This is a genomic window from Mesorhizobium sp. M0800, assembly GCF_040320095.1.
GTDB lineage: Bacteria > Pseudomonadota > Alphaproteobacteria > Rhizobiales > Rhizobiaceae > Mesorhizobium.
The window spans coordinates 1-57,671 of record NZ_JAMYOZ010000033.1 but is presented as its reverse complement, the minus strand read 5'-3'; the positions used below and the strand labels follow the sequence as shown (position 1 = coordinate 57,671).

At 60.2% G+C, this 57,671-nt stretch carries 40 protein-coding genes and 6 pseudogenes (1 of these 46 running past the window's edge); 22 read left to right on the top strand and 24 right to left on the bottom strand.

Annotation, left to right across the window (positions count from 1 at the left end; genetic code table 11):
- From NKI18_RS27980 to NKI18_RS27960, 5 genes are all read left to right on the top strand, one after another.
- A protein-coding gene (locus NKI18_RS27980) for a hypothetical protein (protein WP_353021299.1) crosses the window boundary here: on the top strand, nt 1-8,705 show its 3' portion. Its footprint begins 1,009 nt before the window's first position; 8,705 of the gene's 9,714 nt are visible here — the last part of the coding sequence; its start codon lies off the left edge, out of view; it ends in the stop codon at nt 8,703-8,705.
- A complete protein-coding gene (locus tag NKI18_RS27975) occupies nt 8,695-14,457 on the top strand; it encodes a hypothetical protein (RefSeq protein WP_353021296.1) in 5,763 nt (1,920 codons plus the stop codon). The genes NKI18_RS27980 and NKI18_RS27975 overlap by 11 nt, the downstream gene beginning before the upstream one ends.
- An 81-nt stretch (nt 14,458-14,538) precedes the next feature.
- Complete coding sequence (locus tag NKI18_RS27970) at nt 14,539-14,724, top strand: twin-arginine translocase TatA/TatE family subunit (RefSeq protein WP_353021293.1); 186 nt, start codon at nt 14,539-14,541, stop codon at nt 14,722-14,724.
- A gap of 1 nt (nt 14,725) precedes the next feature.
- Nucleotides 14,726-15,187: a hypothetical protein gene (locus NKI18_RS27965; protein WP_353021290.1), complete on the top strand. Its 462-nt coding sequence runs from the start codon at nt 14,726-14,728 to the stop codon at nt 15,185-15,187.
- Between the two features lie 261 nt (nt 15,188-15,448).
- The gene (locus NKI18_RS27960) at nt 15,449-15,937 is read left to right on the top strand and encodes a hypothetical protein (RefSeq protein ID WP_353021287.1); all 489 of its coding nucleotides are present in this window, start codon (nt 15,449-15,451) and stop codon (nt 15,935-15,937) included.
- Nucleotides 15,938-16,166: 229 nt separating this feature from the next.
- Here the strand turns inward: NKI18_RS27960 and NKI18_RS27955 are convergent.
- From NKI18_RS27955 to NKI18_RS27930, 6 genes and pseudogenes are all read right to left on the bottom strand, one after another.
- Nucleotides 16,167-17,938, bottom strand: a pseudogene (locus NKI18_RS27955) (SLC13 family permease).
- A 52-nt stretch (nt 17,939-17,990) separates the two neighbouring features.
- Nucleotides 17,991-18,328, bottom strand: a pseudogene (locus NKI18_RS27950) (PHP domain-containing protein); the annotation flags it as partial.
- Nucleotides 18,329-19,434: 1,106 nt separating this feature from the next.
- Nucleotides 19,435-22,845 (bottom strand): AAA family ATPase, encoded by a 3,411-nt coding sequence (locus tag NKI18_RS27945; RefSeq protein ID WP_352975987.1) that lies wholly within the window; start codon nt 22,843-22,845, stop codon nt 19,435-19,437.
- Between the two features lie 9 nt (nt 22,846-22,854).
- A pseudogene (locus NKI18_RS27940) lies at nt 22,855-23,233 on the bottom strand (IS91 family transposase); the annotation flags it as partial.
- Between the two features lie 3 nt (nt 23,234-23,236).
- Nucleotides 23,237-24,122, bottom strand: a pseudogene (locus tag NKI18_RS27935) (site-specific integrase).
- A 208-nt stretch (nt 24,123-24,330) separates the two neighbouring features.
- Complete coding sequence (locus NKI18_RS27930) at nt 24,331-25,374, bottom strand: LacI family DNA-binding transcriptional regulator (RefSeq protein ID WP_353021284.1); 1,044 nt, start codon at nt 25,372-25,374, stop codon at nt 24,331-24,333.
- Nucleotides 25,375-25,696: 322 nt separating this feature from the next.
- Here NKI18_RS27930 and NKI18_RS27925 point away from each other — a divergent pair, with 322 nt between their 5' ends.
- The 8 genes from NKI18_RS27925 (at nt 25,697) to NKI18_RS27890 (ending at nt 33,111) form a co-directional block, all read left to right on the top strand.
- Complete coding sequence (locus NKI18_RS27925) at nt 25,697-26,662, top strand: substrate-binding domain-containing protein (RefSeq protein WP_352975949.1); 966 nt, start codon at nt 25,697-25,699, stop codon at nt 26,660-26,662.
- A gap of 98 nt (nt 26,663-26,760) precedes the next feature.
- Nucleotides 26,761-27,816: an ABC transporter permease gene (locus NKI18_RS27920; RefSeq protein WP_352975947.1), complete on the top strand. Its 1,056-nt coding sequence runs from the start codon at nt 26,761-26,763 to the stop codon at nt 27,814-27,816.
- 11 nt (nt 27,817-27,827) lie between these two features.
- A complete protein-coding gene (locus tag NKI18_RS27915; RefSeq protein WP_352975945.1) occupies nt 27,828-28,652 on the top strand; it encodes an ATP-binding cassette domain-containing protein in 825 nt (274 codons plus the stop codon).
- An 88-nt stretch (nt 28,653-28,740) separates the two neighbouring features.
- Entirely contained in the window at nt 28,741-29,742 is a 1,002-nt protein-coding gene (locus NKI18_RS27910; RefSeq protein WP_352975943.1) for a Gfo/Idh/MocA family oxidoreductase, read from the top strand.
- A complete protein-coding gene (locus NKI18_RS27905) occupies nt 29,739-30,698 on the top strand; it encodes a sugar phosphate isomerase/epimerase family protein (RefSeq protein ID WP_352975941.1) in 960 nt (319 codons plus the stop codon). The genes NKI18_RS27910 and NKI18_RS27905 overlap by 4 nt, the downstream gene beginning before the upstream one ends.
- 1 nt (nt 30,699) lies before the next feature.
- The gene (locus tag NKI18_RS27900; RefSeq protein ID WP_352975940.1) at nt 30,700-31,473 is read left to right on the top strand and encodes a TIM barrel protein; all 774 of its coding nucleotides are present in this window, start codon (nt 30,700-30,702) and stop codon (nt 31,471-31,473) included.
- Nucleotides 31,474-31,510: 37 nt separating this feature from the next.
- Nucleotides 31,511-32,512 carry an inositol 2-dehydrogenase gene (gene iolG / locus NKI18_RS27895; RefSeq protein WP_353021329.1) on the top strand — a complete coding sequence of 334 codons (1,002 nt, stop codon included), beginning with the start codon at nt 31,511-31,513 and terminating at the stop codon, nt 32,510-32,512.
- Between the two features lie 299 nt (nt 32,513-32,811).
- Complete coding sequence (locus NKI18_RS27890) at nt 32,812-33,111, top strand: MurR/RpiR family transcriptional regulator (RefSeq protein WP_353021278.1); 300 nt, start codon at nt 32,812-32,814, stop codon at nt 33,109-33,111.
- Between the two features lie 271 nt (nt 33,112-33,382).
- Here NKI18_RS27890 and NKI18_RS27885 read toward each other — a convergent pair whose 3' ends face one another.
- The 6 genes from NKI18_RS27885 to NKI18_RS27860 all read right to left on the bottom strand — a co-directional run bounded on the left by NKI18_RS27885 (nt 33,383) and on the right by NKI18_RS27860 (nt 38,560).
- Nucleotides 33,383-34,300: a MurR/RpiR family transcriptional regulator gene (locus NKI18_RS27885; protein ID WP_352974277.1), complete on the bottom strand. Its 918-nt coding sequence runs from the start codon at nt 34,298-34,300 to the stop codon at nt 33,383-33,385.
- Between the two features lie 14 nt (nt 34,301-34,314).
- Entirely contained in the window at nt 34,315-35,373 is a 1,059-nt protein-coding gene (locus tag NKI18_RS27880; protein ID WP_352974275.1) for a C45 family autoproteolytic acyltransferase/hydrolase, read from the bottom strand.
- Nucleotides 35,363-36,091, bottom strand: a complete 729-nt coding sequence (glnQ, locus tag NKI18_RS27875) for a glutamine ABC transporter ATP-binding protein GlnQ (RefSeq protein WP_352974272.1) — start codon at nt 36,089-36,091, stop codon at nt 35,363-35,365. Before glnQ ends, NKI18_RS27880 begins: the two co-directional genes overlap by 11 nt.
- Nucleotides 36,088-36,744: a glutamine ABC transporter permease GlnP gene (gene glnP / locus NKI18_RS27870; protein ID WP_352974270.1), complete on the bottom strand. Its 657-nt coding sequence runs from the start codon at nt 36,742-36,744 to the stop codon at nt 36,088-36,090. Before glnP ends, glnQ begins: the two co-directional genes overlap by 4 nt.
- 61 nt (nt 36,745-36,805) lie before the next feature.
- A complete protein-coding gene (gene glnH / locus NKI18_RS27865) occupies nt 36,806-37,555 on the bottom strand; it encodes a glutamine ABC transporter substrate-binding protein GlnH (protein WP_352974268.1) in 750 nt (249 codons plus the stop codon).
- Nucleotides 37,556-37,702: 147 nt separating this feature from the next.
- The gene (locus NKI18_RS27860; protein ID WP_352974266.1) at nt 37,703-38,560 is read right to left on the bottom strand and encodes a beta-keto acid cleavage family enzyme; all 858 of its coding nucleotides are present in this window, start codon (nt 38,558-38,560) and stop codon (nt 37,703-37,705) included.
- A 79-nt stretch (nt 38,561-38,639) separates the two neighbouring features.
- Here NKI18_RS27860 and NKI18_RS27855 point away from each other — a divergent pair, with 79 nt between their 5' ends.
- The 3 genes from NKI18_RS27855 (at nt 38,640) to NKI18_RS27845 (ending at nt 42,744) form a co-directional block, all read left to right on the top strand.
- Entirely contained in the window at nt 38,640-39,530 is an 891-nt protein-coding gene (locus tag NKI18_RS27855; protein ID WP_353017840.1) for a MurR/RpiR family transcriptional regulator, read from the top strand.
- Nucleotides 39,527-40,861: an aspartate aminotransferase family protein gene (locus NKI18_RS27850; protein WP_352974261.1), complete on the top strand. Its 1,335-nt coding sequence runs from the start codon at nt 39,527-39,529 to the stop codon at nt 40,859-40,861. The genes NKI18_RS27855 and NKI18_RS27850 overlap by 4 nt, the downstream gene beginning before the upstream one ends.
- 965 nt (nt 40,862-41,826) lie before the next feature.
- On the top strand, nt 41,827-42,744 hold the full coding sequence (locus tag NKI18_RS27845) for an NADP-dependent oxidoreductase (protein WP_352979961.1): 918 nt from the start codon (nt 41,827-41,829) through the stop codon (nt 42,742-42,744).
- Between the two features lie 95 nt (nt 42,745-42,839).
- On the opposite strand, the gene NKI18_RS27840 is transcribed toward NKI18_RS27845, so the two are convergent.
- Nucleotides 42,840-43,127 (bottom strand): hypothetical protein, encoded by a 288-nt coding sequence (locus tag NKI18_RS27840; RefSeq protein ID WP_352914121.1) that lies wholly within the window; start codon nt 43,125-43,127, stop codon nt 42,840-42,842.
- Nucleotides 43,128-43,319: 192 nt separating this feature from the next.
- Complete coding sequence (locus NKI18_RS27835) at nt 43,320-43,538, bottom strand: hypothetical protein (RefSeq protein WP_352914123.1); 219 nt, start codon at nt 43,536-43,538, stop codon at nt 43,320-43,322.
- A 31-nt stretch (nt 43,539-43,569) separates the two neighbouring features.
- On the opposite strand from NKI18_RS27835, the gene NKI18_RS27830 reads away from it, so the two are divergent.
- Complete coding sequence (locus tag NKI18_RS27830) at nt 43,570-43,722, top strand: hypothetical protein (RefSeq protein ID WP_352914125.1); 153 nt, start codon at nt 43,570-43,572, stop codon at nt 43,720-43,722.
- Nucleotides 43,723-43,911: 189 nt separating this feature from the next.
- Here the strand turns inward: NKI18_RS27830 and NKI18_RS27825 are convergent, their stop codons facing one another.
- From NKI18_RS27825 to NKI18_RS27810, 4 genes are all read right to left on the bottom strand, one after another.
- Nucleotides 43,912-44,316, bottom strand: coding sequence for a VOC family protein (locus NKI18_RS27825; RefSeq protein WP_352914128.1), 405 nt, complete (start codon nt 44,314-44,316; stop codon nt 43,912-43,914).
- 79 nt (nt 44,317-44,395) lie between these two features.
- Nucleotides 44,396-44,860: a DoxX family protein gene (locus tag NKI18_RS27820; protein WP_502900776.1), complete on the bottom strand. Its 465-nt coding sequence runs from the start codon at nt 44,858-44,860 to the stop codon at nt 44,396-44,398.
- A 66-nt stretch (nt 44,861-44,926) separates the two neighbouring features.
- On the bottom strand, nt 44,927-46,195 hold the full coding sequence (locus NKI18_RS27815) for an NAD(P)/FAD-dependent oxidoreductase (protein ID WP_353017904.1): 1,269 nt from the start codon (nt 46,193-46,195) through the stop codon (nt 44,927-44,929).
- A gap of 44 nt (nt 46,196-46,239) precedes the next feature.
- Nucleotides 46,240-46,647 (bottom strand): hypothetical protein, encoded by a 408-nt coding sequence (locus NKI18_RS27810; RefSeq protein ID WP_353017902.1) that lies wholly within the window; start codon nt 46,645-46,647, stop codon nt 46,240-46,242.
- A 69-nt stretch (nt 46,648-46,716) separates the two neighbouring features.
- Between NKI18_RS27810 and NKI18_RS27805 the strand changes: the two genes are divergently transcribed.
- From NKI18_RS27805 to NKI18_RS27790, 4 genes are all read left to right on the top strand, one after another.
- Nucleotides 46,717-47,343 (top strand): TetR/AcrR family transcriptional regulator, encoded by a 627-nt coding sequence (locus tag NKI18_RS27805; protein ID WP_353021266.1) that lies wholly within the window; start codon nt 46,717-46,719, stop codon nt 47,341-47,343.
- 320 nt (nt 47,344-47,663) lie between these two features.
- Nucleotides 47,664-47,984, top strand: coding sequence for a putative quinol monooxygenase (locus tag NKI18_RS27800; RefSeq protein WP_352914139.1), 321 nt, complete (start codon nt 47,664-47,666; stop codon nt 47,982-47,984).
- Between the two features lie 79 nt (nt 47,985-48,063).
- The gene (locus NKI18_RS27795; protein ID WP_353021262.1) at nt 48,064-48,939 is read left to right on the top strand and encodes an NAD(P)-dependent oxidoreductase; all 876 of its coding nucleotides are present in this window, start codon (nt 48,064-48,066) and stop codon (nt 48,937-48,939) included.
- Between the two features lie 65 nt (nt 48,940-49,004).
- Nucleotides 49,005-49,826, top strand: coding sequence for a helix-turn-helix domain-containing protein (locus NKI18_RS27790; RefSeq protein ID WP_352914144.1), 822 nt, complete (start codon nt 49,005-49,007; stop codon nt 49,824-49,826).
- Nucleotides 49,827-50,276: 450 nt separating this feature from the next.
- Here NKI18_RS27790 and NKI18_RS27785 read toward each other — a convergent pair whose 3' ends face one another.
- The 5 genes from NKI18_RS27785 to NKI18_RS27765 form a co-directional block, all read right to left on the bottom strand.
- A complete protein-coding gene (locus NKI18_RS27785) occupies nt 50,277-51,494 on the bottom strand; it encodes a tyrosine-type recombinase/integrase (RefSeq protein ID WP_352457555.1) in 1,218 nt (405 codons plus the stop codon).
- Nucleotides 51,495-52,164: 670 nt separating this feature from the next.
- Nucleotides 52,165-53,478 (bottom strand): HlyD family type I secretion periplasmic adaptor subunit, encoded by a 1,314-nt coding sequence (locus tag NKI18_RS27780; RefSeq protein WP_353021259.1) that lies wholly within the window; start codon nt 53,476-53,478, stop codon nt 52,165-52,167.
- On the bottom strand, nt 53,453-55,222 hold the full coding sequence (locus tag NKI18_RS27775; protein WP_353021325.1) for a type I secretion system permease/ATPase: 1,770 nt from the start codon (nt 55,220-55,222) through the stop codon (nt 53,453-53,455). The genes NKI18_RS27780 and NKI18_RS27775 overlap by 26 nt, the downstream gene beginning before the upstream one ends.
- A gap of 395 nt (nt 55,223-55,617) precedes the next feature.
- Entirely contained in the window at nt 55,618-56,418 is an 801-nt protein-coding gene (locus NKI18_RS27770; protein WP_023678272.1) for a calcium-binding protein, read from the bottom strand.
- A gap of 463 nt (nt 56,419-56,881) precedes the next feature.
- Nucleotides 56,882-57,091 carry a hypothetical protein gene (locus NKI18_RS27765; protein ID WP_023678271.1) on the bottom strand — a complete coding sequence of 70 codons (210 nt, stop codon included), beginning with the start codon at nt 57,089-57,091 and terminating at the stop codon, nt 56,882-56,884.
- A 35-nt stretch (nt 57,092-57,126) separates the two neighbouring features.
- On the opposite strand from NKI18_RS27765, the pseudogene NKI18_RS27760 reads away from it, so the two are divergent.
- Nucleotides 57,127-57,282: pseudogene (locus NKI18_RS27760) on the top strand (hypothetical protein); the annotation flags it as partial.
- Nucleotides 57,283-57,311: 29 nt separating this feature from the next.
- Here NKI18_RS27760 and NKI18_RS27755 read toward each other — a convergent pair.
- Nucleotides 57,312-57,574: pseudogene (locus NKI18_RS27755) on the bottom strand (hypothetical protein); the annotation flags it as partial.
- Nucleotides 57,575-57,671: the final 97 nt, after the last annotated feature.

Genomic DNA, 57,671 nt, shown 5'->3' with positions numbered 1-57,671 from the left:
GATGGAGTCTCGAATTCGAGACAGATGACGCGTCCGGTTCGGTGGTGACCGGACCCTTCCCCGATATCATCGGCGTCGCAAAACGCCGAATCGACATCGTGGGCGATGTGAAGTTGGACGACCCGTTCGCGGCGGGGGATGAGCTCACCTTCGCCGGCGCGTCGAAAGAAATCGCCTCGGCCCGGGATGTCTACGATCCATTTGAAAACTCGGCCCGGGTAACTACGCCCGTTGGCGGCATGCGCGTCGGTGTGCTGCCCATAGAGACGGCGGATTCGCGCGACCGCACCGCCGACCAGCCGGACACCGTTAGCCGGCCGAGCATCTTCGAGCGCAAGCCATTTGGCGAGTATTCCGCCGCGCCGATCTGGCTGCTGACGAAAGGTGCGCAGTGGGACACGGCCAACGATCAGCGGACGATCGAGTGGCTCGAGATAAATACGCTGCTGCTGGAGTCCGAGGTTTCTCTGGAAGACGCAAGCCACAGCGCGCTGACATTCGAGCCGACCGACTTGGTTTTCCTGTTCCAACCCGACGCTCTGAGGACCGCGCCGCGCAGCTTCGTGTGGCTCGGCCGACGCGGCCTCGCACCCCAGGCCGGGAAGGGCGGCGGGGCAGCCGGCGAACCGGCGCTTGCGGCGCGCATCGACCTTTCGAACGCGCGGCTCGAGGCGGCGCGCTATCGCGACCTGGTCAGCCTGAAGTTCCGCTTCCTCAATCTATTTCTCGTCTTCGAGGACGGGCCGCGCATCGCTCCCGTGTCGCAGGCCTGCGGGATCTACGCAAAAACTCCAAGCCTGCCCGGAGAAAACCGTGGCGTGGTGCGCGGCGCGCCGCCGCAGGACGTCAAGGGCAAAACAGGTTCCGCCGACGAGGAATCGAAACCGCGAATCGCGGCGCCGCAGATAGAAGATACGCGCCCCATCCTCGTGGTGGAGTTCCCCTCCCAGCACATCATGGAACAGGCCTTCTTCAGGCCGTCCCTGACGCCTCTCCCGGAAGTTGTTCTTGAGCCGGGCACGATGACGCCATGCAGTATGGCGGCCTGCGCCTGGGCTGGGCTCGCCGGCGGGATCGACGCCAGCGATCCGAATGAAATATTGCGCGCCCTGGCACTTTTGCCGACGGTTGGCGAGCGAAAGCAGCTACGCACGCAGGTACGGGATCTCAAGAAGAACAAGAACGATGCCCCTGCGGAAGCATTGAAGGAATTCAGCGCGATCGCCGAGGCGCTGTCGAAGGAAAACGGTCTTCCGGAAGACCAGAGAATCTATATCGGTCCGTATGGGCTGGATCCCGACGCGGCGGCGAGGCTGCGGGAGATCCGCGACACCAAGAAGGAGGAATTCGCCGCCGGGCTGATCGCGCAGATGTTCGCGGCGGTCGAAGAGCAGCTGAAGCTGATGGCCGCCGGCGTCCGCGCCAAGGAGCGCCGCGTCCGCGCGGAGGACCCGAGCGGGGCATTTCCGCCCGGATCGAACGAAGCCAAGCTGCTCCGTCGCACCAGGCACCTGCCGGATCCGGCCCCAGGCTCGCCGCCGCCACCTGAGAGGGACTACTCCTTCGAGGATGCGATCGCGGTTGAGGCGATGCTGGAATCGGTGGTTCCGACCTATCAGCTCTTCCGGTCGTTCTATCGGGAGGCGATGGCGGTCTACGCCCTCGGCGAGAAACTCACAGGCGGCGCCAACCGGCCGAAAGCGGGACAATCCCCACCGGAGCTTCCCGATGAAGACCGGCCGACCGAACCCGACCCCTGGCAGATCGAATTCATCCTTCTCGACGGCAAGGGCGCGGATCGCATCGAAGTTCCATGGAGCCAGGCCCCGGATCAAGGGGGTGCCGGGCCGACGCCCCGCACGGTGAGGCGTTTCGACTGGGCCGGGAAATACTTCGTCAACCACATCCTGGGGCTCGACGAATATGAAGAGGTGGTCGAGGGCCGGCACGCCAACCCGTCGCGGCTGGCCTTCCGCGTCAATTGCAGGGATGCACTGGCAGAGGCCAGGAACATCGCCAACACGCCCTGGCCGGAAGGCGACGCCAAGGCCGCGCACCGGCGGAAAATCAAGGGGCATCTCGGCTTCATCCCGGAGAACGACGATGCGATGGGCGTCTCGTCGCTGCCTTTCAGCCTCTCGGGTCTCACCAATTGGGCCGCGATGGAGCTCGCCGTGGTCAAGCGCGCCGAACAGGTTTTCGCGCCGGCGCCCGGCGGCAGGCTGGACGCGCGCAGCCGTCGGAAAATCAATCTCCACGGCAGCGCAATGCTCGACCATCTGGGCTTCCTCCCCGGTTCGCAGAGCGAGGAACGCAAGTGGGAATTCCGGATGGCGCGCATCAAGGAATCGCTGCGCCCGCCGCCGTCGCCCTTCGAGACGTCGATCGAGCTTCCGGCGCGGCTCGTTCTCTCACCGTCGCAGAGGGCAGCGTTTCGCAGCCCGCGCGGCATCCATCCGGGCATTTACGGAACCCCCGGTCCGAAAGGCCCGACGGCGATCACGATCGCGATCCACAACGATGACGGCGGCCTGACGGAGCCAAGGGCCGAACCGGACCAGCTCGGAAACGGGCTAGCGGAAACGCTCTGGCACGCACGTCTGATGCTGGAGGAGGATGTCGGGCCGCCGGATGTCCGCGCGGTTTATTCGCCGGACCTCGCCGTCGATTTCGTCAGCGCCGGGCACCGACGGCTGCATGCGAAGGCGCTCGATCTGAAGTCAAATCTGCCCGGCGGCGGCGCGCCACCGCGCGGGCCTTATGCGCCGTGGCTGCTCAGCCGAGCGGAGACGAGCGCGCAGGACCTCGCCCCGTCGGAATTCGTCGACAAAACGCCGGATTATCTCGACGGAAAGGAACTGACGGACGAGGAACTGTGCGCCGTCGACCTCAACGAGGAGCCGGCGAGGCGCCGCGACGCGGTGATCTCGAAGCTGCCACTCATGATCGCGGAGCTTTGCCGGCGATGGAACCTGCGTCAGAGACCCATCGCGACCCGGCAGTTCCGCACGAGCCTGGATGCTTTCGACCGGCACGAACTCGTCGTGCTTTCGTCCGCCTTCGGCCTGCCGGTCATGGCCAAGTCCGGAGACACCTCCGAAATCCTGCCCGGCGCTCGTTCCGGGCAATTCGTTCCCGATGACGACTACAAGCTGCTCGACATCCTGCCAGGCAACGAAATCTATCGGCCGCAGCCTCTCAGCGTCTCCGAACTGACGCTGACCGCGCTCGGCGGATCGCTCCGCCACGACACGAGCTTCGCGCCGCCCGCCTCGGCCAAGTATTTCGACGGCAGGAACCTGTTCGACGCGCTTTCGATCGAACGGTGGCAGCATTCGACGTCGCTCGGTCGCGACGTCTACTGCGAGGTCGTCTACAAGGGCTACCTGCTCCCGTTCATGTTCCGCGCCTCGATGGTCAAGGTCACCGAGCGCGTCTTTGACAAGGACGCCCACGGAACGATGAAGGCGTATCTGCGGCAGCGGATGTTCGTGCGCTGCACGGAGCCGATCAAGGATTTTCCAGTACCCGGACATACCGACTTTGGACGCTGCTTCCCGCCAGGAGAATGCGAACTGCTGACGGTCACGACGCCCGACATCGTCGATCCGAACGCAATCGAGGGAGCGGATCTGAACGGTCTGCCGGCCCTGGAACTGGCGAGCGGGCGGATCAAGTTCCGCAACGCGCCGGGCCTGGTCTTCTGGCCCCGAACCGCGATGTCGAGCGCCGCCGACATCCGCTTCGGCGTGCGGATCGGAAAAAGTTACTCCGCCTGTCCCATGCTGTTCGTAGACAATGTCGCGGTGAACGACGAGGAGACGCTCAACGTTCTGCGCCATTACTACAACGGCACGCTGGATATCTATCACAACCGGACCAAGGCCGCCGATGTCCCACAGCTGACCGCCGGGGATGTTCGCGCCGGCGTCCCCAGTCCCGACAGCGAAAAAATGGCGCCCGTCGAACCGCTGCGCCACAGGCGCACGCTGGCGCTTTCGGGCGAAAAAGTGCGTTACACGGACGAGGAGAAGACCGGATCGGCGAGCGTCGAGACCGATTTCATCACCTTGCGCGTGGAGGGCCGCCGCTTCGGAACACAGCAGCCGGAAATCGTCTCCAGCGCACCGGGTGACGACCCGGCCGACCCGACAGTCATGATCGAGGTCTACAAGCTCAGAGGCGACAGTTTCTCGTTCGACCCGGTTCTGCAGGGCGCCGAACAGCCGCCGGTCTATCCGGTGGTCGAAACAGCGCGCGTCCGCCTCAAGCAAAACGAGGTCCTGACGGCGCGTCAGGGCGAGTCTTTCCGTGCGACCTATGACGGCCACTATGTCGCCAAAGGCTATCTGCCGCAGGAGAATCCGGTCGAAGTCTTCCTGAACCTGATCGACCCCGCCAGCCAGGAGATGAACAACAACGGCGATCAGTCCGGCGGCATCTTCCAACCGAAGGGAAGCATCGTCGCCCTGTCCAGAACCAAGGGCACGGTGGCAAGCAAAGTTCGCCTCTCGAAATTTGATCCAAACCGACGCAGGGCGGAGGGCGACCGCGACAGCCTCGCCAAGCTTTTCTCCGCGACGCCTGTGCAGCAGGCGGCTGTCCCCGGGACCAATGCGGCGGCTCCGCAGCCCGACCCGAAGCGTGTGGTCAAGGATATCTTCGGCGATTCCAAGCTGCTTGGGCTGGTCCGCATAGACAAGATCATTGATTTCATCGACGACACTAACCTCGGCGGCGCCGGAGAGCGTGCGCCCGCCCTGCTCGAGGTGGTGCGTTTCGGCGCCGCGACAGCCGCCAAGGCGGAAGCCGCGGCTGTTTCGGTTGCCGACTACATCCGCAAACAGGTTGTCGCCCCACTCTCGGCGGTGGTCAAAGACGCAATCCGCGAGTGGGACGAGTTGGATGCAGAGCTCCGTCGCAGCCAGAGCGAGCTCGGCAGCGTCTTGACGTTGATAACGCTCGACCAACTGTTTCCCGAACTGGACGGCGCGCTCAAGGTATTCGACCGGGCGATCGATGCAGCTCTCGAAACCTCGAACGAGATTGCCTTCGCGATCGCGCTCAGCGTCGTCTACGAAACCGGCCAGAGCCTGCTCGATGCGGTACGACGCACGGCGGCGAATCCGCTCGAGCGTTTCGAAAGCGCAATCACCGGGCGGCTGGGCGAGCTGGGCGCCTTGCTTACGGAAAAATTCGAGGATGCCAAGAGTGTGCTCGCGAACGCGCTCGAAAGCCTGTCGACCAAGAATCTTTCCGAGACCGTCAGCGCGTTTGTAATTGCCGGCGAAGACAACAAGCCTTTTGTCGAGATCGCCTTGCCGCTGCCGCGCTTCGAATGGCTAAAAGACGAGGCGCTGCAGGGTGTCGACCAGCAACTGGCCATCCTTGCAGAACCTGTTTTTTTGACCAGCGGCGAAGCACGAAAGACACTCGCGGCAATGATCCGCTGCACGCTGATTGAGAACGTCAAGCTCGAAGACCTTTTCGATGAAGGTCAAAGCTGCGGCATCGAGACTCCCGGCTCGATCTTTACGAGTAAACAGAGCTTCCGCGAATTTGCGGCCGAGAAGATCAATGAACGTATCGGACCCAAAGAGCGTGCGGTCGAGAAGATCATTTCGATCGTCGTTGATCTCAAGGAGGAGGTGAAGGGAAGACTCACCGCGGAGATTGCGAGGGCCAGGGCGCTGGTCGCGGCGCTGAAAAGCGACGAAATCCAGTCGGCGATCGTCCAGCGAGCGGTCGCTTTGATAAGGGAGGAATACGCCGCAGAGTATGCAACGCTCCAGGCTGTCGTCGTCGAGATTGGTAAGGCCAAGGAGGCAATGGCCAAGGGTGATTTGTTCGCGGCGGCAACCAGCTTTAGCGTTATCCTGAACGCGCTGTTCGGGATCGATCTGGCGCTCGCCGAGGACCTTGCCGGCCTTGTCGGCCACATCCAGAAGACTCTGACCGCGACGCTCGCGCCTTTGCGCATCACTTTGGTCGAGTTCAAGCAACCGATGGCGAACGACTGTGAGCTGACAGTCATCGCCGGCCAGATTCCTGAATTCAAAGGTGATGTTGCGCCGGACGACGTCGAACCGCACTTGGAAGATCCGGGCCAAAAATCCTTTATCGAGCAATTGCACAACGGCGTCGACGAGTTGCGCGACTCGCTCGAGGACGTGAAAAATATCGCAGTCCCGAGTTCGCCCAAAGAGCTGCGCGATGCGGTCAGGGACACCCGGTCGGTTCTCACGAAAACCCTTGTCGAGACCGGAACCGCTCTGGCTGAGTTCTATCGCGACCTCCTCAACGACGCGAACCTCACGGCAGGCTTGAAGAAGACGGTCTTCGGGAAGCTCGCAGTGCCGGCGGAACAGTTTAGCGCCGAAAGCCTGACGTCGCTGCGGCCCGACCTTCGGCGCTATGTGGCGTCGCGAAAGGCGATGCTTGAGCGGAACTTCGCCAATCTCCGATCACTGGCGACGACCATTCGGCGCATTCTGACTGATACCAGCGCCGAACATAAGAGCACCCGTGAGGTAATTGCGGCCGCGGCGGTGGGAGCCGTGGTCGGCGGTGTACTTAAAGACCTGACCGTAGACACCAAATCGAAGGTGAGGACCGGCAGCGAAGCTCTTGTCAAGGCGATCGCCCGCCAACTCGACAGTCTCTTCCGCTCTGCCCAGCAGATCGTCGACGCTATTCCTGAGGGTTTTTTCGATGAGATCAGGGCATTTGTCGACAAGCTACCGATCCCCGTCGAGCTGGCGCAGCTCAAAATTCTCCAGGATCGATTGGCCGCATATAAACAGCACCTGCAAACCGTTACGACAGGCATTGGTGAAATCGCAGCAAAAGACCAGCCTTCTTTTGAAGATCTGGACAAGATCCGCAACCTGATCGAGACGTTCTTGATCGCGTCGGAATCGGTCCCGAAGAACGGGACTCCGCCACTCAGATGGGCTCTGGAAGTCGACCTCGAAAAACTGTTCGACGTGACGCTTCCCATTGAACGCGCGATCCGCGGCCTCGAGAAGGAAGGGTTCGAAAAGCTGGACAGTCTGGCAGCGGCAGCGCTTGACAAACTGGCAATCGCAAAATTCTACAAGGACGACTTGCTCAAGGCGCGCAACGCGCTTTGGAGCGAGTTGGACGGCTTCGTTCTCGGCAAGCCGATCGCGAAGCGGCTGCTGCTGTTGCCGGACGCAGCGCAGCTCAAGATTGATGCAGACCCGGTGAAGTATGAACCGGCGGACAATGAGACGAATCTCAACGTCGCTAACGACCGTCTTGCCGGTGACGCAGCATGGCTCGAACATTCTTCCGTGACGACGATCAGCGACCGGGCGAAGCGCCGCTACCTCGCCGGCTTCGTCCGGGATTGGGGCGACGGCAAGTCAGCGCCCGTGGCGATCGTCAACTCTTTGATAGAGGACGCAAAGAAGCTACTGCGCGGTGACATCAACCTTGATGACTTTTTCAAGATTCGCGAGCAGATCGAAGCCTATCTTCTTGATCTTATCCCAGCCAAGATAGAATATACTTATGATGTTGATCTGCCGTTGCCTGCGGCCGTCAAGAGCGCCACCGCAGGAATTTTCAGTCCACGGCCCGGCTGCGAGCTGAAGATCGGCACAAAGATCGAGGTGGACCTGCTCAACCCGGGGATTGAAGCGCGCGTTGTCGGCTCGCTCGGGGCGTTCGACATCAAGCTAGTGGGAAGTTTCGACGCGCTTACCCTCAAGTTCCGCGGCGCCAACTTTCAATCGCGGACGGGTGAGGATGCGCGCTTCGACATCGCCTACGACGACTACGAGATCGGGCCGGAGCTGAAGTTCCTCGAAGACCTGCAGTCCTATCTTTCGCCCAAGGAAGGCTCGGGCGCCTACCTCATACCTCTGCGCGGCATTCCGGGAATCGAGGCCGGATATAAGCTCGACCTCGGGATCATTTCCGTCGGCGCGTGCTCCTTCTTCAATGTTTCGCTGAACACGGCTGCGTTGCTGCCCTTCACCAACAAGGGCGAGGCGTTGTTCCGCGCCTCGCTCTCGCGCTACGACTCGCCATTCACTATTTCGTATCTGCCGTTCGGCGGGTCTGGCTTCATGTCTGTCGACGCCAACGCGAAAGGCATCGTCGGCTTCGAGCTCGGTTTCGATTTCGGCGCGGCCGGCTCGTTCGCGGCAGGCCCGCTGACCGGCCAGGGCCGCATCATGATGGGGCTCTACATCCGGCAACTCGCTCTGCCCGGCGTGCCCAAGGTCACTGAAATAAGTGGTACGTTTTTTGCTGGCGGCTCGGCGAATATCTGGGTCTTCAACTTCGCCGCTTCGCTTTATGTCCGGCTGGGTATGGTGAACGGCAATATGACCGGGCTGGCCGTCTTCTCCTTCTCGTTCTCCATGGGCATCGCCGACTTCGATTATTCGGTCAGCTTCGAGCGCACCGAAAGCAAGGGGTTCGACGGCGGCGGTGATCAAGCGTCGCGCGATCCGGACGGATCTTCCATCGGAAGCCGCTTCGCCCGGAACTTCGCTGATTCCATCGAGACCGCCAGCCTCGATGGATTTGTCACCGGCAGCACGGTCCCCGCCGCAGCTCTGAAGGGGCCGGTCATCCGCTCCAAGGTCGTCTGCATGAGCGAAAACTGGGGCGAATTCTCCCGTTATTTCGACAAAATCACGCCATGCGGGGTGCTTCCCGATGAGTATTGACAGAGCTGCCTTCACTGCGCTTGTCGGCGAAAACCAGCCCGCGTCGGCAATCAATGTCGCTCCGCTGATCCGCGTCGTACCTTCCGGCGTCAGGACGAAAAGCGGCGGCCAATCCGTCCTGCGCGCCACGCTCATGCTCACGCCGGCGCCTTCCTCGCAGAACTGCGACATGACGCTACAGGCATGGCCGCGCGGGATTGTTGAGTTGTTCAAAAAAAGGGACTGGCGGCTTCCCTTGCGCATTTACCCGATCAGCCCGGAAACCATCGCCGAAGCCGCGTCGGAAGGGTGGCCGGTCGAGGCGCACGCCGTTCGCCTGGAAAATACCTTCGGCAAAGGTTCCGCGCTCAGTAACATTTCCAAGCTCTGGACGGCGGCGTTCGAAGGGACGTCAGGCACGGATGTTGCCGGGCAGGAAGCCTGGGATCGCCTCAGGTCAACGCTTGATCCGAACCAGAACGCGGCGATCAAACCCGGCGCGATCGACGGGAACGAAGACGCAGCCTACGGCCAGCCGGTTTTCGGCGACAAGGGGCAACTGCTTCAGAAACCCAAGGAAAGCGGCACGCGTGAGGTCGATGCGATCTACGCAACGCCACACGGCGAACTTGCTCTTGCACTCGAATATGATCGCGCTGACGATGTTGCGACCAGCCTGCGCCTGGCCTGGGCCGACTTTCTTCGCGAAAGTGATTCACAAGCCGAGGAAGCCTTGATGAAGAAATCGGCTGCCCGCGTCGACAGCGCCCGGCAGCATCTGGCGGAGATCAGGAATCGCGCGTGGGCGGCGCTGCAAAGCGGCGAGGAGGACACCTCGTTGGCGATGCAAGGAAAACCAATACTGGTCGCCAGCCTGACAAACGAAGAAATCAACTTATGGAGAAAGCCCGGCGATGACGCTACGAAAAAGAAAATAGTTGAAAAAGCGGTAAAGGAATTCAAGAAAGCCGAGCACAAGAAATACTATGACGGTTTAGAGAAAAACCGAGATATATCCAGAAAGATCTTCAAGGAGGCTCAGGGTTTTTCGACCGACCCTCAGAACCTGAAGACGCGCGACCTGAGCAAGGATTGGTCGGAGCATCTCAGGACGAGCGCGAGTGAGATACTGGAGAAAGCTAAGGCCGACGCCGCCATCACCCAAGGCACGGCCGCGCACAGCTACGCGAGTTGGGGCGCGCACCGGAACCAAGGAACCGAGGCGAAAGCGGAATCGGGTGATTTCGACGCTGTCACCCGCCTGGTATCGCAGACATTTTTTACCATGCAATCGACGCCAGCTTTGGCGCGGCTCTTTTGTCTGGCCATCGACATCGAGATAGAAATCGGCTCAACGGGTGGGCATAAATCAGCCGCGGACTGGATCAGCAGCGGCGCAGGCGAAAAATTCCTTCTCATCAGCGCCCAGGACGGCGCGAAAGGACAGGTCTGTGGAATGCAGACCGGATTCAAGGCGCCAGCGACGCTCGCGAAGCTGTCCTTGGATGAAACAGACGGCAAGAAGGCCAACTTCTGGCCGGCAACGCGCGAGGAATTGGCGGCCTGTCGCGACGGCGCCTGCACGGCGAACAATTCCGCGATCATCGATGGCTATCGCACGATGTCGGCGGGCTGGGTGGAGGGTGCCCGCGGCGCGGCACGGTTCGACCTGACCAGCCTCGATGTCCGCGCCGCAACCGAGATGCGGGACAAGCTCGTGCAAACGCGCGCCGCGCGAGAATATCCAAACAAAATCGACGATGACGATGATGATGATGATAATAATAGATCCGAACACGCTTCTCGCGACGGCGGCCTTGGCGCCCTTGGCGCTATCTATCAGACTGCGGGCATAGCGCTGCTCGATCGCGGCGCCCGCGCAGAGAAGGCTACTGCACTGGCGGTCCGATCGGATCGAAGCCTGAAACTCGACGGTAAGCCGTACGTTATGGACGCTACCGACCTTACCGTCGGCTTCCGGCTCGATGTTGGCGTCCCGGCACTACGGCCCACCGACGGTGAGGTTGTCACCGAATGGCGTCCGCTGATGAACCGGCTCGTCGACTACGGCAAATCCGGTGACGCAGGGCTTGCGGCGATCGCGAATTCTCTGATGCCGCAGCTGGCGGGCCTTTGGAAGTCGCCTGAGCGCGTCGCTTTCGAGGCCAGCTCAATTTCGGTTCCGGATCAGCTTCTTCCCAAGGGCAAGACGCCTGTCGCCCCTGTGCCGGCGCCGCAGGATATATCGGAAACCGATCTGGTCGAAATGGTCGTGGCAGAAAACATCGCGACCTGGACCGGCTCGCCGATGGGGCAGGACGCTGTTCGCGCCGCCTTTGTGTCGGTGGAGAAAGGCAAGAAAGCCGGCGACAACGACGGCATGCCTGCCAGTCCCGACATCATGCCCTTCGGCCGTGAGGTTTCGCTACCCACCACGGATGGTTTGCCCGCCACCGCGCTGCCGCCCCGCTTGCGATACGGATGGCCATACAGGTTCGCGTTACGGTCGGTGTTTTCGGGCGGCGGCTCGGTTACGCCCGGCGCACTGGACGAAAGCGAGCATCAGCACTTTCCGTATCCGCCGGGCACGTCAGCCAGCAGACCGCGCTTTTTCCGTTTCCTTCGCCAGAAAGCGATCGATCGCCCCGTTGTCCTTTTGCCCGGAAGCAAGGTGGCCAAACCGGATGGCTTGATGGGGCATCAGTCGGCTTCCGCGCTCGTGGTGAGGTCCGGCGATGACCGTGTCGGCTTGGATCGCAAGAAGCCCGCGATTGCGCAGCGCATCATCCTGCCGCCGTCGGTGTCGATGGAGGAGGCGGCGCGCCACGGCGTGTTCGACCGCGACCCGCAGGCTAAGCGCCCGCTCGGAGCCTATCGCCAGTTCGAATGGAGCGCCGACGAGGTCAACGGCGGTTTCCCAGTCGTTCGCACCCGATCTGCGCGCGGGTTCAACGAAGCGACATTTCCGATCGCAGACCGCGAAATTGCTTCCCTCGCAGTCAAAGCGGGGGGGCTTGCGAACCGTTCGCAGAACCCGCAATCCGAGCTGATTTCTTATGGCGACGGCGTGCTGACAGATCAAGGCATGGAACGAGGCGAGTCGCAGCCGCAATATTACCCCGACCCGGCAGCTTACAAACTGGTTGTTGCGTTGCGGGTCGCTGGCACGAGCACGTATCTGCCTGGCGATCCGCTGACGGTAGACCTCCATGGAAAGGTCGGTAAAGGCGGATCCTATCCGAATGCGGCGCCGGTCGTCGTCACGGTCGAGCGCGCGCAACACCGGCTGACTAACGCGCTTCCAAAGCAACGCGACATCTTCGCCGGCGATGCGCAATCGGTTTCGCTCGACCCGTGGGGAGACAATATTGCTTCACCACACCCGGTCGGAGAGGCTCGTGAAATCAAGCTGCGGTTGGCGCCTGGCGACGAGTTCGAGGTCGACTGCTGGCATGTCCCGACGCTCGGTTCGCTTGCGACGAAATTTTCGGTCATCCAGTCGATGGCCATCCTAGCCAGCGCCAGGAGCGGCGAGGCCCCCGGCGCGGACGCGGAAAAACGCAGCACCACCGGATTGGTCAAAATCCTCGGCGAAGCCCTCGCTGGCAAATACGCGCCAAGCGCAAAAAACCCACTCGACTGCGAGCCGGCGTTGGTGGGGCCGGGCGGTTTTGCCGTGCCCAGCCACGCGTTCATGATGGGACTGGCGGAACTGGTCGAAGGCGTGCTTGTGAAACGCCCGATCCCGGAGATCGCCGCGGTCACCACCCTTGAGGCGGTGCACGCCTCCAACGTCCTGAAGGATAGGGTAGCCGTAACCGACAAGATGCAAACGACGGGTAAGCAGCGCCCGGTACGCGTGGCGCGCGTCCCACCGGACGTATTCTTCAAGACCGAAATCTTTGGCGACGAACCGCCGATCGTGGAGAACGAGCGGTCCGTATATCTCACCGGCCACATCGCCATCGACCTTAGGCTTGTTGGCGGCTTCGACATCGTCGCCCGCGCCCCGTCGCCGGCAAATCCGACCATAGATGATCCGAAACGGACCCGAAGCATCGCCGAAAAGCGCGCGGGCAGCTGGCCCTGGGTCATGGATGACCTAGCAAATCCCTATCTCAAGACGACGCAACAGATTTACGGCTTCGAGGTGGAAAGGGACGGACGCGTAACGCTTCCGAAAGCGTCGGTTGTCCTGTTCGAAGTGCGCAATCTGCCGCGGACAATTGCTGAATTTCCGGCGGATCCGGAGACCGGGCTGAGTCTCGTTCCGCTCGAGAAGCTGCTCTACAGGCGTCCCGAGTCGAATAGCGACAGTGCAAAGTCCGATCCTTTCGTCGATACGCAGGTCAGCCCGAAACACTCCTTCCCGGATTGCAAGGGGCGTCCGCTGGCATTCCGCATCGACGCTCTCCCGCGCACCGTACGGCACCTCACCACTGCCAACAGACGGGAAGATCATGACTTCGTCCCCGCCGAACCGCTGTTGCCGAAGGCCTCTACGACGTCATCCGCGGAGATAGCGGTGAACCTCATGGGGTCTGCCAGGCCGTCCGAGCTCAGCGCGCTCACGCCCCTCCATCGGTTCCACTGGACCCTTGGCACCAAAGGGACAGGCGCCGAGGCCTGGACAACCATTTGCCGCGACAGTGTGATCAGAATTCCGTTCAGCCGCGGATGGTATTCGGCGGCGAGCGACGAGAAGGTTGCGATCGTCGTCTGGCCGCCGAATTGGAACAAGGTCAGCACGAAAAACAATGTTGTCCAGTACCAAGCCGGCCCGAAGCACGAGTCCCGGGAGGTCACCCTCAACGACTTTCAGGATTCCGACCTCGACATCGGCGGCAGGTTCATTACGCGTTGGGGCGCTGATCCGCTTCGTGAGAGCCAGAATTCGCGATCCCATTTCCTGGACCGCAACCACTTCCTCGACTGGATAGGAAACGCTGATCCCGAGGCGACCAAGATCGCCTACGCGCTCGAAAATGTCCCGATGCCGGTTTTTGAGGAGCATCGCGATAGCCGGGACAAAGCCGAAAAAGTGAAGCGCTTCCTGAACGTGGGTTTGCTCGTATACGAACCTTTGTTCGACCCAGAGGATGATCAGTGGTACATTGATGTGAAGCTACGACACCCGTCGTTCGATGCGCCTTTCGTGCGGTTCGGTCTGGTGCGATTCGCCGATCGAACACGCGAGGATCTGCGTCTCTCGCAGCCGACAGTGCAATGGGCTCAATTGCTGCCGCCACGAAAGGTGAGCCACCGTTTCGACGCAATCAATCGCCGCTTGGACCTGACGGTTTCCGGACGCTCATCATTGCGCAAGAGTGACCCACCACTTTCCGCCAAGCAGACCAGACCTCACGCTCGCGCCGATCGCGCACCCTACATTTACGCCCGGGCCTTCCGCGAGATAGCAGGCACGCCCAACAGGCCGGCGACGCGCACGCCGGTTGAACTCCGCCAAGAATTGATCGGCTCAACAAACCGAGAAGCGTCGGCCCTCGATGGTTCTCTACGTGCCGCCCCGTGGCAGAAGCTGGCGGTGCGTGATGACGAGGGGGAAGAATTCAGCTGGAGCGCGACTTTTGTCGACCTACCCAAACTCGGCCCTGGCGAGCGCCTTGCGTTCTATCTTGAAGAAGTTGAATACCGCCGCCCAGCTACTTATCGGGAGGAACCCGTCACTCCGGAGGCCTTAGAAACGTACGAAGGCGATGTCTTCATCGAATCCGGTCCGCGATTCTCCTGTCGCATTGAAATTGACCGGTAATTTCAGGAACACTGCAATAGGCTGAATTTCATCCGGTAACGACAGCAGCATGAACGAAGATTTTTTGATGTGGAGGTGAGCATGGGTGCAATAAGTCTCTGGCATTGGGCGATCGTATTCGTCGTTTTCCTGATTTTTTTTGGACGGGGCCGCCTCTCGTCTTTCCTGGGGGATCTTGGGAAAGGAATAGGGATGTTCAGGCGCGAGATCTCGCACGTTAGGAGCAACGGATCGGCTGCCGATCCCGAACAAGCGGACCGAAATTGACTTGGTTCTGCAAACCCGTTTGTCAGATCGTCGTCCATACGTTCAAACTGTTTCTTTGCAATGGGAGGTAATGTTGAAAACTCTTGTGCTCGCACTTGTCATAGCGGTGATGGGGTCAATTGTAGCCAATGCCGCTGAGATTACGATTAAGATAACTATTAACGCTCCAGATGAAGGTACGGCTACAGTTAAGTTGAATACTAGTAAAAATACGTGGAGTGGAACCAACGATTCGGGGGATAAAGTTCTTGGATCTCTCAACGGAGAGTACGTGGTTGCTGAAGCTAATACCTTTCCAGGTTACGGTATGAGGGGTACGGCTTTGGTCAGGAAGGGCGGGAGTGCGAAAAAAGGCGACGACATCGACACTGTGTTGGGGGATTTCATTCCAAGCGAAAATACCAAATCTGGTGAAGCAAAGGCGTTCAAGACTGTTGGCGTCGGTACTTGGCAGCGGCAATAAAACGACGTCTCTCCAGCATTCAAGCAATGCCGTCTTTAGGACAGCATCATTGTCTATCCCGAGGGGGGGCGCTGCCACGCCTCCCAATGGGTTACGTCGTTGGTCGGCTTTTCAGCCTATGAGGTTATCTAGCCGGCTGAATCATTCCGGCCGAAAAAGTCAGGTGCTAATGGGCCAAACCGGCAAATCAAGAACGGCGCCCAATCAAGCTGTTTGGGATAGTCCTTGTCCCCAGTTCCGGATATGGAGGCGGATGCGTTAATGACTAATCGATTGAATTCAGAAAGCGCAGAGCAGCGCTCGCACAAAACGGCCTTCCAGCTAGAGGATAAACGAGTTCAGAGCGAGCAGTTCCTAATGGTCTGGAAGGCGATCTTTGAATACGCTCAGATTGCCATCCGGGCGATCATCTTAGCCAATGGCGCCGGGGCAACGGCGATATTGACTTTCCTTGGTCATACTGTCGACAAAGACGCGGCTCCGGTGAATAAACTCGCCTTAGGGCTTGCTGGCGCAACCTTCGCAATCGGCGTCGCCTTTGGTGTTCTAACGGCTTTTCTTGCTTACCTGAGCCAGTATGACGTTGTCCGCATGGCGATTGCCTCTGGTGGGAAGGTGCCAGTCGGAGCGGCTTCGAAAAGGATCGCAGGAATTGTCCTTGCATTCGTAGCCTTGGCTTTTTTTCTGATTGGGATTGGCTTGGCCATCTATGGTTTCCTTCAGCCACCAAGGCTAAGAAACACACTTTGACCGGAGCTGAATCCGTATTGCGGAGGCATTGCGGGAGACTTTATGTTCGTCCGCGAAGCCGTGGTTGCGAGACGCTACGTGGTCGGCTTGCAAAGTTCAGCAGCCGCGCTTGCATCCTGCTCGATGAAGAGATGGTGAAGCGGCCAAAGCTGACTTTGCCTACACTACGCTGGCGCTGTTCAGAGTGCTCCAGTCCGCTCGAGCGCCTGGTGGCCGCGATGGCAAAAAACTACTGCAACGGCCAGACCAGCATCAGCATCGGAACTGCGACTAGGATGACCAACATCGACAGCGGCAAGCCAAGCCGTGGGTAGTCGCTGAAACGGTAGCCGCCGGGGCTCATAACAAGGGTATTGCATTGGTGGCCGATCGGAGTGAGAAAATCGCAGCCTGCGCCGATCGCCACCGCCATCAGGAAAGCTTCGGGGCGGTAGCCCAGCATTTCGGCGCGGCGGCAATCGGTGCAACGACCAGCACGGTGGCGGCGTTGTTGAGGAATGGTCGTCATCGCCATGGAGACGATCAGGATCAGCGCCAGCGCGCCGACTGGCGGCAGGGTTGTGCCGATATCGGCGAGCCATCCAGCGATGGCGTTGGTGGCACCAGTTCGGCGAAGCGAATCGCTGACCGGAATAAGAGCTGCAAGCATGACTAGGATTGGCCCGTCAATCGCGGCATAGACCTCGCGCAGGGGAACGACGCGGAAAAGCACCATGGCGACAGCGGCTGTGAAGAAGGCAATCGGCACCGGCAGCATGCCACCAGCGGTGGCACCCATCGCCGCCGCCAGTATCAGGACCGGGACGACTCCGCGCCGCGCGCTGCCGAGCAGGATCGGGCGCTCGGCGAGCGGCAGGGCGCCGAGTTCGCGCAAGATCTCAGGCAATCGCTGCGGATTGCCTTGCAGCACGACCACGTCGCCCATCCGCAGCGTCACTGCGCCGAGACGCTCGCTGATGCGCTCGCCTTTGCGGCTGACGGCCAGCAGATTGACATTGAAACGGTCGTAAGCGCCAGCTGTTGCGCGGACCAGCCGATAAGCGAGGAATGTTCGCCCACGACGGCTTCAATGGCGGTGGACGATTCGTTGCCACCGCCGCCGGCCGCCTCGCGGCTGCCGGTGACGCTGAGCTTCGCCTGGGCGACGACGCGGTCGAGCGCCTCCGGCAGGCCTTCGACCAGCATGATGTCGCCCTCGCGCAGCACCGCGTCGGGCAGCGGCATGATACGCTGAGTGCGAGCGCGCAGAATCGACGTGACCACCACTTCTCCGCCGGCATATTTCAGAAGGTCGGCCACGCTCTTGCCGTTGACCAACGAGTCGGCAACGACGCGCGCATCGGTGATATAGCTGTGGCTGTCGAGCGCCTCGTGGATGGAACTAGACTCGCGGGTTCGCACCGGCAACAGCCAGTAGAATAGCGCCAGGAAGACGATGCCGGCTGCCGCCAGTGCCGCACCGACAGGCGTGAAGTCGAACATGGTGAAGGCGGTGCCCGTGATTTCATCGCGGATGCGCGAGACGACAATGTTGGGCGAAGTGCCGATCTGCGTCATCAGCCCGCCGAGCAGCGAGCCGAATGCCATCGGCATCAGGAACACCGAGGGCGAGGTGTTGGATTTGCGGGCGAATTGGAAGGCGATCGGGATCATGATCGCCAGCGCGCCGATGTTCTTGACGAAGGCCGACAGCACGGTGACGACGGCGATCAGAAGGACGAGTTGCGCCCGGATGCCGGTCACGTTTGGCGCGCAGCGCTGGATGGCGAGTTCCATGATGCCGGAGCGCGCGACGCCGGCGCTGACCAGCAGCGCGCTGCCGACGATGATAACGATATCGTCGCTGAAGCCGGAAAACGCCGCGTCATATGGTACGACTCCGGTGGCGAGCGTGGCGATCAGCGCGCCGCAAGCGACGAGATCATAACGGAAACGGCCCCACACGAACGCCGCCATCGTGAGCGCGATGATGGCGAAGGAGAGAACCTGATTGATCTGCATCGGCCGGAAGTTCACTTGTTGCGGCTTGCGATGTCAACGCCTCGTTAAGCGCTTGGTGCAAGTGGAAAGCGCGAGGACGGATGACTTGCGCACTCCGCGCGCTGCCTCGGTCCGGGTAGCGCTCAAACAGCGGCGTCATTTCTTCGGGTGGTTTCAGATAGTGGTCGGCATGGCGCTCGCGCCGGAACCCCAGCTCGTTGATCGTCATGTTGTGGCGAATGGCCGTCACCACGTCCTGCAGGACGCGTCGGCCAGGTTCGTGGAACAGAACGTCGTTCGTCACCACCGTTGGCACCCGCATCTTTGTGGCGATTTTGGAGAGCTCATGCAACCGGACCTGGTCGTAGGACGGCGGCGCAGGGTCAGCGCCAGATAGGCGTGGTCGCCAAAGGCCAGCAACTGCCATGGGCCTCTGCGTGGCTTTCGACGGTCGCGAGTAGCTGTCAGCCACCTTCAGTCACTGTGGCATCGCAGCGCACCGTCCTGCACCATTTTCAATAGTAGCTAAGGAACAAATCCGCTCGGGGGGAGTTCGATCCTAGAAAACTCAGCCCTTTTTTCATCGCAGCAACTGCTCGTCAACATGCACGAGAACTGCGCTGTTATGAGAATGCTCGCGGCGGCGCCAGTTGCTCGGCCGGCCGCGGTTTTCGAGGCAAGCCGTCGGCACCGGCGCGCTGCCCAAGCCTGCAAATGCCCGTGACCCTGACTCGGCGAATGACCGCAATCGGCATCAGAAGGTGGGACAAATTAACCGAAAAACATCGGAAAGCATAGTAACGCAACACAGTCCCACTGTCGAATAAGCCTTTGATATTTCTGACTTTCCAAGCACCCTCCGGGCCCACCAAAACTGTTCAATATCAATTAGTTATGGCCATCTTCGCTTTGAAGTGGGCCAATTCAGATACGCTATGTTCCCGCGCTCAGTTTACGATACTTGATCCATAAGAGGGGAGGGGAGATTATGCCTGCCCTTATGCTCCGTTGTCCTCGTGTTCGTCAGTCAGGTTCTTGCAGCCACATATAGTCCAGGCGTTTCAAGCTGGAAAGGCCGTTGGCGGTGTGTGCGGCAAAAGGCGGTAACGGCGTACGAATGGGATGGTCGCCGCGACCTCGGGAGAATGCGCTGTGACTTCTGCCGAGCCGGAACTATGGCTCGAAGCCGGCCTGGGTCGGCCGCCGCGTGATGACCGCTTTGCGCTGCATGTCGGACGTTAAGATCGGCCCTGCCGCTTCCCGTTAGCCGACACCAACAATCGTGGTTGCGCCAATTACGGACATACAAGTTGGAAATCAGGTGCGTTCGCCAAGCGAACGATCCGCTCAAGTTCGCAAGATTCCGTGGCCGCTAACCTATCGAAATAGTCAGCCTCAAAACCTGTGCACCAAACGTGCAGGGTTCACGGCCTTGGAGAGTTCGGGCTAGAGAACGCTTATTCAGCCGCAGTGGCGGGCGGCATGGTTGCTGGGCACGCGTCACGTAGCCACGCTCGCTAGAACAACTCACGCGCCGCGTGCGCATCCGGGCTATCGTGGAGCTTGCCGACCAGCTTGCCGTGAGGCGCGATAAGTTCACGCGCTTTCTCGACATCTCCACGGCTTCGAAGACAGCGAGCGAGTTCCACAGCGATACGCAGTTGGCCAATCGCGGAACGCTGCAAGGTAGCGACGTTCGCAGCCTCGTGGAGCATCTTCTCGATCTCGTCAGGTCCGCCACCGCTCCTTTCGCGGATACAGGCTTCGATCCTAAGTACTTCGGCGAGCTGGAAATAGGTTCCGTTGTAGCGGCCGAGCTCGAGGGCAGCTTCAACCGACTTGCGAGCGCTGTCCAGCCTGCCGCTGTCGCCAAGCGCTTCGGCGTAAAGGCCTATCAGATAGGGCAGCCCCATTTCAGCGCCGGTCCGGCGAATGGCAGATATAGCTTCCTCCATGCCGCGCAGGCCAGCCTCCTGTTCCCCAAGCCGGAATTGCCCCCATCCAACCTGGAACGCGGCTTGGCCGATAAGGAGCGGCAACTGGGACTTCTCTGCTATCTGCAGCTCGCTTTCCGCCGCCCGAAGCGCGGCCGCAGGCTCACCCGCGAACATATGGAGGTAGCTGGTCCCCCAATACGCAAGTGCCATGCTCAGCGGATGCTCGAAACGTCCGGCGAGTCCGATTGCGTCTTCGCACCGTAGCCTTGCCTTATCCGGCTCGCCGGCCAGCCAGGCTGACAATCCCGCGAAGCAGCGGCAGCAGACGCCCGGGTCATGACCGGAGTATTTGTACGTCAGATAGTGATCGCGGTCGGGGTCGTAGAGGCCGATGGCGCGTTCCGCATGGCCATGGGCCGCCGCCGTCTCCCCAAGGAAGAAATTGTTGGTCCAGAACATGTGCTCGGTTTCGATCGCGAGACCGGGGTCGCTGTCGTCCTTAACCATGCCAGCCCATCGGCAGGCCAGTTCCTGCGCGGCTGCCGGCTTACCGCTAAGCATGTAGTATTGGGCTCTCCCGCGCAGCGCCGTGAACAGACGCGCCTGGTCGCCGATCTTGCCGCAAAGTTCCTCGGCACGCTCGAATGCGGCGAGCACTTCGGTCGCACCCCAACCACGAGCCGCCATGAGGGCCACGCCCCTCGCGAGCTGGAACTCGATCTCTTGCTCATCGGCGTCGGCGACATCGTTGCTCCTCAGCAGCCTGAGCCCAAGGTCCAGCTGCTCAAGTGCACTGACGTGCGCCGACCGCCTGATCGCCTTGCGAGCCGAGATCAGAAGATAGCCGACGGCTTCGTCCCAAAGGTGAGCCTGTTGCGCGTGTCTGGCCAGGCGTTCGCTGTGCTCCTCAAGCCGGTCCGCGTAATGGGCCTTCAGTTCGGCAAGCGCAGTCCTGTGGAGCTCGATGAGCGCCGACGATACGATACGTCCTGACACAGCAGTTCGGATGAGGACGTGCTTGAAGCGGACGAAAGCCTCGGGAAAAACCTGAAGCTCCACCAGGAGATCGGCCTTCTTCAAATTCTGGAGGGCGGCATCGAAGCGCAGGCTCGACAGCGCCGCCATCGTTCGTAGCAAGGGCACCGGAATCTCTCCGCCGAAGATCGAGGCGACCTCGGCCACCCGCTTCGCGTCCTTGTCGAGACGTTCGAAGCGAGCGTCGACGATCGTCTGGATACTCGCCGAAACGACGATCTCGTCGACCTCGCCAGAAGGCCGGTAGCGGCCCGGCTCCCCTTCCAGCTTGCCGGTCTCGGCGAGGGCGTGGACGGTCTCTTCCAGGAACAATGCATTGCCCTTGCACGCATCCGAGACCGCGCCGCGGAGCCGCTCGAGCTCAGGGTCCCTGCCAACCAGGTAGTCAAGAAATGCTGCTGCTTCGGCCGCATTGAAGGCCGGCAGGCGGATTTCGGAAGGTCCTGCGGCGGCGAAGGCACCGCGATCGTATTCGGGCCGACAGGTCAGGATAAGCAGGCAGCGGACAGTGGGCAGTGCCTGCGCCAGCCGCACCAGGACCCCCTCACTCTCGGCGTCTATCCAATGAAGGTCCTCGACCAGGAGAACGACGGGCTTCCTGCGGCCAAGGAAGAGCAGAAGCCCAACCGCTGCTTCCTGCATGCGCCGGGATCGCTCCTGGCCAGAAATGATAGCCCAGTTCGGATCCTGAACGGGCAGCTCCATGACTGCCATGATCGGATCGAGGAGCCGCTCATCGAAGCCCTGCGCGCTTTGCGCGGCCAGCACCTTGTCGATAGCGATTGCCGGGGCTTCGGTGTCGCCCACGCCGAACAGAGCCTGCGGCAATTTCCGAATAACTACGAAGCCGCTGCGCAGGTCCGTTTCGAGCGCGCCGACCTCCAGATTCTCAGCGTCATCGTGAGGGATGGCGCCAACGAATTCATGCGTGACACGCGACTTGCCGTGACCGGGATCGCCGACCACGAAAACCGTCTGACCTTCGCCGTCGAATACGTCATGCCAGGCCTTGTTCAGAATCTGCAGCTGCATCTCGCGGCCGACGAAAGGCGACAGCTGCGTTTCGGCGCGCAACTGCCAGCGCGAGCGGCCCCGCCTGATCTCGCTCACTTCAAAGAGCCGCTGGTTCTTCGGGTATTCCGACAGAAGTGGCGCTGCCAGCGCTTCCATGCTGACGAAGCCGCCAGCCGATGCCCGGGTCCTGGCGGTTGCCACCACGAGATCGCGCCCCAACGCCTGGCACAGCGTATGGGCCACGGACACCGGCCCGCCGCGCACCTCCAAAGCCCGGTCACGTGCCGGGCCGACGATGACGATGCCTGTGTCCAGGGCAGCACGAACTCCGGTCATCCAATCGCCGTGGCGCAGCGCGAGCTCGCGCAACGCGAGTGCGGTCCGGCAGGCAAGCGCTGCATGTCCTTCGAGCGGCTCGGGCGCGCCGAACGACGCGACCAGCTCGTTCTCAGAAATCGCCAGAACCGTTCCTCCGTTGTCGCCCACGAGTGCGGTGGCCTGCGTGAGGAAAGGATCGACCCGCTCCAGCGCGACGTCGGCAGGCAGGCTCTCCATCACCGGTTCGGCGTATTGGAAATCGGCGCACAGGATCGTTGCCTGTCGCCGGGTCCTCGGGTCGACCGCAACGACCGTTTGCGCCTGAAGCGCCTCGTTGGCAAATGCCGACGCCTCGATAATGAAGTTGCGGAACGCGGGTTCCTCGGCAAGCAGGATGTGATTGGCGCTTTCCAGTTCGACGAAGCGGGCACCGGTTATCGATCTGGCGAGCTCCAAACCTTCCGAGAAAGGCGCGACCCGGTCGCCGTTGGCATGCAGGACGAGCGCTGGCACATGCAGCCGTTCAAGCGATCGCGATATGTCAACGTCGGCAAAGGCAAAGCTCAACCGCAACGCATTTTCGGGCGAGAGCGTCCGGCGCTGCAACTCGTTGAACCAATCCATCTGCACGCGATTGGCGCCCGCCTTGAACAGCAGGTCGTAGACCGCCGCCTTGTTCTGGAAGGCGATGTCGGCGACCTCGGCGGGGAGCGTGAATACGACGTGGAAGTATCCGACCGGCAGCAGGTCGGCCTCTCGCTTGGCGAGCCATGTCCGCGCGGCCGCGCCCTGGCACTTGGGACAATGCCGGTTGCGGCAGGAATTGTAGGCGATGCGCCACTCGCCGCGGTCCTCGCAGGCTTCGACATGCCCGCCTAGGGCCGCGGTGCGACATTGCTCGATCGCCGACATTGACCTTGAGTTGCTGCAGGCTCAGATGACCCGCATAGACGGCCCGATAGGCGGGCCCGGCGGCACGGAAGATGTCGGCGACCTCGACAGAGGTGCGCACGGCTCAGCCGTCGGGCGAGATCTCTCCCGGCTTGAACAGGCCGAGCTTGTCGAGCGGGCTCGTCACCGTTCGCACCGTGCGGGTCGCGACCTTGGTATAGAAGGCGGTGTTGTTCAGCTTGGCGTGCCCGAGCAGGACCTGGATGATCCGGATGTCGGTGCCGTCTTCCAGCAGGTGGGTGGCGAAGCTATGGCGCAGCGTGTGTGGCCCGACCGGCTTGGCGATGTCGGCGGCCTGGGCCGCCTCGACGACCACGCGATAGAGCTGCCGCGTGCTGATCGGCTTCATCGGATGCTGCCCCGGAAACAGCCAGCCATCGCGGTGCATCACGCCCTGCTGCCGCCCGACCTTCCACCACTGGCGCAGCAGCGCGAGCAGGTCCTCGCCCGCCTTTGCCGCGCTCGACGCGCAGCAGCATGCGCTCGCTGTCGACGTCGGCAACCTTCAGCATCGAGACCTCGGCGACGCGCAGGCCCGCGCCATAGGCGACCGAGAGCGCGGCCTGCTGCTTGAGGCAGGTGGTGGCGTTGAGCAGCCGGGCAACCTCGTCGCGGCTCAGGACCATGGGCAGCTTGCGCGGATGCGCCAGACGAACGAGCTTGCGCGCCAGATCGGGACGATCAACCGTATGCGTGAAGAAGAAGCGCAGCGCCGACACGATGCTGTTCATGGTCGGCACGGGAACGCCGTCGTCCTGTTGCCTGATCTGGAACCGGCGCAAGTCGTCGGTGGTTGCTGTGTCTGGTGATCGCCCAAGGAATGTCGCCAGGCGTCCGATGTCGCGAAGATAGTTGCGTTGCGTCTCCCGGGAGAAACGCCGCATGTTCATGTCGTCGATCAGCCGCTGGCGCAACGGGCTGATCGAAGCTTCGAGAACTGGATGAGGCATGGTCAGGCTCCTTGTTGAAGAAGCCTGTGATGCTCTGCCGCTGCCGAACCCCGCTCAACGCAGGCGCAACGACCGGTTCTTGATCTCTACCTCAACCGCGGGCGCCCTCCCGCGCAGCGGGTTCGTTCCTCGGCCCCAAAGCGGACGTGAAGAGGTAGGCGCACCCCAGCCTGCCATTTGGATGGCCAGCTTAAGAGCCAAGTCGTCATCAAACACTCTCCGGGCTGTACATATCGAATGGAAACGTGATCCTAAATACCCCGTTATCAGGACCTGCGTTCTTCGCTTTCACCAGAGTTGCAATAGTCTCTGATGCAAAACGCTCTATGGGGTGTGACAGGATCAGCGAAATCGTACCGTCTATCAAAGCAGCCCGCGTATCTTCAAAGAGTTCATAGCCGACGGTAACGAAGTCTTCCCGTTTTGGAGTAGCCCTGAGTGCGGCTATCGCACCTGTAACACCACCCCCTGAGATGAATAGTCCGCACATATCCGGATGGTCTGTCAGCAGCTTTTCGACATGTTCACGGGCAACCACGGCTGACTCGTAAGTTGGCAACGGTTCGAGCAGCGTGAATCCCGAATTATGTTCACGGAAGTAAGAACGAAACCCGCTTTCGTTCATTTCCTGGTTTCGCAATCGGTGGCTGCCCACAAGAATGCCTATTTTCCCCGGCTGTCTCACCATGCGGTCAAACGCCCAGGCAGCGGTGCGTCCTACTTTCCAATTATCGAGCCCCACAAAGCTGATGCCTCCCTTGGCCGTGAGGGGGCCGATAAGTGAAACGACCGGCACGCCGCTTTCAAGAACTGCGTCAATCGCGTCAGCAACGGCAGGATGCTGCGGCGCTACAATCGCAAGTGCTTCGCACCGCCCGCCGAGCGACTGAATATGTGCCGCGACTTTCTCCGGCGTGAGGTCTTCCATATACTCGACCGTTAGATCGATATTGCAGGCAGGATAAGCTTCCGCAGCTTGCGCAATTGAATCGCCGAGTAGGCGATAGAAGCGTCTCTCCCGTCGCTGCAGCAAAACCCCGACACGGTGGATCACCTCTTGTGCCTTCGCCGCCTGCTTGATGGTGCCAAGTCCGTAGAAGCCGATTTCCTCAGCGGCTGCCAAAACGCGTGTGCGCGTATTGCTCCGGACCGATTCGGGCTCGGACAGTACTCGATTGACCGTTGACACGGATACACCTGCAGCTTTTGCCAAGTCTGGAATGGTTGGTCTCTTCATGTCAAAAAATTCCATTACTCTGGCTTCGGCATCTCAAAAAATATCATCCATACAAATTTTCGAAATGATTTGAGACGAAGTTCTGAAGCGATAGTAATCCAGATTGACCTGAACGATGTCAACGTAGCATTCATTACGCGTTGACAGTGCTCAGCGATCTAGGAGCCGTCAGCGCCTTGGGGGAGGCCCAGCGCACAATTTGGACGAGGAGGCTCAACGTCGTTGTGTTGAGATCGCGGACCTGCGCGTGCCTACCGGGATCGGCCACACGGCCAAAAAAGGCAAAAAAGTATGTCGAGCCGCAGCCATGCGGCTTTAACCTGAGGAGGAATTCGACATGTCGTTCACCAAGAAAATCGCTACCGCAGCCATGGCATTCATGCTGGCATCCAGCGCTCATGCGGGTGACACGGATATCGCCGTCATCGTGGGTTCGGCCCAAGATGGCTTCTGGAACATGGTCAAGAAGGGCGTCGATGATGCTTCGCTGATGGTCAAGGCTAATGGCGGCACCGTCAATTTCATGCAGACCCAAAACTATGACAACTTCGGCCCGGACCTCGCTTCGCTAATCGAACAGGCTGTAGCCCAGGGCGCTAAAGGTATTGCTATCCCAAACTGGCTGCCAGAATCCGAAACCCCTGCCCTTAAGGCTGCGCGGGACAAGGGCGTGGTGATCATCTCCTTCAACGCTGGCCACAGTGAGATGGATAATTACGGCTCGCTAAACTATTTCGGGTCGGACGAATATCTGGCAGGTGTTGAGGGTGGCAAGTATCTCGCTTCTCATGGTGCAAAGAAAATCCTCTGCCACATCCAGAACCCAGGTGCCGTAAATCTCGAGACCCGCTGCAAGGGCGTTCAAGACGGTGCGAAGAAGGCTGGCGCAGACACCTTCATCCTCCGTGTTCCTGCTAACCTTGACCAGGACATGAATGGTACCTCTGAAGCAATCAAATCCGAGCTGATCGCGGATCCGTCCATTGACGCCGTCATCACGCTCGCTGCATGGGCTGCAGATGCTGCCGCTAGCTCCATCGATCAGCAGAGCAAGACCGGCAAGATTGAGCTTGGCACCTTTGATATGTCGGCCTCGGTTCTGGATCGCATTTCAAAGGGCACCCAGACCTTCGCAATCGACCAGCAGCCTTATCTGCAGGGGTTCCTCGCAACCTCCATGCTGTTTGCAAACCTGAAGTTCGGCACTGCGATTGCGACGAAGCCGGTTCTGACTGGTCCCGCGATTGTCGACAAAACCAATGTTGCTTCGGCAATCGAAGGCGTCAAACTCGGCGCACGTTGAGGCTGGCCCGAGGCTGAGACCTGGCCGCTAACCTGGCCGGGTCTCATCCATGCTCCCTCTATGCAACTTCGTCTGCGGCAACTGAGGATTTTGCTTCCATGACCGCCACAAACCTAAGCACCAACACCGTTGAAACACCCGCCATCGAGAGTGAATCGGCCGTTTCATCCATCAAGGCCTTTTTTCGCACCCCTGCCGCTGGTGCTTTCATGGGTTTCGTGGCTGTATTCATCCTTTTTGCGATGTTCGGATATAGCCGCAACTTTTTGTCCGTGGCTGGTGTAACTACGTGGGTGAACTTCGCGTCACTCATAGGAATGATTGCAATTCCGGTCGGGTTCCTGATGATTGCCGGTGAACTCGATATTTCAACCGGTGCGGTACTTCCCGCCTCCACGATGACAGTTGCTATTGTCTGCGAGCACTATCAGATGCCTGTGCTTGTCGGTGTAGCTGCAGCGCTTGCCATCGGTGCACTGATCGGCTTCATCAATGGATACATCGTAACCCACACGCGCGTGCCGTCGTTCATCGTGACGTTGGCGACGCTCTTTGCAGTGGCAGGCCTCACGCTCTACCTGTCGATCTTCTTCATCAACAACACCAATTCCTTCTATCATGCGCCAGATTGGGCTAAATCGCTCTTCGGCGGGAAGGTGTATGGCTTCAATTCTTCCGTCTTCTGGTGGGGTGGGCTTGTCGCAGCATTCGTCTTCTTTCTGCATTACTCTCCCAAGGGAAGCTGGGTCTTTGCTCTTGGTGGAGACCAAGAAAGCGCGAGAAACGCAGGTATTCCTGTAACCAGGATGAAGATTGCACTCTTCATGCTGTGTTCCATGTCGGCGACCTTTGCTGGCGTCCTTCAGGTGATGACATTCAGCTCCGCAACGTCTCAGGCCAATTTTGGCCTAATCTTCAACACCATTATCGCCGTGGTCGTAGGTGGCGTTCTCCTCACGGGTGGTTTTGGTACTGTAATGGGCATTGTCTTCGGGGTGCTCACCCTTTCCATTGTTACCCAAGCTATTGGTTTCACAGAGATCGACAGAAACCTGTCTTTCCTAATTATCGGTGTCATGCTTTTGATCGCTGTCCTGCTCAATGACACGTTTCGTCATTTGGCCACCAGCTGGTCGACGTTCAAGAAGAAATAGGGAGAGCGGCAATGTCCGATAAGAAACCCGTTCTCGAGTTTCGAAACGTCGACAAATCGTTCGGCCATATTGATGTTCTGAACGATATCAACCTCAAGGTCGGTGAAGGTGAAGTGCTCTGCCTGCTTGGCGACAACGGCGCGGGTAAGTCGACGCTCATCAAAACGCTGTCTGGTGTCTATCAGCCGACGCGTGGCGAAATTCTGATGGATGGTCAGCCCGCACTGTTCTCCAGTCCCCGTGAGGCTCAGGAACGCGGGATAGCTACGGTTCACCAATTCGGTGGGACATATCCATTGATGTCCATAGGACGTAACTTTTTCATGGGTTCGGAGCCGACAAAGGGTTGGGGACCGTTCAAATATTTCGACCGCAAAACCGCCGCCCGAGTGGCAGTTGCAGAGATTCAGAAAATGGGGATCACACGCATCACCGACGGTAATCGTTTGGTCGGTGGCCTTTCCGGAGGGGAACGCCAGTCGCTCGCGATTGCCCGTGCTGTCTATTTCGGAGCTCGTGTTCTCATTCTTGACGAGCCGACGGCAGCCCTCGGCGTCAAGCAGGCTGCTCACGTACTGCGTATCGTCAATGAAGCTAAGCGTCGTGGCCTGGCGGTCATTTTCATCACCCATCAGGTGATGCATGCCATGGCAGTGGGCGATCACTTCGCAGTGCTCATTCGTGGTGCAATTGCAGCTGACTTCCGCAAGGGGGAAAAGACACGCGAGCAGATCGCTGATCTGATGGCCGGTGGTGAATCCATGGCGAGTCTCGAAGCCTCTATTGAAGGCTATATGGAGACCCATGACGGTCTTCCGCCACCCCCCGCTCACTGAGTGAATATGGGCATAGCCGCCAGGTAGCGGAATTTGTTGAATGGAAAGCGGTTGGGCTTTGGCCAACCGAACGCAAGGAGTTTGTCCAATGGTGCGTGTAGCAGTCATTGGTGCAGGGCTGATGGGCGCTGACCACGCCAGGATCGTCGTGGAGGAAATGCCGGGCGCGACCCTTCAGGTGGTCTGCGACATGGATAAAGTCCGCGCTCGCAAGGTGGCCGATGCCCATGGTGCGGCAGACGTTGCAAGTAATCCGGAAGCCGTGATTGCCCGTGCCGACGTGGATGCGGTGATCGTCGCGAGCCCGGACTTCACTCATGCGCCGCTGTCACTCGCCTGCATCAACGCGGGCAAGAAGGTGCTCTGCGAAAAGCCCCTATCGCAGTCCTCGGCCGAATGCCTCTCGATCATGCAGGCCGAACAGGAAGTTGGTCAAAAGTTCGTCCAGCTCGGCTTCATGCGGCGCTACGACCAGTCCTATGTCGAGATGAAAGAGGCAATTGAAAATGGCACGCTTGGCCGAGCCCTGATGATGCACAACTTCCACCGCAATGTGGAAACGCCAGCCTCCGACTTCACCGGTGCCATGGCAATCACCAATTCCGCCCCGCATGAGTTCGACGTCGTGCGCCATGTACTTGGCACCGAATATGCCTGGATCTCTGCCTTCCAGCCGAAGCGCTCTGATCGACGCGTCGCGCCCGTGTTCATGGTCCTCGAAACCGTCGATGGCCAGCTCGTCAACATCGAGATCAACAACAACGCTGCGTACGGCTACGACGTTCGTGCCGAACTCGTGGGCGAGCAGGCGAGCATTTCCATGAGCCATGTCGCTTATACCCATCTCGAACGCTCGCTTGGCGTCCACACCGGCTACGATGCCGATTGGCGGACCCGCTATTTCGATGCCTATCGCCGCCAGAACCGCGCCTTCCTACGCTTCGTCGACACAGACGTGTTTCCCGAGATCGCATCAAGCTGCTGGGATGGCTATGCCGCAGCAGTTGCCGCCGAGGCAGGCGTAACGGCACTCGCTTCCGGGCAGAAGCAGCTCGTCACCATGATTTCCAAGCCGGAGTTCTACGCATGAAACTGGGTTTTGTATCTGACAGCCTCGGCGGCATGCCGCTCGACGACCTTCTCGACAACGCTGCACGCATGGGCGTCTCCGGTATTGAGGTCAACACCTGCGGCTGGTCGACCGCACCGCATTTCGATATCAAATCCATGCTGGGTAACACGGTCGCGCAGAAGGACTTCCTCAAGGGCTTTTCAGATCGTGGGCTTGATGTGATCAGCCTCAATGCCAATGGCAATCCGCTTCACCCGACCGATCCGGCTCAGGGCGAAGGTCTGAAGAACACCATCCGGGTCGCAGGCGAGATGGGCATCAAGACGGTCTGCACCATGTCTGGCCTGCCTGCGGGCAATCCGTCCGATACCATGCCAAACTGGGTCGTCTCTTCCTGGCCGCCGGAAACGCAGGCGATCCTCAAATACCAGTGGGAAGAAAAACTCTTCCCGTTCTGGACCGAGATCGTGGCGCTGGCAAATGAATGCGGTGTGGAAAAGATTGCGCTCGAACTGCATGGCAACCAGTGCGTCTTTAACGTGCCGTCGCTCCTGAAACTCCGTCAAGAAGTCGGCCCTGTCGTTGGCGCGAACCTGGATCCCTCGCACCTCTTCTGGATGGGAGCCGATCCGCTGATAGCAGCCGAGGCATTGGGGGAGGCCGTCTATCACGTCCATGCCAAGGACACATTCCTGAACGCGCCCAAACAGGCAGTGACCAGCCTCCTCGAAAACGGCAACCTGACAGACATTCCAGCCCGCTCCTGGTCATACATCACACTCGGCTTCGGCCACAGTGAGGAGTGGTGGCGACAGTTTTGCTATCGCTTGAAGATGGCTGGCTACGACGGCTGGCTTTCAATCGAGCATGAGGACGTGCTTCTCAACTCACTTGAGGGCCTCGAAAAATCCGTGGCCCTTCTCAAGGGTGTCATGCCGGTTGCACCGGCCGATTTCAAACTTCAGGAAATCTAAGATGAGCTTCCAACTTGCCGCTTGCGCCGAAATGCTCTGGCGCGAAAAACCAATCGAATGGCGGGCAAGCCGCCTGAAAGAAATGGGCTTCGGCGTCGGCCTTTGGAACTGGCCCGCCTGGAATCTTGATGCGCTTGAAAAAACCGGTGCCACCTTCACTATCATGAATGGCTATCTCGAAGGTCGGCTCACCGATGCAGAAGGTTGTGAGATGCTTCTGGCGTCTGCCACGGAAACGGCGAAGGTCGGCAAGCGACTCGGTGTCCACCGCCTCAATCTGCATGGCACAGGGCTTGGCGACATGGGCATTCCGATTCCGAAGATCGGTGCCTTCGCGCCGGGCAAGGAACAGCGGGCTCGCGATACACTCAACCGCATCTGCGATCTGGCAGAAGCCGAGGGTCAGGTCTTCACGTTAGAAAACCTCAACCCAATCGATCATCCCGGCTGCCCCTTCGGCTCGACGGCAGACGTGCTTGCGCTCGTTGCAGCCGTCAACCGCCCGCAACTGCGAATTAACCTCGATCTCTACCATACCCAGATCGGTGAAGGTGATCTTATCCGCTGGTGTGAGGCCTGCCTGCCCTGGATCGGGGAAGTTCAGGTGGCTGATAATCCCGGCCGTTGCGAGCCGGGCACGGGCGAAGTGAACTGGCATGGCGTCGCAAAAGCCCTGAAATCCATGGACTACGCGGGGCCGGTCGGTATGGAAGCCTTTGCCTCCGGTGATCCGGAAGCTGCACTCGAAGCCTTCCGCACCGCTTTCACTATCTGAGGTTGTTTTCCTGAGAGGATCATCCGTGTCATCCACCATCCTGAACGTCGGCCTTTTGGGCGCAGGCCGTATTGCTGGCGTCCATGCCACCGCCATTTCCACCAATCCCGGCAGCCGCCTTGTGGCTGTCTCCGACATCAAACAGGCCGCCGCTGAGAAGATCGCCGCCCAGTATGGCGCCGAAGCCCGCTCGACCGATGCGATCCTCAATGATCCCGCCATCAATGCCGTGCTGATTGCCACCTCCACTGATACCCATTCCGACTTGATCGAGCGGGCGACGGCAGCGGGCAAGGCCGTGCTTTGTGAAAAGCCTGTCGACCTCAGCCTTGCAAGGGCACAGGCTTGTCAGAAGGTGGCCGCCGCTACCGGCAAGCCGGTGATGATCGGCTTCAACCGCCGTTTCGATCCCAACTTTGCGGCTCTCAAGGCAGCAGCCGACCGTGGTGAAATCGGCAAGACGGAACTGCTCTCGATCACCTCTTTCGACCCCGCGCCGCCGCCGATCGCCTATATCAAGGTTTCGGGTGGTCTTTTCCGCGACATGATGATTCATGATTTCGACATGGCTAATTTCATTATGGGGACAGCGCCGGTCTCCGTCTCGGCGGTGGGTACATCGATTGTCGATTCGGAAATTGGCGCGGCAGGCGACGTCGATACCGCCGTCGTGACCCTTGCCTATGCGGATGGCCGGATCGCCGTGATCAAGAACAGCCGCCGAGCCGTCTATGGTTATGACCAGCGGCTGGAGCTTCTCGGCTCCGAAGGGCTGCTACAGGCGCAGAACATCTTGGAAAACACCTTGGTCAAGTCCACGACTTCCGGTGTCACCGGCGCAAAGCCCACCTATTTCTTCCTCGAACGCTACATGCCCGCCTATGCGGCGGAATGGGCAGCATTTGTCAACGCTGTGAAGACAGGCTCGGCTCTGCCGGTCAACCTTGATGATGGTGTAGCAGCACTCGCCATGGCGGAAGCTGCAACCCAGTCTGCAAAGAACGGATTCCCCGTGAAATTGGCAGAGGTTCTTGGCTGACCGTTCGGAGAAGCAAAATCCTCCTCCTGTCCGATCTAGCGGCCCCCCGAGCTTCGGATCGAGCCGCCGCATACTACTGATTTACCGGAGGATGGTGCACGCGAAGGACTTGATCAACGAGCTGCTGCAACTACAGGTACCGGCCGCAGGATATCAGCTTCAACGATGGTGCGGACGCCTCCGAGAGAGTACATGGCGCAGGCCTGTGGTTCCATCCAGGCAAAGTTCAGGGGTTAGATGTCAACCTCCGACGGCCCTTCCCAATAAGTCATAGCCGAACATGCACCGGAAGCACGATCATGAGCACGGAAAAAACCATTCGAAACCCGACGACCATCGCCGAGCTAAAGGATATGATTGTAGCAACCAGGCTTAGCCTCCCAGAGCAACAGGAGCGCGTCGCACGCACGGCTCTCGCCCATCCGGAAATTGTAGCATTCGGCACCGCGCAATCGCTTGCGGACCGATGCGGAGTGTCGCCCTCAACCGTGGTCAGAGTGGCCACTGCTCTCGGGTTCGATAACTTCAGGGAGTTCCGACAGGTTTTCCGTCAGCACATCCGGGAGATTTCGATACGAGCCGCGGACACCCTATGCTGACAGGAAAGCCGCAATAACCGCCATAAATCACCGTTATCCAACGTGAACCTAACCGATGATCGGTCCTTGGTTCGACCCCTTTCAAGGCGGGCATCGCTCACTTTCGCAGTGGTGCCCAATCGGAAATAGAAGATTAGCTCGCTGAACGTCGGCTTTGCGCCTCATGTCGGCCGTTGAGGCGAACTTTGCCTCCGCCCGAAAGCAGACATCGCGGCTGACCAGCCTTTGAAGGTCGCGCTCGCGCCAAGAACGGACCGTCGCAAGCCGTGGATCAGCCGACCTCGATGTTCATCTCGGCGATCAGACGTTCACGCCCGGCTAGCGAGTTCAGCGCCTTGTCGCCGAGTTCCCGGGCGACAAGGTTGAGCAGCGCTTCGCAAAAAACGACATAAGCGCCCATGCTGTTCGAATAGAAGCTGCTGGCGTGAGGGATGAAAAAGGCATGCTCGGCAGGAGGAACGAGCGGCGAGGATCGGGAATCCGTGATCGCGATCACGGCCTGGCCATTCGCCGCCGCGATTCGAGCAACCTCTGCAACGCTGCGCGTATAGGGCGCACAACTTGCGACGATGACAATGTCGCCCCGATCAAGTTGCGACAGTGCTTCGGCGACGCCGAGCCGTGGCGCGTCCAGCAGTGCCACGTCGGAGCGCACCATGCCGAGGCAATAGGTGAGAAAACTGGCCAGGGAATGGAATTGACGCACGCCGTGAACGCGCACGCGGCGAGCGCTGGCCAGCAGCCTGGTCGCCCCCTGCAGCGAAACGCCATCCAACTGGCCGAGGAAGCCGTCGACATTTGCCGCCGTTTCCCGCGCCAGCCGCTCGAAGACCTCGATCTCCGCATTACCGACGGACCGCGTCGCTAGAAGTCGTCCGGCCTGGCGACTGTAGAAATACTGCTGGTCATTGGCGATGGCCTTGCGGAAGACGGCCTGGAAATCGCTGAAGCCTTCGAAGCCGAGACGCTTCGCCAGCCTGGTCAGGGTCGACGGATTGATGCCGAACTGATTTGCAAGTTCCGAAATCGAACGGACCGCCGACTGCTCCGGTGCTTCCACCAGCTTGGCGAAGACGTCGTGCGCCTTCGAGCCGAGTGAAAAGCCCGCCTGGTCACGGCCGACCGAGAGCGCGAGCGCCCTCAGATCCTCGATGGTGCGCGGCGGCTCGGCAACGGGTTCCTCTGGCATCGCACCGCTCCTGTTCACGTCGCGACAGGTACCAGCCCATCCCGCATTTCGAAGCGAGCTGCTTCATGCGGTCTATCGTAGACAGACCACTCGACCTTGTCAGCCCCGATGCGGAACACCGCGCTGGCCAGCGTGTTCTCGATGTCGCCGTCGTCCGGGTCAGTGCGGTAGATCGGCAATTCCGGGTCGACCGCGTCCCACAATATGCCAACGGCGCGCCTTTGCGGATCCGGCTCCGACGCTTGACCAAGCAGCATCTCGCCTCGCCGCTGGCGCGCGCCGGATGATCCGGTGACGACCTGCGATATGCGTCCGGTGTCGGCATGGATGAGATGGTTGGAATGGACGCGCGCCGCTTCGACCCGGTCGACGGAAAGCGCCTGAGCGGTGAATTCAACGCTGAGAAGCCGCTCGTCCCCGGCCTGGGCCAAGGTCAGGTGAAATGCGCCGGCGCGCGGCGCCGATTTGAGCAGCGCCGCCGCCGCGTCCAGGCTTGGCGCGTCGAGTATCGCCCGGGTCAGGACCATGCGCGGCGTGCCGGAGCCGCCAGCCAGCGGCCTGAGGTTGTTGACGGTCTGAACCAGTCCGGCCGACGTCGCGGCAAATGTGTGCCCAGGCAGCGAGCCGGGATAAACGAAAGCCGTGAACGTGCTGCCGCCTTCGCAAGCCACATGGGCCAGGGCACAGTGGCCGGCAAAGTCCGGGTCGCCATCCTCATTGTGCCCGACAACATGCGGGGAGCCGGGCAATTGCACGGTCGTGCAGCCATCCGGCGCCATCGCCCAGATGTCGCCGCGACAGTTCCACAGGAAGACATCGTCGAAAGGCAGTTCCAGGCCGACGGCAAGACCTTCCAACTCGGCCCAGCAGCGTGGAAACCGCTCGCGAACGATCGTTGCCATCAGGCCGATGCGCGGATCGGCGCGGCGTACGGTCAGTTCGCGCCATGCAGCAGAATGGCGCAAATGGCCATGCAGGGCGGCGCGACCGAAGCGACCGAGAGCCGCTCCGACATCATAGGGCGAACCTGCGACAGCGATAAAGGAAAGCCGGCGGCCGGCGTCAGGCGACATGCTGCAGAAACTCTTTCAAGCGCGGGTTTTGCGGGTTTTCGAGCAACTGCTGCGGCTCGCCGTCGACGGCGATCTTGCCGCCTTCCATGAAAATCAGCCTGGTTCCGACCTTGCGGGCGAAGGCCATCTCGTGGGTGACCACGATCATGGTCATGCCTTCCTCGGCCAGCGCCTGCATGACACGCAGTACTTCATGCCTGAGTTCGGGGTCAAGCGCCGACGTCGGCTCGTCGAACAGCATCAGCTTCGGCTTGACGGCCAGCGCGCGAGCGATGGCGACGCGTTGTTGCTGGCCACCGGAAAGCTCGCTCGGATAGTGGTGGGCGCGGTCGGAGAGCCCGACCTTGGCCAGCATCGCCATGGCCTGCTTGCGCGCCTCGTGGCGCGACTCGCCGCGCACGCGGTGCGGGCCAAAGGCAACGTTCTGAAGCGCCGTCATCTGCGGAAAGAGGTTGAACTGCTGGAAGACCATGCCGGCTTCCTGGCGGATCAGCCGGACCAAGCGGCCGCTGCCCTTGACGCTGATGCCGTCGACGATGAGATCGCCGCCATTGATCTCCTCCAGCGCATTGATGCAGCGAAGCAGCGTCGACTTGCCGGATCCGGAAGGGCCGATAAGAACGACCTTCTCGCCGGGCTCTATCGACAGGTCGACTTCGTCAAGGATCGTTACCTGACCGAAGCGCTTTGTGACTTTCCTGAACTCCACGATGCTCACAGGATGCGCATCCTCTTTTCGGTCACTCTCAGGATCAGCGTCAGCGCGCCGGTCATGATCAGATAGAGCAACGCCACGGCGGACCAGATTTCGACGGCGCGGAAGTTGGCTGCCATGATTTCCTGGCCTTGCCGCGTGAGTTCGCCGACGCCGATGACGATGAAGAGCGACGTATCCTTCAGGCTGACGATGAACTGGTTGCCGAGCGCCGGGATCATGCGACGGAAGGCGAGCGGGCCGATGATGTAGACAAGCACCTTCCAGAACGGCAGTCCAAGCGCCAGACCGGCTTCCCGCAATCCCCGGTGAATGGACAGAAATGTGCCGCGCACGATTTCAGCGATGTAAGCGCCGGCATTGACGATGATCGCGATGATGGCGGCTGCCAGAGGATTGATCCGGATATCGGCGAGCATCGGCAAGGCGAAATAGATGAACATCACCTGCACAATGATGGGGGTGCCTCGTATGATCTCGACATAGACGAAGGCCATGGCGTTGAAGACGACATTGCCGTAGGCGCGCGCCAGGCCGGCGGCGAAGCCGATCACCAGCCCACCGGCGAGCCCGGCCAGCGCGATCAGCACGGTGAGGCGAGCCCCTTTCAAAAGTTCCGGCAGGGCTTGCCAGATGACGGACCAATCAAAATCCATGAGAAGCTTTTCCTTCGAGGAAGGCGCGCCGGAATGCCGGCGCGCTGGGAAACCCTGGGGATCAGCTCTTCGGCGGCTCGGCGCCGAACCACTTCTTGTAGATGCTGGTATAGGTGCCGTCGCCCTTCAGCTTGACCAGCGAAGCGTTGACCTTGGCGACAAGTTCACTGCCCTTCGGAAAGGCAATGCCGTATTGCTGGGCCATCATCTGCGGACCGACGGTTTTCACTTTTCCCTGACCGTTGGTCTTGATGTAGTAAAGGACGTTTGGGGTGTCATGCATGGCGGCGTCGGCGCGGCCGGTCGCGACTTCGAGATAGGCGTTGTCGCTGTTCGGGAACAAGCGGAGTTCCGTTCCCTTGAAATTCTCCTTGGCGTAGTCGGTCGCCGACGTGCCGGTCTTGACGGCCAGCGTCTTGCCGACGAGATCCTCCGGACCTTTGATCTGGCTATCGATCGGCACCATCAGCAGGAAGCCGCTGTCGTAGTAGCCATCCGAAAAGTCGATGACCTTCTTGCGCTCGTCCTTGATGGTGATGCCGGCAAGTCCGACGTCGACCTGCTTGGTCTGGAGCGCAGGGATGATGCCGTTGAAGTCCATCGGCTGGAGCGTGTAGGTGACGCCGATATCCTTGGCGACGGCGTCCCACAGATCGATGTCGAAGCCGACATATTTGTCGCCCTCCTTGAATTCGAACGGGACGAAGGCGGTGTCTGTCGCAACGATCAGGTCGTCGGCACGGGCTGGCTGGCCAAGGATAAGCGTTGCCGCAACGGCGGCGGCGGTGAGACTTGCAAATGCGAACTTCATGTCCGGGTTCCCCTTTTTGTTGGAATTTGCGTTGAGAACCGTAACACCGTCACAATCGTCTCGCAAATGCAAAATGCATTGTCAAACCGTATGCATCAAATATTTGCATCGGACCCAGGTGAAAAACCGTCTAGGGAATCCGATGGTCTAGATGCCCGCCCAATGGACACGCAATGTGTCTGCGTCGGCGATCGCCAGCCCGCAGGCCTCGATTGCCTGTTTCGTGGCCGCTACCAGATCGTGATTGCCTGAGGCCAGCGCTCCATCCGGCAGGAACAGATTGTTCTCGAATCCAACACGCGCATGCCCGCCAAGCAGCGCGCCTGACGTCACGCACGCTGTCTCCTGCCGGCCGAAGGCACAGACCATCCAATGCCTGAATGCCGCAATGTCGGCCGCGAGGAACGGCAGCAGATCGGCGGGCCGGGACGTTTGCCCGACCGTGTAGCGACCGAGCACATAGAGCACCGGCAGGTTCTGAAAAGGAATCATGCCTCGCCTCGCGAGCGCCTGCAGATATGACGCCTCGCCGGCAGAATAGAGGATGATCTGCGGCACGATCCTCTCTGCGCGCAGCCATTCGAGGAACGATGAGAAACCCGCCTCATGCGTTTCGTCAGGCACGAATTCGCGCAATGCCAGCGAGACGGCTTCGGGACGCACCTCGCGCACCACCCGCATCTGCTGCTCGGGCGCGTAGACGCCCACGGCCTCGCTGGTGATCTGGATGACGAGCCTTTCGCCAATGCGAGCCCTGATCGCCGCGATCGAGGCCCGATAGGCCTCCGCGTCCAAGAGGTGGCGTCCGTCGCGGTCGCGGACATGGACATGGATCATGGCCGCCCCGGCATCGAGCGAGGCCGCGGCAACCCTCGCCAACTCGTCGGAGGTGATCGGCAGGGCGGGATGATCCGCCTTGGTGCGTCTGCCGCCATTCGGGGCGACGGCGATGGTGACGGGGTCTGCCTGCACGGGCGCCCCCGGTTGATTTGACGTATCGCTCACCGCCTGCTCCGTTTGTTGCATATGCAAAATTGATGCTACGTATGTTGCATAGTCTTGCGATCGCGTCTATGCTTGCGCCATGATCCGTGCGCCGCTCACCGATGCCATTGTCGAGGTCTTCGACACGTTGCCTACGCAGCTTCAGGGCGCGGCCCGCTATCTTCTCGACAATCCCGAAGACATCGCGCTGCTGTCGATGCGCGAACAGGCGCGCCGCGCCGGTCTGCAACCCTGGACGATGACACGTCTGGCAAAACGGCTGGGCTTTGACGGCTACGAGCCGCTGCGCTCGCTCTATGCCAACGCCATGCGGCAGGGGGAACTCGGCTTTGCCGGCAAGGCCGGCACGCAGCTTTCCCGACAAAAACAAGTCGGCGACCGGGCATTGGCCGCCGAGATGATCGCGTCGCTGTCAGCGCAGGTTGCTGGTCTCGGCGACCCAGACGTGCTCGATTCGCTGGCTGCCGCGGCTGGACAGCTTCACGCGGCGCGCCGGATATTCTGCCTTGGACTGCGGTCGAGCCACCCGGTTGCCGCCCACTTCGCCTATGTCATGTCCTTCCTCGGTGAAAAGGCAGTGATGCTGGACGCCGCAGCAGGAGCCGGCACCGACGCCATCCGCCTGGCCACCGCCAAGGATGTTCTGTTCGTCGTCGGCGTCGCCCCCTACACCAGGCTCACGGTCGATCTTGCCCGCCGTGCCGCGGCCAACGGCGTTCCGCTGATCGCAGTCACCGACAGCGTCGTGTCACCGCTTGCAACTCTGGCCGGGCTGTCGGTTCTGGTTTCGACAGACAGCCCGTCCTTCTTCCACACCATGTCGCCAGCCTTCATCATCGGCGAGATTCTCGCCGCACTGATCGCCGGCAAGGGTGGGGAAAAATCGCTCGCCGCCATTCGCCGCACCGAAGACCAGCTGTCGCAGCTCGACATCCACATATTGCCACCGCGTGGCTGGAGAAAAGCATGACTCATATTCTGCACCGCCAGATACACGCCACGCTCCCCGTCGCCAGCGGCGGCAAGGGCATTGAACTGTTCGATACCGATGGCCGCGCCTATATCGACGCCTCTGGCGGAGCCGCCGTTTCGTGCCTCGGTCACGGCCATCCTGACATCCTCGCCGCCATGCACCGGCAAGCCGACACGCTGGCATATGCGCATACCAGCTTCTTCACCAGCGAGGCGGCGGAGGCCCTGGCTGACCGGCTTGTCACCAACGCTCCGGCCGGCATCAGCCGCGCCTATTTCGTCTCCGGCGGCTCGGAAGCGGTCGAGGCAGCGCTCAAGATGGCGCGACAATATTTCGTCGAGACCGGTGCGCCGCAGCGACGCAATATCATCGCGCGCAGGCAAAGCTATCACGGCAACACGCTCGGCGCCCTGGCGACTGGCGGCAACGAATGGCGGCGCGCGCAGTTCCGGCCACTGCTCATCGACACACACCACATCGATCCATGCTTCGCCTATCGCTTCCAGGAAGCCGGCGAGACGGACGAAGACTATGCCAGCCGCGCCGCGCAGGCGCTGGAGGACAAGATCCTCGAGCTCGGCCCCGAAACGGTGATGGCCTTCGTTGCCGAGACTGTGGTCGGCGCGACGGCGGGCGCGGTGCCGCCGGTGGCCGACTACTTCCGTCGGGTCCGCGACATCTGCGACCGCCACGGTGTTCTTCTGATCCTCGATGAGGTGATGTGCGGCATGGGCCGCACCGGAACGCTTCATGCCTGCGAGCAGGAAGGCATTGCCCCCGATCTGATGACGATCGCCAAAGGGCTGGGCGGCGGCTACCAGCCAATCGGCGCGGTTCTGCTCAGCCAGAAAATATTCGACGCGTTTTCAAGCGGCTCGGGTCTCTTCCAGCACGGTCACACCTATGTCTGTCACCCGATGGCCTGCGCGGCAGCACTTGCCGTTCAGGACGTCATCACCCGCGACAAGCTTCTCGACAATGTCAGAGCCATGGGCGTGCATCTGTCGCGTCGGCTTGGCGAGCGTTTCGACAACCATCCCAATGTCGGTGACATTCGCGGGCGCGGCCTGTTCATGGGCGTGGAACTGGTGGAGGATCGCTCGACCAAGGTGCCCTTCGACCCCAAACGGAAGCTGCACGCGGGGATCAAGAAGGAAGCTATGGCGCGCGGCCTCCTAGTCTATCCAATGGGCGGCACGATCGATGGGATCAATGGCGACCACGTGCTTCTGGCTCCGCCGTTCATTTGCGACGTACCGGCCATCGACGCGATCGTGGAACGGCTCGGCGATGCCATCGAGGCGGCATTGCGAACATCACCAAACTAGACCGGAACTGCGTTTGAAGGCAGCGACGTGACGTCAGCTCATCCACCGTTAGGCGACTTCGTTCTCCGGCCCCACTCAGGACCTCTGCACGCTCGACGTAAAATGTCCGTTTCTAGCGCTATCAATAGCGTCACGTAGCACACTGCAGGCGCTTCTCGTTCCGCCATCCTAGACGCCTTTGAGCGAGGCGCGTTTGGTGGGACAAAAACATTGAAAAATATTGGAACGGATTTGAATGCAGCGTGGTCCCACCGGATTCTAACTGCTTGATTTAGCTTCTTTTCCAAACATCCTCCGGGTCCACCAAAACTGTTCAATATCAATTAGTTATGGCCATCTCCGCTTTGAAGTGGGCCAATTCAGATACGCTATGTTCCCGCGCTCAGTTTACGATACTTGATCCATAAGAGGGGGAGGGGAGATTATGCCTGCCCTTATGCTCCGTTGTCCTCGTGTTCGTCAGTCAGGTTCTGGCAGCCACATATAGTCCAGGCGTTGCAAGGCTGGAAAGGCCGTTGGCGGAGTGTGCGGCAAAAGGCGGTAACGGCGTACGAATGGGATGGTCGCCGCGACCTCGGGAGAATGCGCTGTGACTTCTGCCGAGCCGGAACTATGGCTCGAAGCCGGCCTGGGTCTAGCCCCCCACAGGCAAATAATTTAGAAATAATATGACGGGTAATGGCGATTGCGGCCTTAGGGTCAAATGATTTCCTGTCTTGCAATGTTGGGTCCGGGAAGGAAGCTTTGTTCCCGGGTCTAGCCGCCCCGTCGCGATGGCGTCCCGAACCGCCCTGTAGATCTGCGTCGCCAGCGGCGTCCTCGCGGCGCGGTCGACATGGAATGGACATAGTGCCCATGGCGCAACGGTACCATCATTCCCGCCAATCTTGGTCCTGTTTCATGACCAGAGCCGGACATATCTACCGGCCATCGCCACGTGGCAAATCACGGAGGAGACAATTCCGATGAAGGCAATCGTAGTAACGGATCAGGCCGCGGGAACGGCCGGGATGAAGCTAGTGGAACGCCCCGAGCCACAGGCGGCTATAAACGACGTCGTGGTTCAGGTTCATGCGTCGGGATTCGTCCCGACTGAGCTGACATGGCCCTCGACCTGGACTGATCGCGTTGACCGTGACCGAACGCCATCGATCCCCGGGCACGAGCTAGCCGGAGTGATAACCGCCCTCGGCTACGGCACGACGGGACTGTCCGTGGGCCAGCTGGTGTTCGGCCTCGCCGATTGGTATCGCGACGGCACCCTGGCGGAGTATGTGGCCGTCGAGGCACGTAACCTCGCGCCTCTGCCGGGCGACGTCGACTTTACGGTAGGCGCCAGTTTGCCGATCTCGGGCCTGACTGCGTGGCAGGGTCTGTTCGACCACGGCCGCCTTCGGGCCGGATGGAGCGTCCTTGCACACGGTGCGGCCGGCGCAGTCGGATCGATGGTGACACAACTCGCACGAGAGGCCGGCGCCTACGTCATTGGCACTGGACGCTCTGCCGACCGTCAGAAGGCGCTCGACTTCGGCGCGAACGAGTTCGTTGACCTCGAGAACGACGCACTGGAAGACATCGGCGGCGTCGATCTGGTGTTCGACGTCATCGGCGGCGACATCCAGAAGCGATCCGCTGGCCTAATTCGAACCGGAGGAACACTGGTGACAGTCGTCGGGCCGGCCGAGGCGCAGCCCGCCAATGGCCTGGCAGTCGACTTCGTTGTCGAGTCCGATCGTGCTCAACTGAGTGAGATCGTCCAGCGGGTGCGGGACGGGCGACTGCGGACGAACATCGGCAACATCTCGACCCTCGACGATGCCGTTTCCGCCTTCAACCCGACCGAGCGACGCTCGGGGAAGACGATCATACGCGTTCGTCCGTGAGCGTCACGCGCCTATCGATGCACCGGCCGGCCGGCGCTATCCGGATCGGCCGGGTGCCGCAGGCGATCGACGGGCGACAAGGGCCGTATCTAAATCTATGTTCCCTTCACGATTCTCGGTTTGGTCGGTCGTCGGGATTGAGCGGCGCTCTCGAGGGCCAAGGCCAGCCGCTTCTCGTCTTCGATGGCTCGATCGACTGCCTCAATTTCCTCTTGGAGCGCCTTCAGCTCGGCTCCGTAGCTGGAGCCGTCGCTGTCCCCGATCTGAAAGCCACTTGCCCGCATTGCGTCGCGAGTATGGTGCACGTTACGGACTCCTTCGCGTCGAGTCGCGACCAGGATTTCCCTGAATTCATCAAGACGTTCAACGTGACTGCGAGTCATCGCGTTCTCCTATTTCTTCATCATCGTTGCCGACGGCCATTCAGAATGGCTGAACCTTGCGGCGCAGAAGGTTTAAGTGACTACAGGAGATACTCTCGACAAAGCATGAGTGCGGAAGCTCAAATTTGAACGTCCTGCAATAACGTGGAGCGCGGCAAGCGGAAATTGGCTTGGGACCCGACAGATCACTGTCTAGACGAAGTGGCCCAGTGCTTCTTCAGGATAGGGGCTGTCGGCCAGAAGACGGGGCTTATCACCAGCTGGAGGGGCGGTGCGTTCGCCTTCATGCGAAGCCTCGCGCTGCTTGGTCCGCTGACCGTGCCGCAGATCGCCGAGATGCGGCCTACCAGCCGCCAGCGGATGCAGCGGCTGGCGGATGAGCTTGCGGCCGAGAGGCTGGTCGAATTTCATCGACAATCCGAAACACCGGGGCTCCAAGCTTGTGCAGCTTACGCGCAAAGGCGACGCGCGCTACCGCGAGCTGAACGCCCGGCTCCTGGTGATCGCCTCGACCATGGGCGTCGCTCTCAGCGAAACCGATATCCGCAAGACCGCCAACATCGTGCGGCAGCTGAGCGTGAAAGCGCGGTCGTAGCGGCTGTCAGTGGAGGCCAACACTTGCAATGCTGCTTCTACTTTCTCTAGCTGGAGCAAGCGTTGTGCCAAGGTTCTGAAGGCGATCTCTACTGTTAAATTGGGGGGTAGGGATCGTGCTCGTTATGTGGCTAATGGGCGGGGTTTTGGGATTGCGATCGAATTTGCACCTCGCCTTGGATCGACTGACTCAAGCCATCGCCGCCGGGTTCATCCACACGATTTCCCAAACATAACCGTCTGGATCTTCAATGTGGCGGTTGTACATGAAGCCAAGATCTTGTGCCGGGTTGGGATCGGCGCGGCCGCCCGCCGCAACGGCGCTGGTCAGCGTTGCATCGACAGCGTCGCGGTCATCGACAGTGAGGACGATCATGGCCTGGCTGTCGCGCCGTGCGTCGCCAATTGGGCGTTTGGTGAATTCGCTATAGTGGTCGTGGGTGAGCAGCATCACTCCGATCGCGTCGGAGAACATGAGCGAGGTGGCTTTCTCGCCCGAAAACTGCGGGTTCACGGTGCCGCCTAGCGCCACGTAGAACGCTGTCGACGCTGACAGGTCACGGACAGGCAGGTTCACAATCATCATTTTGGCCATTACTTTCTCTCTCTTCGGGAACAGCGCGCGCTACCCTAGCGCCTTGCCACAATGTGGATATACATCATGTATAGTGAAATCAAGCGACATTTTGTCGAGGGATTGGAGGTGCCCTTCTGGCTCGCGCGGCGTTCTGCGTGAAATAGGATACGGCGAGCGCAGTGAGGCCGACTAGGGCTGGCCCGAAGCCAAAATCGCCGGCATTGAGGTGGGCGGAGAGGGCAAGCAGCAGGTGATAGAAAACTCCCGCGTAGGCCAGGTTGGAGAGCGCGATCTTAAATCGCGAAAAGATGGCCAGAACACCTAGGGGCTTGACGACAATGAGGAGCGGGACGAGATAGGCGGGATAACCGAGTGTGCCGAACAGGGCCTGTACCTTAGCAAAATGAGTGAGATAAAAGAACGCGCTTCCAAGATACATGAGGGAGAGAAGCGCCGTGCTGATCCAGTAGGCCCATTTGCTTTTGTTGCGTGACATGGATGTTCCCATGAATGCCGTGAGATCAAATTTGAACCGGATGGATTTCTCCGTGGGGCCGCTCATCTCTTTTGCTGCAACTCTTTTGCTGCAACGGGCCGCCGAAAAATTCCGCCCCGCTTGCTACGTCAGCTAAGATCGGCGTCGTTGATATCCGGGCTGAGCAGCCGATCCGACACTGCCCGCCTCGCCCGCTAAGGGAGCTGTCGCACGCTTGTGCCCGGGCCATGTCTGAACGCCCGGCAGGAGCCGCTCGAAGGTGATGAAATGCAGCACCAGCCAGACGAGAATGTCGCGTAACCACCGCGCTGAGCGTCCGCCCATCACGAACAGGATTGGGTTGTCGTTGGCGTCAAGAGGAAACAATGCGGCGAACCGGCCGACCGCAATCGCCTGGGCGAAGGTGGAGAAACTGAACGGCCGAATGGGCCTGCCGGTGACACGGGCCACGGCCTGCTCCGCGGCGTAGACGCCGGATACTGCGGCCGTCAGGGCGGATGGTCGAAATGGAGCCCCGGTTGACCCGTTAGGATGGGCGCTATCGCCAACCGCCAGGATGGAGGGATGGGAAACAGACCGCAGGTCCGTGCCGACCACCACGCGATCCTGAGCATCGACTTCGAGTCCGCCTTGTCTGGCGATCAAGGGCGCGCGCATGCCCGCCGCCCAAATGCAGATGTCGTGCCGGAAGCGGCGTCCGTTCGCTGTGACCACCTCGCTCGCTTTGATCTCGCTGACGCGCTCATCATCGACAAGTGCGACGCCCAGTCTCGCCAGGTCGCGCCTGAGTACGGCTTGGACCTTCTCGCTCGTGAAATCTCCGGCACGCGTTCCGCTCACGAGCGTCACGTCCATGTCAGGCCATGTCGATTTGACCTCGCCAGCCGCCTCGATCGAAAGCGGCCCACCGCCGACGGCGAGCACGCGGGCAGGCCCTCCGGCAAGCTGGTGCAGGGCAGCTCGCAGTGCTGCGGCAGAGCGTGGACCGTCGCCGGGGTCCAGCCGAAAGCTGTGCTGCGACGCGCCAGGCGCGTTGTCGGTGTCGACATGCGACCCCAGCGCATAGATAAGTTGGGTAAAGCCGACTTCGCGCACTGATCCTTTGGCCTCTATGTTGATCCTGTTCCGAACCGGGTCGAGCGAGAGCACGCGCGCGCGAATGAACTCGACGGGAGTTCTCGCCACATAAGTGGAGATGGACGCGATGCGCGGCTTGACCGCAGCGACCATCGATTCCTGCAGCCGCACACGCTCTACGAACTGCTCCTCGGCGTTGATCAACGCGACGCGGAGGCCAAGCCGGCGTCGTCCCAGACGAAGAGCGGCCATCAGTCCCGCATAGCCAGCGCCCAACACGACGATGTCATAGGTTTCACACGTTGAGGTCGGCGACGAAGACATGACGGGCTTCCTTGGGTGGGTCTCAGCTCTTGCACATTCGATCTTCAGGCGTAGCGGCCCGCGGCCATGGTCACAGCCGCGATCGCGAGCAGAATGGCCGCGCCTCGCTGGGCGACGGCGACGCGTGATAGCGCGCTTGTGTTGTCGCCGCTCCCGGGTCTGCGCAATAGCCGCAGCCGCCACCGATAACCGCCGCCTGGATCCCGAGGGCAAGAATTGCCGCCACGGCGCCGGCCGCCAGCAATTTGCTCCATGGTTCCGAAGGAACCTTCGTGCAGCACGTGCCAAAGGTAGGCGCCGGCGCCGATTGCGAATACGGCCGCAAGCAGTTGCGGAACGAAGAGCTGTTCGCTGCCATGGCCCGCCATCCGCGCCAACGCGAATGTGGAGCCGGCCCAGAACGTGGCGGCAAGAATATGGACCGATATGGCTATAATCAGCGCCAGTTGCATGACATTAATCCTGTGAACGTCACGCAATTAGATATACAGCATGTTTAATGAAATTCAAGAGGTGAAGATGTGTCGAGACGTTCCTATGTCAGCGTGGCGCGGGCTGAGGCGGCCACCGAAAAAAAGGAACGGGTGATTCAGGCCGCTGCCCGTTTCCTTCGCGAAGCGGATAGCATCACGGCTTTCTCGCTGGAGGCGGTCGCAAAGGCTGCCGATGTGACGCGTCTTACGGTCTATAACCAGTTCGGATCGCGGCGCGGATTGCTCGAGGCCGTTTTTGACGACATCGCACGACGAGGACGACTCGTGCGACTCAACGACGTGATGGCAGAGGCGGACCCCTGGAAAGGTCTCGACTGGTTGATCGCGGTCTTCTGTGACTTCTGGGGCAGCGATCCAGCCGTGGCCCGGCTCCATGACGCAATGGCGATCGATCAGGAATTTGCCCAAGCACTTCTCGAACGCAACGAACGTCGGAGACAGTCAATTGAAGAGCTGGTTGCACGAATAGCAGGCGAACAGGTGCCGCCTGCCGACCGACGCGATGCCGTGGATTTCATATTCGCACTTACCAGTTGCGCGATGTTTCGGATGCTCGCCGGGGCGAGGCCCGTCGCTGCTGTCTGCGCCATCATTACAGACGCCGCTAGGGCGGCCATCATCAGGATTGAGCCCGCGAATTCCGACGCAAAGTGATCGGGACCTCGTGGCCCTAATCAATCAGTAGATCTGAGCGAACAGAAGAGCTGGTGACGAGTGTGATCCCGTAGTTCATAGCTATGAGATCGAATAGGCTCGCTCGAGAAACATCATGGACATCCACTCGCGGTTCTGAGCCTTGCCGGCCCAGCTTCTTGTCAAGCAGTCATGAAGCTCCGGACCGGCTCGACTGACCAAAAATGTTTCATTCTGAAAGAAAGTCGAACTGATCGGCATGTTTTCGCTGCCATTTCGCATTTCTACAATGCGACGCAGCTTCGCCGAGCTAGCATTCCAGCATCAACAAGGGTCTGCCAATGATGTTCATCGTCAACCTTCTCGCTCGGGCCGAGACCGTCGATCACGTCCGTGACATCCTCATCGATCTCACGCGGCAGACATCCGCTGAGTCGGGCGCGGTGTCGTATCAGGCCGCTCAGAGCACATCCGACACCACGCATTTTTATGTCGTGGAACAATACCGCGATCATGCGGCTTGGGAGTCTCATATGGCCTCTCCCTATGTGCGCAATGCGCTATCCGTGTTCAATGACCTACTTAGAGAGCCGCCTGCGGCAGCCGCGTTGGTGGTTTTTGCCGAATACGTAGCTGCGCCAGGGGACAGTCACGCGATCTAAGCGTGTTCGCCATTTAGCTGTCGACCACACAACTGGATTGGCTCTTCATACAACTTACGACGGACGGAAAGGATTTCCGATGGCTGAAGTGGCAGTTCTAGGACTTGGAGCGATGGGGTCGCGCATGGCCGCGAATCTGCTCAAGGCAGGGCACCGCTTGACGGTGTGGAACCGGTCAAAGGGGGCGGCGGATTCGCTCATCTCCACAGGAGCACGTCTCGCCGGCACGCCGCGAGAGGCCGCGGCAGAAGCAGATTTCGTGATCGCCATGGTTCGAGACGATATCGCATCACGGAAAATATGGCTCGACGAGGACACGGGAGCATTTGGTATGCTCAAGGCGGGCGCGGTGGCGATCGAGAGCTCGACACTGACGCCGGTTTGGATCCGCGAGCTCGCCAAAGCCGTATCGGCTCGGGGCGTCGCCTTCCTTGAGGCACCGGTGGCAGGCGGGCGCCCCCAGGCGGAGGCGGCCCAGCTGATCTATCTCGTCGGCGGCGAGAAGGACGTCCTTGCGCGAACAGAACCGCTGCTCAAAGCCATGGGGACGGCAGTACATCACGCTGGGCCGGTCGGGGCAGGCGCCATGGTGAAGCTCTCCATCAACGCTCTTCTCGCTATCCAAGTTGGCGCAATGGCCGAAATCATTGGCCTGCTGCAACGGCTGGGCGCCGATGTCGATCGAGCCGTCGAGATTATTGGCACGACGCCCGCCAGCAGCCCAGCGGCGAAAACGATGGCAACCTCCATGCGCGCGGGCACGTTCGCACCGTTGTTTCCAGTAGAACTCGTGGACAAAGACCTTGGATATGTAATCGCTATGGCGGGCGCGGGCTCTTCAAAGCATATGCCTCTGACTACTGCGGCCCGCGAGGTTTTCCAGCATGGGATTGATCGCGGCATGGCCGATGATAACATAACCGGCATCGTGCGCCTGTACACTGAGCCAACATAGTCTGTGTATGCGATGGGCGACTGCAGAACTGACGTAACAAATAAGTCGTGGATAAAGAGGCTTGGATGCTGAGTATATCCTATCGCCCGATCGAATCGATAGGTCACGTGGTTGATCGCTACTGGTCAAGTGAGACCAATCCTGGCGAAAACATCGAATTCATGCCGTTCTGGCCAAGCCCAGGCGGAGCTGAGATATTCTTTCACGTCGCACCAGGCTTTCTGCTCAACGGGAAGCAGCCGCCGCAGGCCCATGTTTTGTGCTGCCGCAGCCAGCCCATTCACCCGGAGGCCGCGCCGGGATTTCACTTTTTTGCTGTCCGCATACGTGCGGGCATGGCAGAACATCTCCTGGGAGTACCTGTTTCCGAACTTGCAGACAGATTTGTTCCTCTCGAGGTGATCTGGGGACAAGAGGCAACGGGTCTGACGGAGCAAATCGTAACCACGGCGCTTGACAGCACGCGGGTCCGCCTGCTGAACCATTTTCTGCAGCAACGTCTCAATCCCCGACCAGAGCGGCGCATCGATGCCGCCTTCCGACTTCTCGAGACGGGAACATCGTCGATCTCCAAAATCTGCGATCTTGTGGGGCTGAGCGAGAGACAGCTTGAGAGCCGTTTCAGGAGAGCGACGGCAAATTCGCCGGTCCGCTTTCGCCAACTTGCGCGGTTGAGACGAACTATCAAAGCGATATTGCAAGATCCGAACGAGAAATTTACGCAGCTTGTCGATGAGGCCTACTTTGATCAATCGCAGGCCGTTCATGAGTTCCGCCGTTTTACAGGTTTGACACCAACGGAATTTCGCGAGCTGGCGAGACGGTCCGCTCACTTCTACGAGTTGAAATCGCCGGCTTTGACTCGCCGAAAGTCAGTAGTCGGTTGAACCGGCCGAGTAACGCGGCGGAAGCTCCGTTGCTCTGGAACCACTGCAAAGCCGGCCGAAACGATCAACCCCGAAAACTTTGTTCAATGTGAGGGTTTGAATCGCTGGAGCGCTATCGTCAATAGGAGCGCGTCGAGCCTATCCTCTGAGCGCGACCGCAGCTCTAACCCCTGCCGCTTTGGCCACTCCGCGGGAACTCCACCCTTCAGGATGATCTGATCCATTTAGAAAGGCGCTCGAGCACGTAATCTGGCCGAAGGGAAATCGCTCGATATCGACGTCCGTTGTCGCGCCAGTAACTTTGAGCGAGGCGCGTTTGGTGGGACAAAAACATTGAAAAATATTAGAACGGATTTGAATGCAGCGTGGTCCCACCGGATTCTAACTTGTTGATTACGCTCGTTTTCCAAACATCCTCCGGGCCCACCATTGGCTTTTGTGGCCGTTGATTTAATTGGATTTTTTGGCCATTTTTGTCCCACCTCTTTCAACCCCCTCAGAAAGTGGGACAATTTTGTTCTCTTTTCGATCGATAACCAGCAGGTATTTCGCCGCTCTCGCTACCTTCCGGCGACGCGCTTTCTTGATGTAGTGGTCGGGCTGCTGGTACGTAGTCCACCCATATATCGCCTTCAGCTGCTCGTGCGTCGCGCCGTTCTCAGCGGCGATCGTCGCGCCGGCCTTGCGAATTCCATGAGCACTGCAGTGCGGCAGCTCAGCTTGATCACACCACTGGCGCATCTTGTTGCCCAGACCGTTCTCCGAGAACGGGCGACCATACTCATTGACCAGGAAGGTCATCTGGTCGGAGGGCGTGTGCTCAAGTTCCGCCTCTAGTTCGGGCAGAAGCGGGAGCTCCACCAACACCGCATCCTTGTTACGACTGGTCTTCCCAGGCTTAATTCTGATCCACTTCTCCCACTGCTCGGTCTCCTCGTTGTAGACGAGCGTGATGTGCTGTCGACCGAAGATCGCGACGTCGGACAACCGCAGGCCAGTAAACATGAAGATCGAGAGCGCACGTCTGGCTGCGGTACCCAGCGGATGCCGCTTCTCATATTGAACGATCTCCGACACGTCCCATGGGTGCCAGCCGTCGCCGCTCTTTAGCCGTCTGATGCCGCGGGCGGGATTGGAGTCGACGCCCGGAATCTCTGTGTCCTTTGCCCACTCAAACATCGCGCTGATGGCTTTTACGATATTGTTTGCCGCGCCAAGGGCGTCGAGCCTGGTGTCCCTGATCTCCTTAACATGAGACCGTTTCATACCGGCGAATGGCAGAGATCCCTTGGTGGGATACTGAGGATCCGGGTCACCTTCGAGGGGATGAGGTAATTCGCATACGCGCTCCAGAATTGCTCGTCGGCGCGCCATAGTGTCTTGGGTGATTTCCGTGCCGCCCCGACGGTAATACTCCTGGCAAAGCCACAGCAACGTGCCTTTCTTCGCTGGCTCGGAAGGCTTGGGGAGGCGCCGGCAAATCTCGGGAAGAGTGCCGGGCCGAACATAAGTGACCTCGGCGCGCGCGCACCGCAGTTCCTCGAGGAACTCGTCGCTGCCGGTCGGTTCACGGAGCCGGACCTTCTTCCGACCCGGTGCGCGAAAATAGTACCGATCATTGCCGTGGCGATCAGTGTCCTTCACTACGCCCTTAAGATCGATTTTCACGGGCTCATCCGTCATGTTCGTGGTTTTCGATCCCAAGGATTGTCTAGTGGCGGCGAATCTTCGTCAAGCTTTGGTGCTCCTCCGATTTGGCGGTGAGGGAGCTTTCGAAAGGCCAATACAAGTTCCTCGACGTCCCAAACAATGCGCCCCTTGCTCGGCATTCGTGGCTGGGGCATCCGGCCGTCCTGGACCATTTCATCAAAGGTCGTTGAGCTTACGCCGATGAACGTCGCAGCCTGCTCGCGATTGATTCCTACCGGCGGGAGCGAGGGCGGCAAGACGCTCGGGGTGCGTAGCATCGGTTTAGCGCGTTGAAAGCGCGTTTTTGACGCCTGCCTGTCTTCCTATGTACCCGTCCGAATATTGCAGACGCTCAATCATGTCCTAGCCCTGTGCTTGCAGGCTCACCCCAGGTCTCCAGACCTCAGGATCGCTCAAGACACCGGACTCTTTTCCAGCCTTTGTGTACGATGATGGGTATCTTAATGCGCTCGAGGCCAAGAGCTGAATGGTCGGCGACTTGGAAGGGCAAAATGACCGTGGAACCACGAATCTGAGTCAGAGGCGGAATCCAACTGAGGAAAGTATGGCTGTGTTTTCAGACGGTTATGACTCTCATGCAAGCGTAACAACCAACAAGAATACCAACAAAATGTTTCTGTGGTTACTTTCATTCCTCATGGAATGCGCGACTGATTTGGTCCGACAGCGGCTTCACAAAATAAGAAAGCGCCGTACGCTCGCCCGTCTGGATCATCGCTTCGGCCGGCATGCCGGGCACGAGCGTCAGGTCCTTGAGCTTCGTCAGTTCCGCATGCGGAACCGACAGACGCACCAGGTAATACGAAACGCCGTTTTTTTCGTCCGTCGCCAGATCGGCTGCGATCCGGCTGACATATCCGTTCAATACCGGCGTGGTCCTCAGATTGAAGGCTGACATCCGCAGCACGGCCTTGTGACCAAGCTGGATTTGGTCGATGTCCTTCGGGGTGATTCGTGCTTCAAGCGCAAGATCGTCGCCTTCCGGCACGATTAGCATAATCGGATCGGCGGGCGTGATCACTCCTCCGACCGTATGAACTGCGAGTTGTTGAACGGCGCCTGACTGCGGCGCGACAATATCGATCCGTCGCAGTTCCTGTTCAGCCGCCACCTTGCGCTCAACATACTCCCCAACCTGCGCCTGAACCTCTCTGAGCTCCTGGCCGACTTCCGTCTTGAAATCCGGATCGATCTGCAGGATCTGCAGGCGCGTTTCGGCTATGCGGGCTGCCGTCTGTGCCTGATGTGCAATCTTCTCACCGCGTTCGCCGCCGAAAGTGGCAACCTGCGTCTTCAGACTGTTCAAGCGTTGGTCCGAGACAATGCCTTGGTCGCGCAGCCCACTCAGGGCAGCAATTTCCTTTTGGAGGATCTCGGTGCTTTTCTCAGAAGCGATTGCCTGCGCCTTGAGCCCCTCGATCTCGTGCTCATATTGAGTGATGCGTTCCGCTAGCTGCGCCTGCCTTCCGTCGCGGGATTGTCTGCGGAATTCGAACAGCCGCGTCTCGCCATGTACTGCCGAAGCTACGTCCGGAACATCTCTGCGGGCGAGCAGCCAGTCCGGGAAGGCGATCTCCGCCAGATCGTCACGCTCAGCTTCGAGTCGTGCCAGGTTGGCGGCCAGCTCATCGAGCCGCTTGGTGACTACAGCGAGAGTGGCGCGCGTCTGGGTGGCGTCGAGCCGCATGAGGATGTCGCCGGCTTTGACTTTATCACCTTCGCTCACCAGGATTTCTCCCACCACCCCGCCGGTCGGGTGCTGCACCTTCTTCACATAGGAATCGACGACAAAGTGTCCGGACGCGACAACCGCGCCGGAGAGATTCGTGAAGGCCGCCCAGGCTCCGGCTCCTCCCACAAAGATCACGCTCGCCAGCAGGCCCGCCACCAGGTGCCGGCGAATGGACCTGGAAACGTCATTGTTCTGATGAATGCCGGACACCGGGATCCTCCATGTCAGCGCGCTCGTTATCCTGTGTAGACTCGATGGCCTTGACCCCAGCGCCTGATGCCATCGCTGCCCCCTTAAGGACTTTGGAAAGCGCCTCATCACGCGCACCGAATGCTCGCTGCCGTCCACCTTCCATCACCAACACCAAATCCACGGCGCGGATGGCGCTCGGCCGATGGGCAACGACAACCGCAATGCCCTTGCGCTCGCGCACGGAGGCGATCGCCTTGACAACCGCAGCCTCGCCTTCCGCATCGAGATTGGCATTGGGTTCATCCAGCACAACAAGGAAAGGGTCTCGATAAAGAGCACGGGCAAGACCGATACGCTGGCGCTGCCCGGCGGAAAGTGCCGATCCGGCCTCACCAATCGGAGTTTCGTAGCCGTGCTCAAATCGGAGGATCAGTTCGTGCGTGCCCGCTGCTTTCGCCGCGGTGACAATAGCCTCAGGGTCAGGATTATCTTCAAAACGAGCGATGTTTTCGGCAATGGTGCCGTCGAATAGTTCAACACCTTGCGGCAAATAGCCGATATGACGGCCTAGCGCTTCCCGGTCCCATTGATCGAGGCTTGCGCTGTCGATGCGAACCTTTCCGGCGACCGGCGCCCATGCGCCGACGATGGCGCGCGAGAGTGTCGACTTGCCCGAACCCGATGCACCGATGATCCCGAGTGCGCTTCCCGCCTGAACGGCAAACGCAAGGCCGGTCACGGTCGGCTTCCTTTCGCCGGGCGGAACGATTGTCACGCCTTCGAGGCGGAGTTCGCGTTCAGGTGCAGGCATTGGCATAACAGGAGCGGTTTCAGGAACCTTTCCCAAGAGGTCCTCCAGCCGCGCCCAACCCTGGCGCGCCATGAGGAAGGGTTTCCAGCTTGAAATGGCCAGATCGACCGGAGCCAGCGCACGCCCCATCGTGATCGAACTGGCAATCATGACCCCGGCCGTAGTCTCCTGCCTGATGACAAGGTACGCGCCGACGGCAAGAATGGCCGATTGCAGCAGCACGCGCAGCGACTTTGAAATGCCACCCAGCCCACCTGCCACGTCCCCGACTTTCCGGTTGGCGGCCAGATACTTGGCATTGGCCTTGTGCCATCGGGCAGCGATCCGCTTTGCGAGACCGAGAGCTTGCACGACCTCGGCATTGCGGCGCGCTGCTTCCAGTAGACCATTGCGTACCATGTTGTGGTCAATGGTATCGCGTATCGGCCGTTGCGAGAGAGTGTTGGTAAGGAGTGTCAGAGATGTGAGACCGATCGCCCCGATAAGTGCCGTCATGCCGATCCAGAAATGAAAGAGGAAGCAAATGCCAAGATAAATCAGCATCCATGGCAGATCGAAGAACGCTGTCGGGCCGTTTCCACCTAAGAATCCGCGAACATTGTCGAGATCGCGTAGCGGCTGCAAGCCGTCGCCCGGCATGGGCGTTAAAAGCGGAAGGCGAACGATCGCATCGTGAACGCGTCCGGAAAACTGTTCATCGAAACGCTCGCCAATCCGCAGCAGCACGCGCGCGCGCAAAATGTCGAGCAGGCACTGGAACGCATAAAGCCCTGTAGCAAGCACGACGAGCCCCACTAGCGTCGATACGCTGCCACTTGCCAGAACGCGGTCGTAGACCTGAAGCATGAACACCGGCGAGATCAGCGCAAGCACGTTCACCACGCCGCTGATCAACAGAATTCCCCAAATAGCGGAAGTCAGAGGGAAAGGTCTCAAAGCTGAATCCTTCAAGGAATGGTTACTCACGTAGGTCTCCGTGAGGATCTGGCGACCCAGCTCCCTATATTGCTCCCCGAGCGGCGACCGACTGCATCCGCTCGCTGATTCAGGATCAGTGCTCCCGCCGAATATGTTTGGTTTGGCATCTAATGGAGCGGGTCAACAACAACACCGTCCGGCTGAAGGTTTGGAAGGGCAACGTCATCGTGGCCGGCCGCAAGGGCCCGAACAGGCTTCCGCCTCCACGCCTTCAGGGAGATTTCGGTGTACGACCAGCGCGACGTGCAGGGCTTCGTCAAGCTGTACACGCTGCGACTGCTCCCGGGCGCCCCGGCCCATCGCAAGTAGCGGAAACGGAAAGCGCCCGCCCAGGGGGGCGGGGCGCTGTTCCGTATGGGTTTTCTGGATCAAACGAAGGTGAAGTCCGACGCGGTCAGGCCTAGGTCGGCCACGGTGACCACACCGCCCAGGTGGACGAACTCATGCGCGCTGTTGTCGGCGGTGACATAGGCCAGAGTTGCGACTCTGTCGGTGTAGCTGCTTTGGTAGACAATGATGTCGCCGGCGTGCTCGCCGGAGATCGCACTCGCGGCTTCAGAAGCAGAGTTGAAAGATTCGCCAGTGATCACCACGACGTGTTCGCCGTTCGCACCCGAGGCCGCACCACTGTAGAAGCTGCTCACCGGGTAGCCGGACTGTATGCTGGCGTTGTTGACGAAGTTCGCGCCAAAACCGTCGTTGTAGAGGCCCACCGCATCGAAGGCGAACTTGTCCTCCGCCGGGTTGAAATCGGTGATAGTGGAAATGTCCGGCTTCGACCCGACACTCGGGACGACCCCAGGCACCGGATTGTGGAACTGGAACACGAACGTGTCACTGTCGGTGCCCCCGGTCAACGTGTCCTGGCCGTCACCCACGTAGACGACATCCTGGCCGGGACCGCCGCTGAGCCTGTCATTGTCCTCACCGGAGATGCGCGCGTTGAAGCGGCCGTTGTCGCCGGAGAGATCGTCCCAGCCATCTCCGCCGAAGATGCGGTCGTTACCCTCGCCGCCGAGGGCTCGGTCACTGCCCGCGCCAGCCGAGATCTCGTCGTTGCCGCCACGACCGTCAATCCAGTCATTGCCCCCGAAACCCTCCATCCAATCTTCAAGCTTGGTGCCGAGGAGTGTTTCGGAACCCGGGCCACCCTCGATAATGTTTGCCATCGAAAATACTCCTAATGATGCACCCTGCCTGACGCGTTTCATATTCCTCATCGGATAATTAGAGAAATCGATTGCTTGGATAGACACACATTTACGAAATGGATGCACTCACGTTCACTTCCTTCTGCTGAGCAGTTGCGGGCTCGCAGGCGGCGGGGACGCTGGTCGCCGATGCAATCGATGAAGATTCGACACTCAAACCGGGACTAGACTAGGACGAACTTCGTAACGGGGCCGTCCTGGTTGGGCCCCAAACTTCTCTCTGTTGCTCGACGCCGGCATACCCGCACCGTGAGCGCTGGACGAGGACAAGTTCCGCTGGCGGAGAACGGCGTGATCGGCTTGCCGCGCCGAAACTGATGGCGCTCGTCGAAGGCATGGACTGGACGCGCGTTCGAGCCGAACGGCGACGGCGTCCGGCCGGAAGGCGGTGGCGAAGTGACTCAGGCGCAAAAGGCGGGCTTCAGGCCGTGTAAAACAAGCTCCTGTCGGCGTCATGACGAGAAGCGCTTCGGCCCGTCCCCACGAAATCGATCCGCTCAAGGCGATGTTCGTCGCCATGGCGGCGGAGAAGGCCGAACTGCAACAACTCCGGAGCGAAACACTCAAGGCCGAGATCGTCCGGATGGCGACACTCAACGAGCGTGCCCAGGAGAGGATCGCCGACCTTCATGGGATCGTCAAGCAGCTGGAGCGCGCCGCTTCGGTCGCAGCTCCGAGAAGCTCGAACGTGCCCAGCAGGCCTTCGCCTTCGAAATCCAGACCGGGCTCGGCGCGATTGAGTCCGAGCTCGAGGCCGCAAGACCGACAGGCGAGCCGCGACGTGCTGCGCGACCGCGCAAGGCGTTCCCGGCGCATCTGGAGCGGGTCGAGATCGTCATCCAGCCCGAGCCATGGGGGAAGAAGCGCTCCCGCAGCCAATCGTCCAGTCCGTCAAACGCGGTCGGCCGCACAGGCTTGCGAAACGGAACAGTCCCGCCCTCGCTTAGATACCGAGGCACCGTGTTGCGCGCGCACCCGAATTCTTTCGCCCGTCGGTTCCCCAGCCAAGCTCATGCAGCGGCAGCATCGCTGCCACCTCTTCAGGCTGAAGGATCTGCTCTCCCTGCATCGTTCTCGACAATGCAGGAATCGCCCAATCCCAATCGCCATCCATATGTGGACGGCGCCCTGCCTGCAACGGTTGTTTTGCGTCGTTTTCGATCGCTTGCGTCCATATGTCCGGCCTTTGAGCACGGTCCTTGCGGCCGCTG

What these genes read in the sequence shown, in the direction of transcription:
- NKI18_RS27840 (WP_352914121.1), bottom strand. Translation starts at nt 43,127, where the DNA reads ATGACTCGCAGTCACGTTGAACGTCTTGATGAATTCAGGGAAATCCTG.
- NKI18_RS27845 (WP_352979961.1), top strand. Translation starts at nt 41,827, where the DNA reads ATGAAGGCAATCGTAGTAACGGATCAGGCCGCGGGAACGGCCGGGATG.
- NKI18_RS27905 (WP_352975941.1), top strand. Translation starts at nt 29,739, where the DNA reads ATGAAACTGGGTTTTGTATCTGACAGCCTCGGCGGCATGCCGCTCGAC.
- glnH (WP_352974268.1), bottom strand. Translation starts at nt 37,555, where the DNA reads ATGAAGTTCGCATTTGCAAGTCTCACCGCCGCCGCCGTTGCGGCAACG.
- NKI18_RS27835 (WP_352914123.1), bottom strand. Translation starts at nt 43,538, where the DNA reads ATGAAATTCGACCAGCCTCTCGGCCGCAAGCTCATCCGCCAGCCGCTG.
- NKI18_RS27945 (WP_352975987.1), bottom strand. Translation starts at nt 22,845, where the DNA reads ATGGATTGGTTCAACGAGTTGCAGCGCCGGACGCTCTCGCCCGAAAAT.
- NKI18_RS27900 (WP_352975940.1), top strand. Translation starts at nt 30,700, where the DNA reads ATGAGCTTCCAACTTGCCGCTTGCGCCGAAATGCTCTGGCGCGAAAAA.
- NKI18_RS27920 (WP_352975947.1), top strand. Translation starts at nt 26,761, where the DNA reads ATGACCGCCACAAACCTAAGCACCAACACCGTTGAAACACCCGCCATC.
- NKI18_RS27880 (WP_352974275.1), bottom strand. Translation starts at nt 35,373, where the DNA reads ATGTCGCCTGACGCCGGCCGCCGGCTTTCCTTTATCGCTGTCGCAGGT.
- NKI18_RS27800 (WP_352914139.1), top strand. Translation starts at nt 47,664, where the DNA reads ATGATGTTCATCGTCAACCTTCTCGCTCGGGCCGAGACCGTCGATCAC.
- NKI18_RS27910 (WP_352975943.1), top strand. Translation starts at nt 28,741, where the DNA reads ATGGTGCGTGTAGCAGTCATTGGTGCAGGGCTGATGGGCGCTGACCAC.
- NKI18_RS27930 (WP_353021284.1), bottom strand. Translation starts at nt 25,374, where the DNA reads ATGGAATTTTTTGACATGAAGAGACCAACCATTCCAGACTTGGCAAAA.
- NKI18_RS27790 (WP_352914144.1), top strand. Translation starts at nt 49,005, where the DNA reads ATGCTGAGTATATCCTATCGCCCGATCGAATCGATAGGTCACGTGGTT.
- NKI18_RS27890 (WP_353021278.1), top strand. Translation starts at nt 32,812, where the DNA reads ATGAGCACGGAAAAAACCATTCGAAACCCGACGACCATCGCCGAGCTA.
- NKI18_RS27820 (WP_502900776.1), bottom strand. Translation starts at nt 44,860, where the DNA reads ATGAGCGGCCCCACGGAGAAATCCATCCGGTTCAAATTTGATCTCACG.
- NKI18_RS27960 (WP_353021287.1), top strand. Translation starts at nt 15,449, where the DNA reads ATGACTAATCGATTGAATTCAGAAAGCGCAGAGCAGCGCTCGCACAAA.
- NKI18_RS27970 (WP_353021293.1), top strand. Translation starts at nt 14,539, where the DNA reads ATGGGTGCAATAAGTCTCTGGCATTGGGCGATCGTATTCGTCGTTTTC.
- NKI18_RS27810 (WP_353017902.1), bottom strand. Translation starts at nt 46,647, where the DNA reads ATGCAACTGGCGCTGATTATAGCCATATCGGTCCATATTCTTGCCGCC.
- NKI18_RS27855 (WP_353017840.1), top strand. Translation starts at nt 38,640, where the DNA reads ATGATCCGTGCGCCGCTCACCGATGCCATTGTCGAGGTCTTCGACACG.
- NKI18_RS27795 (WP_353021262.1), top strand. Translation starts at nt 48,064, where the DNA reads ATGGCTGAAGTGGCAGTTCTAGGACTTGGAGCGATGGGGTCGCGCATG.
- glnP (WP_352974270.1), bottom strand. Translation starts at nt 36,744, where the DNA reads ATGGATTTTGATTGGTCCGTCATCTGGCAAGCCCTGCCGGAACTTTTG.
- NKI18_RS27850 (WP_352974261.1), top strand. Translation starts at nt 39,527, where the DNA reads ATGACTCATATTCTGCACCGCCAGATACACGCCACGCTCCCCGTCGCC.
- NKI18_RS27815 (WP_353017904.1), bottom strand. Translation starts at nt 46,195, where the DNA reads ATGTCTTCGTCGCCGACCTCAACGTGTGAAACCTATGACATCGTCGTG.
- NKI18_RS27825 (WP_352914128.1), bottom strand. Translation starts at nt 44,316, where the DNA reads ATGGCCAAAATGATGATTGTGAACCTGCCTGTCCGTGACCTGTCAGCG.
- NKI18_RS27975 (WP_353021296.1), top strand. Translation starts at nt 8,695, where the DNA reads ATGAGTATTGACAGAGCTGCCTTCACTGCGCTTGTCGGCGAAAACCAG.
- NKI18_RS27915 (WP_352975945.1), top strand. Translation starts at nt 27,828, where the DNA reads ATGTCCGATAAGAAACCCGTTCTCGAGTTTCGAAACGTCGACAAATCG.
- NKI18_RS27885 (WP_352974277.1), bottom strand. Translation starts at nt 34,300, where the DNA reads ATGCCAGAGGAACCCGTTGCCGAGCCGCCGCGCACCATCGAGGATCTG.
- NKI18_RS27925 (WP_352975949.1), top strand. Translation starts at nt 25,697, where the DNA reads ATGTCGTTCACCAAGAAAATCGCTACCGCAGCCATGGCATTCATGCTG.
- NKI18_RS27765 (WP_023678271.1), bottom strand. Translation starts at nt 57,091, where the DNA reads ATGAAGGTCGGCGATCCTCTCCTGGGCACGCTCGTTGAGTGTCGCCAT.
- NKI18_RS27770 (WP_023678272.1), bottom strand. Translation starts at nt 56,418, where the DNA reads ATGGCAAACATTATCGAGGGTGGCCCGGGTTCCGAAACACTCCTCGGC.